The sequence below is a fragment of the Ancylobacter sonchi genome, from assembly GCF_018390695.1.
GTDB classification, from domain to species: Bacteria; Pseudomonadota; Alphaproteobacteria; order Rhizobiales; family Xanthobacteraceae; genus Ancylobacter; species Ancylobacter sonchi.
Genome location: NZ_JAHBGF010000028.1, coordinates 277,929 through 335,154 on the forward strand (window position 1 = coordinate 277,929; position 57,226 = coordinate 335,154).

46 protein-coding genes (2 of these 46 only partly in view) are annotated in these 57,226 nt (G+C 68.5%); 28 read left to right on the top strand and 18 right to left on the bottom strand.

All coding sequences use genetic code 11. The features are described 5' to 3' along the window. A protein-coding gene (locus tag KHC28_RS16715) for a glycoside hydrolase family 26 protein (RefSeq protein ID WP_214009481.1) crosses the window boundary here: on the top strand, positions 1-529 show its 3' portion. It extends 395 nt beyond the left edge of the window; the window shows 529 of its 924 coding nt (coding positions 396-924); its start codon lies off the left edge, out of view; its stop codon occupies positions 527-529. A 57-nt stretch (positions 530-586) separates the two neighbouring features. After that, positions 587-1,144 carry a DUF995 domain-containing protein gene (locus KHC28_RS16720; RefSeq protein WP_214009482.1) on the top strand — a complete coding sequence of 186 codons (558 nt, stop codon included), beginning with the start codon at positions 587-589 and terminating at the stop codon, positions 1,142-1,144. Positions 1,145-1,276: 132 nt separating this feature from the next. Here the strand turns inward: KHC28_RS16720 and KHC28_RS16725 are convergent, their stop codons facing one another. From KHC28_RS16725 to KHC28_RS16735, 3 genes are all read right to left on the bottom strand, one after another. Beyond that, entirely contained in the window at positions 1,277-1,576 is a 300-nt protein-coding gene (locus KHC28_RS16725; protein WP_214009483.1) for a hypothetical protein, read from the bottom strand. A gap of 154 nt (positions 1,577-1,730) precedes the next feature. Next, positions 1,731-2,075, bottom strand: a complete 345-nt coding sequence (locus tag KHC28_RS16730) for a DUF2934 domain-containing protein (RefSeq protein ID WP_214009484.1) — start codon at positions 2,073-2,075, stop codon at positions 1,731-1,733. Between the two features lie 121 nt (positions 2,076-2,196). Next, the gene (locus KHC28_RS16735) at positions 2,197-3,099 is read right to left on the bottom strand and encodes a LysR family transcriptional regulator (RefSeq protein ID WP_214009485.1); all 903 of its coding nucleotides are present in this window, start codon (positions 3,097-3,099) and stop codon (positions 2,197-2,199) included. Positions 3,100-3,304: 205 nt separating this feature from the next. Between KHC28_RS16735 and KHC28_RS16740 the strand changes: the two genes are divergently transcribed. The 5 genes from KHC28_RS16740 to KHC28_RS16760 are packed head-to-tail and all read left to right on the top strand — an operon-like array spanning position 3,305 to position 8,014. Continuing rightward, positions 3,305-4,291 carry a Bug family tripartite tricarboxylate transporter substrate binding protein gene (locus tag KHC28_RS16740; RefSeq protein ID WP_214009486.1) on the top strand — a complete coding sequence of 329 codons (987 nt, stop codon included), beginning with the start codon at positions 3,305-3,307 and terminating at the stop codon, positions 4,289-4,291. Positions 4,292-4,306: 15 nt separating this feature from the next. Beyond that, positions 4,307-4,756 (top strand): tripartite tricarboxylate transporter TctB family protein, encoded by a 450-nt coding sequence (locus tag KHC28_RS16745; protein ID WP_312893232.1) that lies wholly within the window; start codon positions 4,307-4,309, stop codon positions 4,754-4,756. 16 nt (positions 4,757-4,772) lie between these two features. Next, positions 4,773-6,272, top strand: coding sequence for a tripartite tricarboxylate transporter permease (locus KHC28_RS16750; RefSeq protein WP_214009488.1), 1,500 nt, complete (start codon positions 4,773-4,775; stop codon positions 6,270-6,272). Between the two features lie 50 nt (positions 6,273-6,322). Beyond that, positions 6,323-7,087, top strand: a complete 765-nt coding sequence (locus KHC28_RS16755) for an HpcH/HpaI aldolase family protein (RefSeq protein WP_214009489.1) — start codon at positions 6,323-6,325, stop codon at positions 7,085-7,087. Positions 7,088-7,123: 36 nt separating this feature from the next. Continuing rightward, positions 7,124-8,014, top strand: a complete 891-nt coding sequence (locus KHC28_RS16760) for a 2-hydroxy-3-oxopropionate reductase (RefSeq protein WP_214009490.1) — start codon at positions 7,124-7,126, stop codon at positions 8,012-8,014. A gap of 69 nt (positions 8,015-8,083) precedes the next feature. Here the strand turns inward: KHC28_RS16760 and fghA are convergent, their stop codons facing one another. Both fghA and KHC28_RS16770 read right to left on the bottom strand, forming a co-directional pair. Then, positions 8,084-8,920, bottom strand: a complete 837-nt coding sequence (gene fghA / locus KHC28_RS16765; RefSeq protein ID WP_214009951.1) for an S-formylglutathione hydrolase — start codon at positions 8,918-8,920, stop codon at positions 8,084-8,086. A gap of 11 nt (positions 8,921-8,931) precedes the next feature. After that, positions 8,932-10,059, bottom strand: coding sequence for an S-(hydroxymethyl)glutathione dehydrogenase/class III alcohol dehydrogenase (locus KHC28_RS16770; protein WP_214009491.1), 1,128 nt, complete (start codon positions 10,057-10,059; stop codon positions 8,932-8,934). A 414-nt stretch (positions 10,060-10,473) separates the two neighbouring features. Between KHC28_RS16770 and KHC28_RS16775 the strand changes: the two genes are divergently transcribed. The 6 genes from KHC28_RS16775 to KHC28_RS16800 all read left to right on the top strand — a co-directional run bounded on the left by KHC28_RS16775 (position 10,474) and on the right by KHC28_RS16800 (position 18,439). Next, positions 10,474-10,968 carry an RNA polymerase sigma factor gene (locus tag KHC28_RS16775; protein WP_214009952.1) on the top strand — a complete coding sequence of 165 codons (495 nt, stop codon included), beginning with the start codon at positions 10,474-10,476 and terminating at the stop codon, positions 10,966-10,968. 70 nt (positions 10,969-11,038) lie between these two features. Further along, entirely contained in the window at positions 11,039-12,031 is a 993-nt protein-coding gene (locus KHC28_RS16780) for a FecR family protein (RefSeq protein WP_312893234.1), read from the top strand. 259 nt (positions 12,032-12,290) lie between these two features. Next, a complete protein-coding gene (locus tag KHC28_RS16785; RefSeq protein WP_246564921.1) occupies positions 12,291-14,627 on the top strand; it encodes a TonB-dependent siderophore receptor in 2,337 nt (778 codons plus the stop codon). Further along, a complete protein-coding gene (locus KHC28_RS16790) occupies positions 14,624-15,550 on the top strand; it encodes an iron-siderophore ABC transporter substrate-binding protein (RefSeq protein ID WP_312893235.1) in 927 nt (308 codons plus the stop codon). Before KHC28_RS16785 ends, KHC28_RS16790 begins: the two co-directional genes overlap by 4 nt. After that, the gene (gene fhuB, locus KHC28_RS16795) at positions 15,543-17,588 is read left to right on the top strand and encodes a Fe(3+)-hydroxamate ABC transporter permease FhuB (protein ID WP_214009494.1); all 2,046 of its coding nucleotides are present in this window, start codon (positions 15,543-15,545) and stop codon (positions 17,586-17,588) included. Before KHC28_RS16790 ends, fhuB begins: the two co-directional genes overlap by 8 nt. Continuing rightward, entirely contained in the window at positions 17,585-18,439 is an 855-nt protein-coding gene (locus tag KHC28_RS16800) for an alpha/beta hydrolase (protein WP_214009495.1), read from the top strand. Before fhuB ends, KHC28_RS16800 begins: the two co-directional genes overlap by 4 nt. A gap of 37 nt (positions 18,440-18,476) precedes the next feature. Here the strand turns inward: KHC28_RS16800 and KHC28_RS16805 are convergent, their stop codons facing one another. The 4 genes from KHC28_RS16805 to KHC28_RS16820 form a co-directional block, all read right to left on the bottom strand. Further along, a complete protein-coding gene (locus KHC28_RS16805; protein ID WP_214009496.1) occupies positions 18,477-19,664 on the bottom strand; it encodes an amino acid ABC transporter permease in 1,188 nt (395 codons plus the stop codon). Between the two features lie 3 nt (positions 19,665-19,667). Further along, entirely contained in the window at positions 19,668-20,816 is a 1,149-nt protein-coding gene (locus tag KHC28_RS16810; RefSeq protein WP_214009497.1) for an amino acid ABC transporter permease, read from the bottom strand. 9 nt (positions 20,817-20,825) lie between these two features. Beyond that, entirely contained in the window at positions 20,826-21,872 is a 1,047-nt protein-coding gene (locus tag KHC28_RS16815; protein ID WP_312893236.1) for an amino acid ABC transporter substrate-binding protein, read from the bottom strand. A 98-nt stretch (positions 21,873-21,970) separates the two neighbouring features. Further along, complete coding sequence (locus KHC28_RS16820) at positions 21,971-22,912, bottom strand: aminotransferase class IV (protein WP_214009498.1); 942 nt, start codon at positions 22,910-22,912, stop codon at positions 21,971-21,973. Between the two features lie 370 nt (positions 22,913-23,282). Between KHC28_RS16820 and KHC28_RS16825 the strand changes: the two genes are divergently transcribed. From KHC28_RS16825 to KHC28_RS16835, 3 genes are all read left to right on the top strand, one after another. Beyond that, positions 23,283-23,993 carry a GntR family transcriptional regulator gene (locus KHC28_RS16825; protein ID WP_214009499.1) on the top strand — a complete coding sequence of 237 codons (711 nt, stop codon included), beginning with the start codon at positions 23,283-23,285 and terminating at the stop codon, positions 23,991-23,993. 176 nt (positions 23,994-24,169) lie between these two features. After that, a complete protein-coding gene (locus KHC28_RS16830) occupies positions 24,170-25,549 on the top strand; it encodes an aminotransferase family protein (protein ID WP_214009500.1) in 1,380 nt (459 codons plus the stop codon). 56 nt (positions 25,550-25,605) lie between these two features. Further along, positions 25,606-26,463 (top strand): DMT family transporter, encoded by an 858-nt coding sequence (locus KHC28_RS16835; protein WP_214009501.1) that lies wholly within the window; start codon positions 25,606-25,608, stop codon positions 26,461-26,463. A 12-nt stretch (positions 26,464-26,475) separates the two neighbouring features. Here the strand turns inward: KHC28_RS16835 and KHC28_RS16840 are convergent, their stop codons facing one another. Beyond that, positions 26,476-27,429 carry a helix-turn-helix transcriptional regulator gene (locus tag KHC28_RS16840; RefSeq protein WP_214009502.1) on the bottom strand — a complete coding sequence of 318 codons (954 nt, stop codon included), beginning with the start codon at positions 27,427-27,429 and terminating at the stop codon, positions 26,476-26,478. A 309-nt stretch (positions 27,430-27,738) separates the two neighbouring features. Between KHC28_RS16840 and KHC28_RS16845 the strand changes: the two genes are divergently transcribed. The 10 genes from KHC28_RS16845 to KHC28_RS16890 all read left to right on the top strand — a co-directional run bounded on the left by KHC28_RS16845 (position 27,739) and on the right by KHC28_RS16890 (position 40,490). Continuing rightward, positions 27,739-29,811: a hydantoinase/oxoprolinase family protein gene (locus KHC28_RS16845; RefSeq protein ID WP_214009503.1), complete on the top strand. Its 2,073-nt coding sequence runs from the start codon at positions 27,739-27,741 to the stop codon at positions 29,809-29,811. An 11-nt stretch (positions 29,812-29,822) separates the two neighbouring features. After that, entirely contained in the window at positions 29,823-31,613 is a 1,791-nt protein-coding gene (locus KHC28_RS16850; protein WP_214009504.1) for a hydantoinase B/oxoprolinase family protein, read from the top strand. Between the two features lie 36 nt (positions 31,614-31,649). After that, positions 31,650-31,841 (top strand): hypothetical protein, encoded by a 192-nt coding sequence (locus KHC28_RS16855; protein ID WP_214009505.1) that lies wholly within the window; start codon positions 31,650-31,652, stop codon positions 31,839-31,841. A 101-nt stretch (positions 31,842-31,942) separates the two neighbouring features. Continuing rightward, positions 31,943-33,136 (top strand): ABC transporter substrate-binding protein, encoded by a 1,194-nt coding sequence (locus KHC28_RS16860; RefSeq protein WP_214009506.1) that lies wholly within the window; start codon positions 31,943-31,945, stop codon positions 33,134-33,136. Positions 33,137-33,195: 59 nt separating this feature from the next. Further along, the gene (locus tag KHC28_RS16865) at positions 33,196-33,978 is read left to right on the top strand and encodes an ABC transporter ATP-binding protein (protein ID WP_214009507.1); all 783 of its coding nucleotides are present in this window, start codon (positions 33,196-33,198) and stop codon (positions 33,976-33,978) included. Continuing rightward, positions 33,978-34,727, top strand: coding sequence for an ABC transporter ATP-binding protein (locus tag KHC28_RS16870; RefSeq protein WP_214009508.1), 750 nt, complete (start codon positions 33,978-33,980; stop codon positions 34,725-34,727). Before KHC28_RS16865 ends, KHC28_RS16870 begins: the two co-directional genes overlap by 1 nt. Next, positions 34,724-35,638, top strand: a complete 915-nt coding sequence (locus KHC28_RS16875) for a branched-chain amino acid ABC transporter permease (RefSeq protein ID WP_214009509.1) — start codon at positions 34,724-34,726, stop codon at positions 35,636-35,638. Before KHC28_RS16870 ends, KHC28_RS16875 begins: the two co-directional genes overlap by 4 nt. Before the next feature lie 12 nt (positions 35,639-35,650). Beyond that, on the top strand, positions 35,651-36,730 hold the full coding sequence (locus KHC28_RS16880) for a branched-chain amino acid ABC transporter permease (RefSeq protein WP_214009510.1): 1,080 nt from the start codon (positions 35,651-35,653) through the stop codon (positions 36,728-36,730). 37 nt (positions 36,731-36,767) lie between these two features. Beyond that, positions 36,768-38,789: a hydantoinase/oxoprolinase family protein gene (locus tag KHC28_RS16885; RefSeq protein ID WP_214009511.1), complete on the top strand. Its 2,022-nt coding sequence runs from the start codon at positions 36,768-36,770 to the stop codon at positions 38,787-38,789. A gap of 12 nt (positions 38,790-38,801) precedes the next feature. Then, positions 38,802-40,490: a hydantoinase B/oxoprolinase family protein gene (locus tag KHC28_RS16890; RefSeq protein WP_246564922.1), complete on the top strand. Its 1,689-nt coding sequence runs from the start codon at positions 38,802-38,804 to the stop codon at positions 40,488-40,490. A 144-nt stretch (positions 40,491-40,634) separates the two neighbouring features. On the opposite strand, the gene treY is transcribed toward KHC28_RS16890, so the two are convergent. From treY to KHC28_RS16930, 8 genes are all read right to left on the bottom strand, one after another. Then, a complete protein-coding gene (gene treY / locus KHC28_RS16895; protein WP_214009512.1) occupies positions 40,635-43,199 on the bottom strand; it encodes a malto-oligosyltrehalose synthase in 2,565 nt (854 codons plus the stop codon). Positions 43,200-43,209: 10 nt separating this feature from the next. Continuing rightward, positions 43,210-44,988, bottom strand: a complete 1,779-nt coding sequence (gene treZ / locus KHC28_RS16900; RefSeq protein ID WP_214009513.1) for a malto-oligosyltrehalose trehalohydrolase — start codon at positions 44,986-44,988, stop codon at positions 43,210-43,212. Continuing rightward, a complete protein-coding gene (gene glgX, locus KHC28_RS16905) occupies positions 44,985-47,048 on the bottom strand; it encodes a glycogen debranching protein GlgX (protein WP_214009514.1) in 2,064 nt (687 codons plus the stop codon). The genes treZ and glgX overlap by 4 nt, the downstream gene beginning before the upstream one ends. Before the next feature lie 80 nt (positions 47,049-47,128). Then, on the bottom strand, positions 47,129-49,318 hold the full coding sequence (gene mdoH, locus KHC28_RS16910; RefSeq protein ID WP_214009515.1) for a glucans biosynthesis glucosyltransferase MdoH: 2,190 nt from the start codon (positions 49,316-49,318) through the stop codon (positions 47,129-47,131). After that, positions 49,306-50,838: an OpgD/OpgG family glucan biosynthesis protein gene (locus KHC28_RS16915; protein ID WP_214009516.1), complete on the bottom strand. Its 1,533-nt coding sequence runs from the start codon at positions 50,836-50,838 to the stop codon at positions 49,306-49,308. Before KHC28_RS16915 ends, mdoH begins: the two co-directional genes overlap by 13 nt. Before the next feature lie 125 nt (positions 50,839-50,963). Continuing rightward, entirely contained in the window at positions 50,964-52,709 is a 1,746-nt protein-coding gene (locus tag KHC28_RS16920) for an ABC transporter permease (protein WP_214009517.1), read from the bottom strand. After that, positions 52,699-53,673, bottom strand: a complete 975-nt coding sequence (locus KHC28_RS16925) for an ABC transporter substrate-binding protein (protein WP_214009518.1) — start codon at positions 53,671-53,673, stop codon at positions 52,699-52,701. The genes KHC28_RS16920 and KHC28_RS16925 overlap by 11 nt, the downstream gene beginning before the upstream one ends. Before the next feature lie 121 nt (positions 53,674-53,794). Then, on the bottom strand, positions 53,795-54,892 hold the full coding sequence (locus KHC28_RS16930; RefSeq protein ID WP_214009519.1) for an ABC transporter ATP-binding protein: 1,098 nt from the start codon (positions 54,890-54,892) through the stop codon (positions 53,795-53,797). 672 nt (positions 54,893-55,564) lie between these two features. Here KHC28_RS16930 and KHC28_RS16935 point away from each other — a divergent pair. After that, on the top strand, positions 55,565-56,548 hold the full coding sequence (locus KHC28_RS16935) for a formylglycine-generating enzyme family protein (protein ID WP_246564923.1): 984 nt from the start codon (positions 55,565-55,567) through the stop codon (positions 56,546-56,548). An 8-nt stretch (positions 56,549-56,556) separates the two neighbouring features. Continuing rightward, positions 56,557-57,226, top strand: the 5' portion of a protein-coding gene (locus KHC28_RS16940; protein WP_214009957.1) for an HAD family hydrolase. It continues 353 nt past the right edge of the window; the window shows 670 of its 1,023 coding nt (coding positions 1-670); it begins with the start codon at positions 56,557-56,559; its stop codon lies off the right edge, out of view.

Genomic DNA, 57,226 nt, shown 5'->3' on the forward strand with positions numbered 1-57,226 from the left:
CGCGCTCGAAAGCCCGGTGACGATCCGCTGGGCGCACGAGATGGACCTGCACAATGGTCGCTTCCCGTGGTCGAGCTGGTCGGGGTCGGACTATGTCGCCGCCTACCGGCATTTCGTCACCGAGTGCCGGAAATACGCGCCCAACGCCCGGTTCATGTGGTCGCCGCGCGGCGAGGTCGGTCTCGCGGCCTATTATCCGGGCGACCTCTATGTCGATGAGATCGGCCTGACCGTGCTCGATCTCCAGCGATACGACATGGATCACTACGGCCATGCGCGCAGCTTCGAGGAGGCGCTCCGGCCCGCCTATCAGCGCGTGGCTCGCTTCGGCAAGCCCATCGTGGTGGCCGAGCTCGGCTTCAACGGCGACGAGGAGTTCTCGGCGCAGTGGAGCCGCGACATGCGCACCATCGGCGACAGGTTCATCGGACTTACCGCCGTCGTCTACTTCAACGAGGTCGATCCGTTCGCTTGGCCGGCACCCTATGGCCGACCCGACTGGCGGCTGCAACGCGGTCTCGTGAACTGAAACCGCTGCGGCATCGACTGCGGCCGGTGCCTTTTACCGTTCAGGAGGTTCCTTATGATGAAATCCATCGCAGCCGTCACGGTCGCCGCGATGCTGGCAGGCGTGACCTTCGCGGGCACGGCGCCGGCAGCCTACGCTCAGGCAGCGGCACCCCAGGCAGCGGCTCAAGCTGCCATGAAGCCGAACCCGACCGGCATGCCGAGCGTGACCAGCATCGATGCCCTCTATTCCGGCAAGAGCTGGATCTGGTCGGACGGGGCGGCGTATTTCTCGCCCAACCGCAAATTCGTGGCCTGGGCGGGGTCCGGCAAGGACGTGTCCTACGTGCAGGGGACCTGGTGGGTGTCGCCCATCGGCTGGGTCTGCTTCCAGGGGATGTGGCACGCCAACGGCCCGTCGGGCCGCAACTCGACCTGCTTCTCCCATCGCATGGGTCCCGAGCAGGTCATGTACCAGCGCAAGGAACCGGGTGGCGACTGGTATGTGTTCAAGCACGCCCAGATGATGACCGGCGACGAATACGCCAAGTTCAAGAATGGCGATCTCGCCAGCGCCGGCATGATGAAGGCGAAGCAGGAGCTCAAGGCGATCCGGGCCGTGAGCGCGCGCAACTGAGCGGGTGCGGGAAATCGCAACCGCCGCCCTTGATGCGGTGAAGCGGGGAGGGGGCGGCAGGTGCCGCACCCCTCGAGACGTGCCTGAAGATGTACCTGGAGACTTTTCTTACGTCACGTCCTACCCGGCGGCTCACTCGGCGCGGCCGGGGCGTCCCTCTTCGCGCGTGCGTCCGACGCCGGCGGCGATCGCGGCATAGTCGAGCGCCGATCCGTCGCGCTCCATCGCGCGCCGCAGGAAGCGTATCGGGAAGCGGATCGCCTCCCGATTGGCCTCGCTCATGCTCGGCGCACGCGACGAGATCCCGGCTTCGGCGCAGGACAGCGCCGTGACGATCTCGTCGCCGCTCAGCACACCCTTCTTCTTGAGCGCCTCGCACAGCGCGGCCAAGGCGAGCAGCGTACCTTCCATTTGCAGATTGGCAGTGTTCATGCGGGCTCCCTCCCGGTCTTCTGGGGCGCCGCACCACCGGACGATCGCCGCGAGGGTCGCGCCATCGATCTCTAAGCTAGGACGATGGGCGGGGAGAGCCAATGCTTTCCGATGCGAAATGTCCGGCGACAAGCGGGACGTCGCCGTCCCCCGGTCAATCCGGCGTCTGTGTGCCGGCAAGACCGTTGGGCGCCTTCTTGACACCCGCCGCCGGGGCGCGCTTGGGGCGGGGCTTGAGCGACACATCGGAAACGGGGGAGGCGATCGCGCCGGCGGGTTCGTTTTCACCGCCGGTCGGGGCGAGAACGGGGGCGGTGTCGGCGTCGAGCGGTGCCGGCGCCTGTTCCGGCACAACCGGGGAGGCGGGAGCGGGCTCGTCCTCGTATGGGATGAGTTTTTCGGCCTGCAGCCAGTGATGAACGGCGCGGTCATGCGGATGCCCCTCGGCCTCCCAGAGCCGGTAGGCCTGTTCGCGGACAAGCTGGTCGCGGTCGTTCATCGTCTTCCTCCCATGGTTTACGCCACAACGTGGAGCGCGGAGAACTCGTTCCCTGCTCGCCACGACGACATGATGACGCTCCAGCACCGCCACCATCCGCCGGTCGCGCGGCCGGTCGGTCTCATGCCGCCGCTCCGGTAGCGGCGAGCTGGTCCAGCGTGCGGCGCAGGGTGGCGATGGCGGGATTGGCATTGGCCGGCCGCCACACCGCGTGCAGTTCGACGGTCGACGGCATGTCGAGCGCCAGCGGCCGCAGCACGACGCCGTCGAAGCGCAGGGTGCGGGCGGCACGCGGCACGAGCGCGAGGCCGATGCCGGCCTTCACCAGCCCGAGGATCGAATGCACCTGGCTGATGTGCTGGGCATAATGCGGGGTGATCGCCGCCGAGGCGAACAGCGTGGCGACGAGGTCGTAGAAATAGCGCGCCTCATACGGCGAATAGGTCACCATCGCCTGCCGTTCGAGATCGGCCAGCCGGACCTCCGGCGCCGTGGCGAGCGGGTGCTCTTCCGGCGCCGCCAGCCGCAGCGGCTCGCGCACCACGCACAGCGAGTTGAGCTCCCGCCGGTTGAAGGTGGGGCGGACCAGCCCGACATCGATGCGCCCGGCGGTCAGCGATTCGAACTGGTCGGTGGAGACCATTTCCTTCAGCACCAGGTCGATGTCGGGCGCCTCGGCGCGGAACGTCTTGATCAGGCGCGGCAGGAACTCGTAGCCGGAGGCGGCGGTGAAGCCGAGGGTGAGGGCGCCGGCCTCGCCGCTGGCGGTGCGCCGCGCCGCCAGTGCCGCGCCCTCGGCGAGGCGCAGCAGCCGGCGCGCCTCGGGCAGGAAGTTGTGCCCCGCCCGCGTCAGCGCCACCGACCGGCTGGTGCGGTCGATGAGCCGCACGTCGAGCGTGTGCTCCAGCAGCTGGATCTGCCGGCTGAGCGGCGGCTGGGTGAGGTTGAGGCGCGCGGCGGCGCGGCCGAAATGCAGTTCCTCGGCGACGGCGACGAAGCAGCGTAGGTGGCTGAGCTCGAACATCGATCCAAAAATGGCATCAATCGATGCCGAGAACAATTCATTACAGCATCGAACGTGACCTAGATTGTCACATGGAGGTCCATGCTGGCTTCCCAACGATCAAAGAGGCGCCAAGACGTCCTCGTTCCATGACGCCCTCGTCCCGTAACGTTCGTCCCATGACGCCGTTCGTCACGCCGTTCGTCCCTTTTTGGAGGAAACGCCAATGAACCTTCGCCTGTTCAGGGCCGCCGCGGCCGCTCTCGCGATCGCCGCCCCGCTTGCCGCTCTCGTGCCGTCGCTCGCGTCGACCCAGCAGTTCGACCGTCCGGTCCGCATCGTCGTGCCCTTCGCGCCCGGCGGCACGTCGGACATCCTCGCCCGCCTCATCGCGCCGAAGCTCTCGGAGGCTGTCGGCCAGCCGGTCGTCGTCGAGAACAAGCCCGGCGCCGCCGGCAATATCGGCGCGGATGCGGTGGCCAAGGCGAAGCCGGACGGCCACACGCTGCTGCTGATGGATATCGGTTCCCTCGCCGTCGCCCCGAGCCTGTTTCCCGACCTCACCTACAATGTCGAGAACGATCTCGCTCCGGTCGGCATGGTGATGTTCGGCCCCTATGTGCTGGCGGCGAACCCCTCGGTGCCGGCCAAGAACGTCGCCGAGCTGGTCGCCTACGCCAAGGCCAACCCCGGCAAGCTGGCGGTCGCCAATTCCGGCGTCGGCGCGCTCAACCACATCACCGCCGTGGCGCTGGCCCGCGATCTCGGCATCGAATGGAAGAACGTGCCCTATAAGGGCGGTGCGGCGGCGTCCCGCGCGGTGGTGTCTGACGAGAGCAACGTCATCATCAACGGCGCCACCGCAACGCTGCCCTTCGTCACCAACAAGCAGCTCGTCGGCATCGCCGTGACCGGCGAGGAGCGCCTCGCCACGCTGCCCGACGTCGAGACCTTCAAGCAGGCCAAGCTGCCGCTGAGCGACGCCGGCACCTGGCAGGGCCTGCTCACCACCGGCAAGACCCCGCCGGAGGTGGTCGCGCGCCTCAATGCCGAGCTCAACAAGATCCTCGCTCTGCCGGAGATCAAGGAAAAGGTCGCCGAGCAAGGCGGCGCGGTGCGTCCCGGCACGCCGGAGGCGGTGAAGACCTGGCTCACCACCAACATCAAGAACTGGGGCGACATCGTGCGCGCCGCCGACATCAAGACCAACTGATCGCCGGTGCGCATCGTGACCCGCCGTCGGTTCGACTGGCCGGACCTGTTGTTCGGCTTCTTCCTCATCGCGGTGGCGGCGGGCACCTTCGCCGCCACCTGGCGGCTCTCCGGCGGCACGGCGGCGGATATGGGGCCGGGCTACATGCCGCGCGCCATCGCGCTGGTGCTGCTCGCCTTCGGCGCCTTCTTCGCCGCGCGGGGCTTCAGGCGCGCCTATGCCGGCATCGAGCGGGTGCAGCTGCGCCCGATCCTCGGTGTCGGCGTCTCGGTCGGCGTGTTCGCTCTGCTGATAGAGAGCGCCAGCCTCGCGGCCGCCTCCTTCGCCTCGATCGTCATCGCGGCCGTCGCCAGCCGCGAGAGCCGCTTCTTCGAAGTCATCCTGTTCGGCCTGTTCATCACCGCCGGCGCGGTCCTTCTGTTCGTGAAGGCGCTCGCTTTGCCGGTGGCGATCTGGCCCTGGTGAACCGCGCAGGCACGCCATGGAACTGTTCGACAATCTGCTGCTCGGCCTCTCCACCGCCCTGCAGCTGAACAACCTGATCTACTGCCTGATCGGCGTCGTCATCGGCACCGCCATCGGCGTGCTGCCGGGCATCGGGCCGATTCCCACCGTGGCGCTGCTCTTGCCCTTCACCTTCGGGCTGGAGCCGGCCTCGGCGCTGATCATGCTCGCCGGCATCTTCTACGGCGCGCAATATGGCGGCTCGACCACGGCGATCCTGGTCAACGTGCCCGGCGAGACCTCCTCGGTCGTCACCTGCCTCGACGGCCACGAGATGGCGAAGCAGGGCAGGGCCGGCCCGGCCCTCGCCATCGCGGCCATCTCCTCCTTCTTCGCCGGCACGGTGGCCACGGTCGTCATCGCGGTGCTGAGCCTGCCGCTGGCGGCGCTGGCGCTGAAATTCGCCGCCGTCGAATATTTCAGCCTGCTGGTGCTCGGCCTGTTCGCCGCGGTGATCCTGGCGCATGGCTCGGTGGCGAAGTCGCTGGCCATGGTGTTCCTCGGCCTGCTGATCGGCACGGTCGGCATCGACGTCAATTCCGGCATCGCCCGCATGACCTTCGGCGTTCCCGCGCTGGCCGACGGGCTCGACTTCGTGCCGGTGGCGATGGGCATGTTCGGCCTCGCCGAGATCATCGCCAATCTGGAGCGCCCCGAGGTGCGGCAGGTGGTGAGCCAGAAGCTGCGCGACCTCATCCCCTCGCGCGCCGACCTCAAGGCGGCATTCCCCGCCATGGTGCGCGGCACCTTCATCGGCTCGGCGCTCGGCGTGCTGCCGGGCGGCGGCGCGGCGCTGCCGCCCTTCACCGCCTATGCGCTGGAAAAGAAGATGGCGAAGGACCCCTCGCGCTTCGGCAAGGGCGCCATCGAGGGCGTCGCCGGCCCGGAAGCGGCCAATAATGCCGGCGCGCAGACCTCGTTCATCCCGCTGCTCACCCTCGGCATCCCCGCCAACGCGCTGATGGCGCTGATGATCGGCGCCCTGATGATGCAGGGCATCCAGCCCGGCCCGCAGGTGATGACCGAGCAGCCGGCGCTGGTCTGGGGCGTCATCGCCTCGATGTGGACCGGCAACCTGATGCTCTTGATCATCAACCTGCCGCTGGTCGGGCTGTGGGTGTCGATGCTGAAGATCCCCTACCGGCTGCTGTTCCCCGCCATCGTGCTGTTCTGCTGCATCGGCACCTACGGCATCTCCAACAGCGCCTTCAATGTCTGGCTGATGCTGGGCTGCGCGGTGGTCGGCTACTTCTTCATCAAGGTCGGCGTCGAGCCGGCGCCGCTGCTGCTCGGCCTCGTGCTCGGGCCGCAGCTGGAGGAGAATTTCCGCCGTGCCATGCAGCTCTCCGATGGCGACCCGTCGGTGTTCCTCACCCGGCCGATCAGCGCCGTGCTGCTCGGCGTGGTCGCGGTGATGCTGCTCGCCATGCTCTCCCCCGCGGTGCTGAAGACCCGCAAGGAAGCGCTCGCCGAATAGCCGGCGCGCCGACCTCACCCCCTTCTGCCGACTACCCGAAAGGACGTTCCGTGGACCTGCCCGTCAATACCTTCAAGCGCGCCATCCTGGCCGGCCAGCAGCAGATCGGCTTCTGGAATTCCATGGCGAGCCCGACCGCCACCGAGATCCTCGCCGGCTCCGGCTTCGACTGGCTGCTGCTCGACGCCGAGCACGCGCCCAATGACGTGCCGAGCGTCATGGCGCAGCTGCAGGCGATGGCGGGCGACACCACGCATCCGATCGTGCGCATCCCGGTCAACGACCCCATCGTCATCAAGCGCTATCTCGACATCGGCACCCTCAGCTTCCTCGTGCCGATGGTCGAGACGGTGGAGCAGGCGCAGGCGGTGGTGGCGGCGACCCGCTTCGCGCCGGACGGGGTGCGCGGCTTCGCCGGTGCCTCGCGGGCGACGCGCTTCGGCCGGGTGAAGAACTATCACCATCGCGCGCATGAGGAGCTGTGCCTCCTGGTGCAGATCGAGACGCAGCAGGGCCTCGACAATCTGGAGGCCATCGCGGCGGTGCCGGGCATCGACGGGCTGTTCATCGGGCCGGGCGACCTGTCGGCCGATCTCGGCTATCTCGGCGACCAGGGCAACCCGATCATCGTCGAGCTGATCGAGAAGACCATCCGCCGCATCGTCGCCGCCGGCAAGCCGGCCGGAATCCTCACCGGCGACGAGGCGCTGGCGCGCCGCTACATGGCGGCCGGCTGCACCTTCACGGCGGTGGGCATCGACACCGGCCTGCTCGCGCGCTCCACCGAAGCGATTGCCAAGAAGTTCAAGGCATAAGCGCTACTTCTTTCAGTACGAGATGAGGAAATGACGATGGCCAAGGTGGGATTTGTCGGTCTTGGGATCATGGGCGCGCCGATGGCGGGGCACCTGATCGACGCCGGTCACACGCTGTATCTCTACGACATCAAGCCGGTGCCGGCGGAACTCACCGGCAAGGGCGGCGTCGCCTGCGCCAACGCCACCGAGGTGGCGAAGAACGCCGACATCGTCATCACCATGGTGCCCGATACCCCGCATGTCGGTGCGGCGCTGTTCGGCGAGGGCGGCGTCGCCGCCGGCCTGACCCCGGGCAAGATCGTCGTCGACATGTCCTCCATCGCCCCGGTGGAGACCAAGGAATACGCCAAGAAGATCAACGAGCTCGGCTGCGATTATCTCGATGCGCCGGTCTCAGGCGGCGAGGTCGGCGCCAAGGCCGCCTCGCTCACCATCATGGTCGGTGGCCCCGAGAAGGCCTTCGAAACGGTGAAGCCGCTGTTCGAGAAGATGGGCAAGAACATCACCCTGGTCGGTGGCAATGGCGACGGCCAGACCACCAAGGTGGCGAACCAGATCATCGTCGCGCTCAACATCCTGGCGGTCGGCGAGGCGCTGCTGTTCGCCTCCAAGGCCGGCGCTGATCCGGCCAAGGTGCGGCAGGCGCTGATGGGCGGCTTCGCCAATTCGCGCATCCTGGAAGTGCATGGCGAGCGCATGGTGAAGCGGACCTTCAACCCCGGCTTCCGCATCGAGCTGCACCAGAAGGACCTGAACCTGGCGCTGAACGGCGCGCGGCAGATGCAGATGTCGCTGCCGTCGACGGCGCTGGCGCAGCAGCTGTTCTCCTCGGTCGCGGCGCATGGCGGGGCAGCGCTCGATCACTCGGCGCTGGTCAAGGCGCTCGAGCTGCTCGCCGGCCATACCGTCGCGCCGGATGCGTGAGGCGCGTCATTGCCGGCGGCGGGGAGCCTCCGCCGGCAATCTTGTCGGTTCCTACAGACCGAGCCGTTTCTAGAGACCCAGTCGCTTGGCGTGCCAGGCGATATGGTCGGCCATGAAGGTCGAGATGAAGTAGTAGGAGTGGTCGTAGCCCTCGCGCAGGTTCAGCGCGAGCGGGATGCCGGCCGCCTTGCAGGCATCGGCAAGGATCTCCGGACGCAGGCCGGTCTTGAGGAACGGGTCGGCGGCGCCCTGGTCGACCAGCAGCTCCGGGAAGCGCTTGCCGTCCTCGATCAGCGCCACCGCGTCATAGCTGCGCCAGGCCAGCTCGTCCTTGCCGAGATATTTCTCCAGCGCCGGCCGCGACCAGTCCGCCGTCGAGGGTTGCACGATCGGCGCGAAGGCCGAGCAGCTCTTGAAGCGATCCGGGTGCTTGAGCGCGATGGTCAGCGCGCCATGCCCGCCCATGGAATGGCCGAAAATGCCCTGACGGGCCATGTCGGCAGGGAACTCGGCGGCGATCAGCGCGGTGAGTTCCTCGACGATGTAGGAATACATCTTGTAGTTCGCGGCATAGGGCTCCTGCGTCGCGTCGACATAGAAGCCGGCGCCAGAGCCGAACTGCCAGTTGTCCGGCTCGTCCGGCACGGTCTCGCCGCGCGGGCTGGTGTCGGGCGCGACGATGATGACGCCGTGCCGGGCGGCGGCGGCGCGGTACTCGCCCTTCTCCATGACATTGGCATGGGTGCAGGTGAGGCCGGACAGATACCACAGCACCGGCACCGGGCCGTTGGCGGCCTGCGGCGGCACGAACACCGCGAAGGTCATCGGCGTGCCGGTGACCTTCGACGCGTGCCGGTAGACGCCCTGTACGCCGCCATGCGACTTCGCCTTGGAGACGGTCTCCATCGCCCCGGCCATCAGTAGATCACCACCGAACGGATCGACTTGCCCTCATGCATCAGGTCGAAGGCGGTGTTGATCTCGTCGAGCGGCATGGTGTGAGTGATCAGGTCGTCGATGTTGATCTTGCCCTCCATGTACCAGTCGACGATCTTCGGCACGTCGGTGCGCCCGCGCGCGCCGCCGAAGGCCGAGCCGCGCCAGTTGCGGCCGGTGACCAGTTGGAACGGGCGGGTGGAGATTTCCGCCCCGGCCGGCGCCACGCCGATGACGATCGAGGTGCCCCAGCCGCGATGGCAGGCTTCCAGCGCCTGGCGCATCACGTTGACATTGCCGGTACAGTCGAAGGTGAAGTCGGCGCCGCCATCGGTGAGGTCCTGGATCGCCTGCACCACCTTGTCGTTGCCGACCTCAAGCGGGTTGATGAAGTCGGTCATGCCGAACTTCTTGGCCATCGCCACCTTGGCGGGATTGATGTCGACGCCGATGATCTTGTCGGCGCCGACCATGCGGGCGCCCTGGATCACGTTGAGGCCGATGCCGCCGAGGCCGAACACCACGACATTGGCGCCGGGCCAGACCTTGCCGGTGTAGACCACCGCACCGATGCCGGTGGTGACGCCGCAGCCGATGTAGCAGATCTTATCGAAGGGGGCGTCCTCGCGCACCTTGGCGAGCGCGATCTCCGGCAGCACGGTGAAGTTCGAGAAGGTCGAGCAGCCCATATAGTGGAAGATCTCGCCGCCCTGGCCGCCGGTCCGCTCGCACGAGAAGCGCGTGGTGCGATCCGGCATCAGGCCCTGGCCCTGGGTGGCGCGGATCGAGGTGCACAGGTTGGAGCGCTGCGACAGGCAGGTTTTGCACTGCCGGCATTCCGGCGTGTAGAGCGGGATGACGTGGTCGCCGACCTTCAGCGAGGTGACGCCGGCGCCGACCTCGCGCACGATGCCCGCGCCCTCATGGCCGAGGATCGCCGGGAACTTGCCCTCCGAATCGAGCCCGTCCAGCGTGTAGGCGTCGGTGTGGCAGACGCCGGTCGCCATGATCTCGACCAGCACCTCGCCGGGCTTGGGTCCGCCGATCTCGATGGTCTCGATGGTGAGCGGCTTCTTGGCTTCCCAGGCGACGGCGGCGCGCGACTTCATGGAGCGGTTTCTTTCTCTTTGCGATGGCAGGGCGACATAGGTCGGTCGACGTCCTTGATAGGGGATGTCGGCGCCATCATCCATCCCCGACGCGACGCCCGCCCACATGCCGAAGGTGCGCCAAGTCCGCGCGGTCACGCCCGCGCGGCCGGCGCGCGCGGCCACACGCGCGGATGCCGCCCCAAACGCCATGCGAGGTCGTCCGCAGACCTCCGGTTGCCGGCCGACAAGCCTTCCGCACCGGCGGCCGGACTTCCGAGGGCGAAGCATAGATCCGAACAATTATAAAATAGCGCCGGCAGGCACTTTTTATAGCCGTTACAACGTTTGTCCAGCGATCTTACTTCGGGTTTCCTCCCATGTTAGAGGTCGACCCCATACGTATTCGTGATGCGGATGGCGGGTGCCGATTTCATGCAGCCAGACCTGTCGCTCGTCTTCTCTGCGCATGGGACCGAGCTGAGGCGCTACCTCAATCGCCGGCTGGGTGATCAGCACATGGCGAGTGACCTCGTGCAGGACACTTTCGTCCGTGTCATCGAGCGGCCGGAGACCCGCGTTCAGGATTTCCGCGCCTATCTCTACACCGTCGCCCGCAATTTGCTGCTCAACCATCTGAAGCAGGAAGCCCGCCGGCGCACCGACGTCGTCGCGCCGGAGGCGTTCGGCGAGATCGCCGCCGACCAGCCGACCCCCGAGGACGCCGTCGATTCCCGCCTGCAGCTCGAGCGCATCCATCTGCTGGTGCAGGAGATGCCGCGCCGCACGCAGCAGATCTTCGTGCTGAACCGCATCGACGGTCTCACCCATGCCGAGGTCGCCCAGCGCCTCGGCCTCTCGGAAAGCGCGGTGCAGAAGCATCTCGCCATGGCCATCGCCCATATGACGCGGCGCCTGCGAGCCCGCTGAGGCGATTTTTACGGTCGCGCCCCGGTTCGGTTGTCGTATAGGGCGAGTGCGACATGTCATGGAACGAGCCGTGAGCGATAGCGGGCAATATGCGGAGGATGTCGAGCAGCGGGCCGCCGAATGGGTGGCGCGGCTCGACGGCTCGCCGCTGAGCGATATGGAGAAGGGCGCCCTGCGCGCCTGGCTCGGGGCGGATCCCGAGCATCGCGCCGCCTTCGAGGAGGCGAGCGCCACCTGGCGCGAGCTCGGCGCCCTGCGGCACGATCCCGGGCCGCTGCGGACGGTGCTGACGCCGCCCCGGCAGGCTTCCGCCGCGCGCAAGGCGGTGCGGATCGGCGCGCTCGTCGGGCTGCTGGTGCTTGCCGCCGGCGTGGCCCGCTTCCAGTTCGGCGATCCCTGGCTGATGCTCGCCGCCGACTACCGCACCGCGCCCGGTGAATTGCGCACCATTTCGCTGCCGGACGGCAGCACGGTCGAACTCGGTCCCTCCAGCGCCATCGCGCTCGCCTATGGCGAGGACGAGCGCCGGGTGCGGCTGCTGGTCGGCGAGGCGTTCTTCACCGTCGCGCCGCGGGCCGGCGCCGAATCCCGTCCCTTCGTCGCCGAGGCCGCCGGCGGCACCACCACCGCACTCGGCACCAGGTTCGTCATCGAGGAGAGCGGCGACGCCGCCGACGTGCTGGCCGTCGAGCATCAGGTGGAGGTCGCCTCCGGCGCGGCGGCCGGCACCGCGACGCGCAACGGCGTCGTGCTGTCGCCCGGGCAGGAGGTGCGTTACCGCAGCGACGGGCGCATCGGCCGCATTCGCACCCGCGACATCGAGACCGCGACGGCGTGGCGGCGCGGCATGCTGGTCTTCAACGGCGCCCGGCTGAACCACGTGGTGGAGACGCTTAACCGCTACCGGCGCGGCCGCATCGTCATTCTCGACGGCGAGCTGGCGAAGCGGCGGGTCAGCGGCGTGTTCCCGACCAGCGACCTCGACGACGCCATCGACACCATCACCTCGGAGCTCGGTATTGGGTCGCGCTCGATTTATCCATTGATCACAGTGCTTTACTGAAAAAGTTCAGGAATTGTGAACTTTTTTTACGGTCACGGGTCCGTGAGTTGTCTTCCTTCCTGCAAGTCCGTGTGAGCGGGCCGCCGTGCCATGGGCGCGATCTGGGATGAAGGAAGGACGATCCATGAGGTTTGGGGCAGGGCTTGGGGCTGGTTTTGGGGTGACGAGCGGCGCGCGGCGTCTGCGGCGTCATTATCTCGGTGGCGCGGCGTGTCAGGCCCTGGCTCTCGGCCTCATGGCGACGGCGCTCGGGGCATCGATGTCGCCGGCCCTCGCCCAGGCGCAGACCACGGCGACCGTCGCGCCGGGCCGCATCGCCTTCGACATTCCCGCGCAGGACCTCAACGGCGCCGTCCTCGCCTTCGCGCAGAAGGCTAGCGTGCGGGTGTTCTTCGACACCGCGAAGTTCGGCGGCCGACGCTCCTCGGCGGTCTCGGGCACCATGAGCCCGCCGCAGGCGCTGGAGGTGCTGCTGCGCGGCACCGGCCTGACTTATCGCTTCACCGCGCCGAACCGCGTCACCATCGTCGACCCGGCCGCCTCGACGGCGACCTCCGGCGAGACGGTCGGCATCGAACTCGACACCATCGCCGTGCAGGGCACCGGCGACGGCACGGTCGGCTATGTCGCCACCCGCAGCACCGCCGGCACCAAGACCGACACGCCGCTCCTTGAGACGCCGCAATCGGTCTCGGTCGTCACACGGCAGGAACTCGACGACCGCAACGTGCAGTCGCTGACCCAGGCGGTGGCCTACACCCCCGGCGTGCGCACCGGCCAGAGCGGCTACGACCCGCGCTTCGACGTGTTCACCATTCGCGGCTTCGACACCACCTATAACGGCATCTACCGCGACGGCCTGCGCTGGCCGGGCGCCAACATGTCGGTGTTCAAGATCGAGCCCTATGGCGTCGAGAACATCACCGTGCTGCGCGGCCCGTCTTCGGCGCTCTATGGCCTCGGTTCGCCCGGCGGCCTCGTCGACGTCACCTCCAAGCGCCCGACCGAGGAAGCCTTCGGCGAAGTCGAGGTGCAGGGCGGCAATTACGACTGGTGGCAGGGCCAGTTCGACATTGGCGGCCCGCTCGACAAGGATGGCGAGTTCCTCTACCGCCTGACCGGCCTGCTGCGCGATGCCGGCTCGCCGAACACGCTCGGCGGCGGCGTCAACGACATGACCTATATCGCCCCGGCACTGACCTGGAAGCCGAACGACCAGACCAAGATCACCTTCCTCGGCGAGTACCAGAAATCAGAAACCCCGGCCTCGCTGCCGTTCTATGCCTGGGACGGCACCGGCGCGGAGACCTTCAGCCGCGCGCCCGGCGACTATAACAGCCAGCCGCAGGAGCAGTGGCGCGTCGGCTATTCGGCCGAGCACGAGTTCAACGACGTCTTCACCTTCCGCCAGAACCTGCGCTACGGCAACGCCGATACCACGGTGCGCTACACCAGCCTGTACGGCATCGACCCGGACACCAATATCGGCACACGCGGCACCGGCTATGTGCATGATATCCTCGACAGCTTCGCCGTCGACAATCAGGTGCAGGCCGACTTCGTGACCGGCGCCGTCACGCACAAGGTGCTGTTCGGCCTCGACTACACCTATCTGTCGCTGGATGGCGGCATCGGCTTCGGCACGGCGTCCGATTTCGACTTCAACACCGGGCAGCCGCTCGGCCCGACCTACGATCCCGACTTCAACTACTCCCGCTACAAGCAGACGCAGAACCAGACCGGCGTCTATATTCAGGAGCAGGCGAAGTTCGACCGCTGGATCCTGACCCTGACCGGCCGGCAGGACTGGGTCGACAGCAAGGATGACGACCTGCTGAACGACACGTCGGAAGACAATGACGACAGCGAGTTCACCGGACGCGTCGGCCTGACCTATGTGTTCGACAACGGCATCGCGCCCTACGTCACCTATTCGACGTCCTTCGCCCCGAATCTGGGCGTCGACATCAATGGCGACGCCTTCTCGCCGACCACCTCCAAGCAGATCGAGGCGGGCGTGAAATACGCGCCCATCGGCTTCGACGGCTACTTCACCGCGGCGATCTTCCAGATCAACCAGGAGAACGGGCTGGTCACCGACGACACCAACCCGCTCTTCCAGGTGCAGACCGGCGAGGTGCGTGCGCGCGGCTTCGAACTCGAGGCGGTCGCCAATCTCGGCGCCGGCCTCAGGCTGCGCGGCGCCTATACCTATCTCGACCTGACCAACGTCGCCGGCGACCCGACGACGATCGGGCTGACCCCCTCCGGCCAGCCGCAGAACGCCTTCTCGCTGTGGGCCGACTACCAGTTCCAGCCCGGCTCGAAGCTCGCCGGTCTCGGGATCGGTGCCGGCGTGCGCTACAACGGCGCGACCTGGGGCGACTCGCTCAACACCTTCGAGAACGACGCCTACACCCTCGTCGACGCCAAGCTGAGCTACGACTTCGAGTTCCTCAACCCGAAGCTCAAGGGCTGGAGCTTCCAGGTCAACGCCCAGAACCTGCTGGACGAGGAATACGTCACCTGCGACGCCGGCTACTGCTATCTCGGTGCCCCGCGCACCGTGCTCGCCGGTCTGAAGTATCGCTGGTGACCGTGCCTGCGCTTGTCTCCCGCCGGGCCGTGCTGCGCGGCGGGTTCTGTCTCGGTGCGCTCGCCCACCCGCTGCTGCCGGGTGCCGGGCGCGCCGAAACGCCGGCTCGACCGCCGCACAGGATCGTTTCGCTGGATTTCGGCCTCGCCGAGACCCTGATCGAAATGGGACTGCCGCCCATTGCTTTACCCAACCCCGGTACGTGGGCGGACTGGGTGGTCGAGCCGGCGTTGCCGGCCGGCATCGTCAATCTCGGCACCGATCGCGAGCCGAATCTGGAACTGCTCGCCGCCCTGCGGCCGGACCTCATCGTCACCACGCCCTATCTCGCCGGCATCCGCCGGCTGCTCGAAGGGGTGGCGCCGACCCGCGAGTTTTCCGTCTACGCCCCGCCGGTCGGCCATCCCTATGACCGCAGCGTCACCGCCACCCGCGAGCTCGCCACCGTCCTCGGGCGGGAGCGGGAAGGGGAGGCGCTGATCGCCCGCGCCGAGGCGACCATGACGGCGACCCGTCAGCTCCTTGCCGCGCGCGGCGTCGCCGCCCAGCCGACCATGGTGGTGAGCTTCCTCGACACCCGCCATGTCCGCGTCTACGGCGCCGGCGGCCTGTTCGGCGACGTGATGGAGCGCTGCGGCCTGACCAATGGCTGGACGCGGCCGGCCAATTACTGGGGCTTCAGCACCGTCGGCATCGAGGCGCTGGCGGAAAGCCCCGCCAGCCGGCTCGTCTATCTCGAGCCGATCTCCCCCGACACGCTGGACACGCTGGCGGCGAGCCCGCTGTGGAACAGCCTGCCCTTCGTGCGCGCCGGGCGGGTCCATCGCCTGCCGGCGGTGCTGATGTTCGGCATGCTGCCCTCCGCCATGCGCTTCGCCGACCAGATGGCCCGCCTGCTCGCCGGAGAAGCGGCCAATGGCTGACATCGCGCTGCATCGGTCCCCCGTCGTCGGCGGCCTGCGTCGTCTCGGCCCGGCTGGCCTCATCGTCCTCCTCATCGGCCTCGCCGTCGGCGCGACGTTCGGCAACCTCACCGCCCAGCTGCCGGTTGCGACATGGTGGACGGCGCTGGTGGCACCGGACATCGATTCCCCCGCGCAGCTGGTGGTCGCCTACAGCTTCGCGCCCCGCCTGACAGTGAGCCTGCTTGCCGGAGCCGCGCTGGGGCTCGCCGGCGCGCTGCTGCAACAGGTGCTGCGCAATCCCATCGCCTCGCCCACCACGCTCGGCATCGAGGCCGGCGCCAATCTCGCTCTAGCGGCGGGCCTCGTCTGGGCCCCGGCGCTGATCGGCTTCGGCCGCGAATGGGTGGCCCTCGGTGGCGGTCTCCTCGCCATCGGGCTGGTGCTGCTGCTCTCCCGGCGCAGCCATTTCGCGCCGCTGGTGGTGATCCTCGCCGGCATGGTGACCAGCCTCTACAGCGGCGCGCTTGCTGCCCTTATCTCCTTGTTCAACAGTCATTATCTTGCCGGCCTGTTCCTGTGGGGAGCCGGCTCGCTGAGCCAGCAGGACTGGTCGGAGCCGGTCTTCCTGGCCCCGCGCCTTGCCCTCGCCGGCCTCGCCGCCGCCCTGCTGGTGCGGCCGCTGACGCTGCTCGGTCTCGACGATGCCAGCGCCCGCAGCCTCGGCCTGTCGCTCGCCGCTGCCCGGCTCGGCGCGCTGGTCGTGGCAGTGGCGCTCACCGCCTGTGTGGTCGCGGCGGTCGGCTGCATCGGTTTCGTCGGGCTCGCCGCGCCGGCGCTGGCCCGCATCAGCGGCGCGCGCCGGGCGGGAGGGCAGATGCTGGCCTCGACGCTGCTCGGCGCCGCGCTACTCTGGGCGACCGACCAGGCGGTGCAACTCGCCGGCGACGTCTCCGACGAGATGCTGCCGACCGGCGCGGTTACCGCGCTGCTGGGCGCCCCGCTCCTGCTCTGGCTGGTGCCGCGCCTGCGCCTGCCGCCGCATGCGGGCGCCGGACTGCTGCCGGCAAGCGCCGATCCTGGCCGTGCCCGTCCGCACCGGCGACTGGCGGTCCTCGGTGTTCTTTTGGTTCTGGCGATCCTCCTCTCGAGCGCGGTCGGGCCCGGCCTCGACGGCTGGTCGGTGACGTGGCCCGGCGATCCGGCATCGGTTGGGGACGCATCGGTCTGGGATATGCGTCTGGCCCGGGCTCTCGCCGCGCTGGCGGGCGGATCGCTGCTGGCCGTGGCCGGTTGCGTGCTTCAGCGCATGACCGGCAATCCGATGGCGAGCCCCGAAGTGCTGGGGGTGAGCGCCGGTGCCGCCTGCGGGCTCACCGTGGCGCTGTTCCTGCTGGCGGATTTCGGGCGGGTCGAGCAGACGGTGGCGGCCTCGCTCGGCGCCTTTCTCGCGCTGCTCGTGCTGCTGGCGCTCGGCCGCGCCTCGCGGGGCGCGCCGGAACGGGTGATCCTGGTCGGCATCGCCGTCGGCGCATTGCTCGATGCGCTGGTAAGCGTGCTGATGGCGAGCGGCGATCCCCGCGCGGTGCTGTTGTTCAACTGGATGACCGGCTCGACCTACGGCATGACGGCGGCGTCCGCCATGGCAAGCCTCGTGGCGGCCGCTCTGGTGCTGGCCCTGCTGCCCTTGCTGGCCCGCTGGCTTGACATGCTGCCACTCGGCGAGGCGGCAGTCCGCGCCCTCGGCGTGCCACCGGCGCTCAGCCGGACGCTGCTGCTCGTGCTCGCGGCGGCGGCGACAGCGATGGCGACACTGCTGATCGGCCCGCTCTCCTTCGTCGGGCTGATGGCGCCGCATATGGCGCGCCTCCTCGGCCTGCGCCGGCCCCTCGCGGAGCTTTACGGCGCCGCGCTGATCGGCGCGCTGATCATGGTGCTGGCCGACTTCACCGGCCGCGTGGTCGCCTTTCCCTGGCAGATGCCGGCGGGCCTGATCGCCTCGCTGATCGGCGCGCCCGTCTTCCTCTGGCTCCTGTCCCGCAAGCAGAGTGCGTCATGACCCACGCTTCCATCCCCGATACCGTCACCTTCGACATCGCTCCGGCAGCGGGTGGCGAGCCTTGGCGCATCTTCCTCTATCGCCCGCCCGGCGAGGCACCGGAGGGCGGCTGGCCGGTGATGTACTATCTCGATGCCAATGCAGTGGCCGGAACGGCGGCGGACATCATGCGGGTGCAGGCGGCCTGGCCGCTGGCCACCGGCATCGGCTGGGGGGTGATGGTCGGCATCGGCTATCCGGTGGACGGCGCCTATGACGGCGTGCGGCGCTCCTGGGACCTGGCGCCGCCGCCGGGCCAAGCCTATCCGCCGTTCACGCCGGATGGGCCGGAGGTGCGCACCGGCGGCGCCGATCACTTCCTCGCCTTCATCGAGGACGAGCTGAAGCCGGAGATCGCCTGCCGCGTCCCGGTCGATCCGGCCCGGCAGGCGATCCTCGGCCATTCCTTCGGCGGGCTTTTCGTGCTGCACACGCTGTTCCGCAAGCCGGAAGCGTTCTCCCGCTGGATCGCGGCGAGCCCCGCCGTGTGGTGGGAGGGCGGCGGCGTCGTGAAGGCAGCCGAAGAGTTCATCGCGGCGGGACGCGCGGCGAACGGACGGGCGCTGCTGATCGTTGGCGAGTACGAACAGGCGCTCGCGCCGTTCCAGGTCGGCGCGGAGGATGAAGCGAAGCGTGTCGCCGCCTTCGAGGACAGCCGCATCGTCGACAACACCCGGATCATGGCCGAGCGGCTGGCAACGGTGAAGGAGTTCGGCGCCGACTATGTGCTGCTGCCGGGCGAGACGCACATGTCCGTGCTGCCAGCCAGCCTCAACCTCGCCATACGCTTTGCCTTCAGCCTGAAGCCGTAGTTCCCGCCACGGCGCGCCCCGGTGGGTGGCGCGCCGTTCAGTGGCTGGAACTGCGGATGCGGCGCTCGATACGGAGGCTGAGCAGCGACATCGCATAGCAGCAGATGAAGAAGACCAGTGCTGCGAAGGCGTAGCCCTCCCGGCCGAGGCCGAGCCAGTTGGGGTCCTTGATCGACTGGCCGACCACGCCGAGCAGATCGAACAGGCCGATGATCGACACCAGCGTGGTGTCCTTGAACAGGTCGATCACGGTGTTGACGATGCCGGGCACCACCAGCCGGAACGCCTGCGGCAGCACGATCAGCCGGTGCGCGCCCCAGAAGCCGAGACCGATCGCCGCCGCCGCCTCGTACTGGCCCTTGGGGATGCCCTGTAGGCCGGCGCGGATGATCTCGGCGAAATAGGCGGCGACGAACAGCGACAGGCCGATGATCGCCCGCACCAGCCGGTCGAAGGTGACGCCCTCCGGCAGGAACATCGGCAGCATTACCATCGCCATGAACAGCACGGTGAGCAGCGGCACGCCGCGCAGCACCTCGATGAAGGCGGTGCAGCTCCAGCGGATCACCGACAGCTGCGAGCGCCGGCCCATGGCGAGCACGACGCCGAGCGGCAAGGCCAGCACCACCGTGGCGAAGGTGAGGATGATGTTGAGCGACAGTCCGCCCCATTGGTCGGTCGGCACGAAAGGCAGGCCGAACACGCCGCCGATCAGCAGCACGGCGGCGACGGCCGGGCACAGCGTGACGAGCAGCAGCACCGACAGCGCCCGGTGCGGATTGCGCGACCACAGCGATAGTGCCGCGAAGCCGGCAAGGAGCGCCAGAGCGACGTCGACCCGCCAGCGCTCCGCCGGCGTGTAGCGGCCATAGACGAACTGTTCCAGCCGGTCGGCGATGAAGGCCCAGCAGGCCCCGGCGCCACAGACGCTGCGATTTGAGCCGTCGAAGACGGCGTCGAGAAACGCCCAGCGGAACAGGGGCGGCAGGGCGAGGCCGAGCAGCAGCAAGGTGAGAACGCTGAGCGCCCCCATCAGCGGCGAGCTGAACAGATTGGCGCGCAGCCAGCGGCGCGCCCTCGCGGTGGTCGTCGCGCGGCGCTTCGCTACCGCGCCCGCCTCCCGGTTCGCGGCCGCATTGGAAGAGGCCGCGCCATTCAGGGGCGCATCGACGAGGGGGGAGCCTCCCGTCGTGCCGGTGCCGGCGAGAGCGATCTTCTCGGTCATGGCTCAGCGCTCCTTCAGCGCGACGCGCTCGTTCAGCTGCGCGAGGGCGGCGGAGGCGGCGAGGTTGATGATCAGGAACACGCCCATCACGATCACCATCACCTCGATGGCGCGACCGGACTGGTTGAGCACCGTGCCGGCGAAGATCTGCACGATTTCGGGATAGGCGATGGCGGCGCCGAGCGAGGAGCTCTTGATCAGGTTGAGATACTGGTTGGTCAGCTGCGGGATCATCAGCCGCAGCGCCTGCGGCAGCACCACCAGGCGCAGCGTCAGCCAGGAACTCAGCCCGAGGCTGTTCGCCGCCTCGACCTGTCCCTTGCCGATCGCTTCCACCGAGGCCCGCACGATCTCGGCGACAAAGGCGGCTGTGTAGAGCGACAGGCCCGCCCACAAGGCCACCAGCTCCGGCGGCAGCACCATGCCGCCGGCGAAGTTGAAGCCCTTCAGCGCCGGCAGGCTCCAGCCCTTCAGGCTGAAGGCGAGCGCGATGAGCAGCAGCGGCGGGACCAGCCAGAGCAGGCTGCTCCGGCGCGGATGCAGCGGAAGGTAGCGGCGGGCCAGAGGTGCCAGCGCGAGGCTGAGGAAGAAGGCGATGAGAAGCACGCTGCTCCACGGGCCGCCGATCGGCGCCGGCAGGAACAGGCCGCGTATGTTTAGGAAGGCGACGTCGCCGAAGGACAGGCTCTGGCGGGCTTGCGGCAGCACTTGCAGCACGCCGACATACCAGAACACGATCTGCAGCAGCTGCGGCGTGTTGCGCACCAGTTCGACGATGGCGCCGGAAACGGTCGACAGCAGCCAGTTGTGCGACAACCGCATCACCCCGAGCCCGAGCCCGACGACGGTGGCGGTGATGACGCCCATGGCCGAGACCAGCAGCGTGTTGGCGAAGGCGGTCACCAGCGCCATGAAATAGGTGTCGGTCGGGCCGAAGGACAGGATCTGGAACGGCATGCTGAAGCCGGCCGGGCTTCCGAGGAAGCCGAAGTCGAGCTGCATGCTGCGGCGGGCGAGATTGCTGGCGGCGTTCTGCGCGAACCAGGCGATGACGAGCCCCCCGATAAGGAGAGCCACGCCCTGCATCAGCAGGGCGTGGGAGGCTTTCATCGGCCAGAGCGAAGAGCCGCCCTTACGCGACTTTCCGGCCATGCGCGGATCTCAACGGAACGGCAGCGGGTAGTGCAGGCCGCCCTGGTTCCAGAGATTGTTGATGCCGCGCGGCAGGCCTAGCGCCTTGGGGCCGAAATAGGCGTCGTAGATCTGGCCGTAATTGCCGACGGACTTGATCGCCCGATAGAACGCCTCGTTGTCGAGGCCGAGCTTCTTGCCGAAATCGCCTTCAAGGCCGAGCAGGCGGCGCACGAAGGGATCGCTCGAGCTCTTCTTCTCGTCGACATTCTCCTTGGTGATGCCGAATTCCTCGGCGGTCTTCAGGCCGGCATCGACCCAGAATACGATGTCCGACCAGCGGTAGTCGCCGTCGCGGGTGTGGAGGCCCAGCGGCTCCTTGGAGATCACGTCCGGCAGGATGACCCAGTCGTCCGGGACCTTCATGGTCGAGCGGGCGGCGGCGAGCGAGCCGGTATCGTCGGAATAGCCGTCGCAGCGGCCGCTTTCCGCCGCGGCGAAGGCTTCCTCGGACTTCTCGAACAGCAGCGAGTTGATCGTGGTGCCCTTGGAGCGGGCGAAGTCGGCGATGTTGAGCTCCAGCGTCGCGCCGGTGAGCATGCACATGGTGGCGCCGTTGAGCTCGGCCGCCGAGTTCACGCCGAGGCTCTTGCGCACCATGAAGCCCTGGCCGGCGTAGAAGTTCACCGCCACCTCGGTGAGGCCGAGATCGATGTCGCGGGCGAAGGTGAGCGTGGAATCGCGCACCAGCACGTCGATTTCGCCGGATTGCAGCACGGTGAAGCGCACCTTGGCGGTGGTGCCGACATATTTCACCTTGGCCGGATCACCCAGCACCGCGGCCGCCAGCGCCTTGCAATAGTCGACGTCGAAGCCCTTCCAGGCGCCGCTGGCGTCCTGGAAGGCGAAGCCGGGAATGCCGGCGTCGACGCCGCAATTCAGCTCGCCGCGCTTCTTGATCGCCTCGACGGTCGGGCCGGGGGCCGGGATGCTCTGGGCCATCGCGGAGGCGCTGACCAGAACGCTACCGGCAAATAATGCCAGGGTCTTGAGAAGAGTACGGCGGGCTTTCGTCACGGCGACAATCCTCTGGAAGGTTGGAAAGGTCTTGTTTCTTGGAAGGCTTCCTTGAAAGGCGTTCTCGTGGGCGTGGCTCGGGGCGCGGTGCCCGGAGATCAGACCGTGGTGTAGTCGACCAGCTCGCCGTGCCAGCCGGCCTTGCGCTTCTCCCAATAGGTCTCGCGCAGCTTCTGGGTGAACGGGCCGGGACGGTCGTTGTTGAGGATGCGCCCGTCGAGCCGGCTGACGCCGATCGGACCACCGGCGGTGGAGGACACCAGGATCTCGTCGGCGTCGCGCAGTTCCTCGAGGCTGACGTCGCGCACCTCGCAGGGGAGGCCGAGTTCGGCGCAGAGCTCGATCACCGACATCCGGGTGATGCCGCCGAGCACATTGCGGTCGGGTGTGGCGACCACGCCGTTGGTGATGCAGAAAACGTTGTAGCCCGGCCCCTCGGTGACGTTGCCGGCGGCGTCGAGCAGGATCGGGTTGTCGGCGCCCTGGGCGTCGGCCTCGAACAGCGCCGCGGTCATGTCGGCCCAGTGGAAGTTCTTCGCACGGGCGTTGACCGAAGCCTCGGGGATACGTGGCGTCGAGGCGATGACCATATGGGCGCCACGCTCGATGATCTCCGGTTTCATCAGCCAGATGAATGGGATGGCGTAGGCTATGAGGTAGGGGCGGGCGTTCTTCGGGTGATACTGCGTGCCCGGCGCCGGGCGCCCGCGCACGCAGTCCATCGCCACATAGGCCTCGCGCAGGCCGGCGAGGGCCACCAGCTTGTGCAGGATGGCACGGATCTCGTCGTCGCTTTCCGCCGGGATGAGGTGCGAGAACTCCATCGAGGCGCGGAAGCGCTTGAGATGGTCGTCGAGGCGGAAGAACGTCCCGTCCCAGACGCTCACCACGTCATAGACCACGTCCGAACGGCGATAGCCCCAGTCGGTGACCGGGATGCGCGCCTCGCTCAGCGGCATGAACGCGCCATCCATATAGGCGGCGCCAGCGGCGAAAGCGGAGGTATCGGAGACCGTCGGGGACTGGATCGGGAGGTTCATGTCGCGGTCCGTTTCGCACGAGGGTTGACGTCGCCACCCGGACGCCACGCGACATCGCGGGCGCCGTTGCCTGGCGGCAGCAGCGGAAAATGAAGGAGTTTGGGCGCGATCTCTATGTGATCACAGGGAAGCGAGATGGACTATAGGGCTGCTCAAAACGGTGTCAATTACTGCGTATGACCATAAAATATGCGATTAAGGATGCAAAGCTGAGCATGCATCTCGCTGGTTGTGTGCGGAGAAGGGCGGTGAGCTGCCGGGTGTGATCACATTCGACCCGCGACGTCGGACTGGCCATTCCGGCTGCAAAATCCGTGATATAGCCGCAGTGGCCGATGATGCGGATGCCGAGATGGTCGGGGAGTGGGCGATGGTGGATCTGGAGGCGAACAGGGCGGGGCACACTCTCTCCGGACAGATCGCCGACGCTTTGCGTCATCGTTTACTGATGGGCGAGTTTCTGCCAGGCGCGAAGCTGTCGCTGCGTTCGCTGGCGGCCAGTTATGGCACCAGCATGCAGCCCGTGCGCGACGCGGTCTCGTCCCTCGTGGCCGAGGATGCGCTGGAGATCACGCCAACGCGGGTGATCCAGGTTCCCGAGCTCAGTCGCCAGAACTGTGACGACATCTTCCGCATGCGTGCGCTCATCGAGGGAGACGCCGCCGCGCTGTTCGTGCGGCGCGCGAGCGAGCAGGAATTCGTCGAACTGCAGGCACTGTCGGAGGCCGTACGCCCGGCGCAGCTCGGCATGGCCTTTACCGACCATATGCGCGCGCACATAAGGGGCTTCAACGACTGGTCGTTCTTTGTCGGCGACCGTTGTGGCTCGCCGCTGATGATGACGCTGATCCATCGCCTACGCGTGCGGATGGCGCCGGCGGTGGCGCTCGCGCTGTGCCGCGACGCCGACGAGGACTACTCCTTCCTCGAATTCTCCACTCACATCATGATGGAAATGGCCTGGGCGGCCCGCTCGCGCGATGGCGAGCGCATGCGCGACCTGCGCCGGTCCGACATTCTCACCTATCAGCGCTATCTCTACCGGCGCCTCGGCTGGTCGCTCGAAGGGGCGTCTTTCTAGCCGGGCTCCGCTCGTGATCACAGCGCAGCGTCAGGCGCCGCGGTGTGGCGCATGAGCGGCATCACGGCGCCTTTTTATTCTGACGAATACTGACGACGACATTCTCGCTTGACCGCCGTCGCGCTGCGCCCTTAGCCTTGCCCCATCTGTGATCACACAAGACGAGAGGCGCGACGATGAACGTCCTGGCGCGGGGCACCAATCTTCCCGGCAATTCGGCTCTGCTGCCGTTCTCCAACCTGCAGAAGCTGCGGGAGGAGCGTCCGCTGATGTTCGTGCGGGGGCAAGGCATCTACACCTTCGACGAGCAGGGCAAGGACTACATCGAAGCGGTCTCGACCTTCTATTGCGTCAATCTCGGCTTCAGCGACGAGGAGCTGATCGAGGCGGCGGTGGAGCAGCTGCGCGCCCTGCCGATGTATCCGTCGGGCATTCACCGGACGGTGCCGGTGGTGCTGGAGCTGGCCGAGCGGCTGGCGGCGGTCGCCCCCGTGCGCGGCGGCCATGTGATGTTCGCCACCACAGGCTCGGAAGCGAACGACCAGCTCGTCAAATTCACCTGGTACGCCAACCGCGTCGCCGGCGAGCCGAAGCGCCGCAAGATCATCTCGCGCCGCGCCAGCTATCACGGCGGCACCATCGCCACCACGGCTCTGGGCGGCAGCGCCGGATTGCAGGACGCGTTCGGAATCCCGACCGGCGACAGCCTGTTCGTCTCGCATCCGACCTGGCCGATCGGTGCGCTGCCGGGCGAGACCGAGGTCGCCTACACCGACCGCCTGGTCGCGGAACTGCGGCAGACCATCGAGGATGCCGGACCGGAGACCGTCGCCGCTTTCATCGCCGAGCCGGTCTCGGTGTCGTCGGGCATGTTTCCGCCGCCGGTCGGCTACTTCGCCAAGACCAAGGCGCTGCTGGACGGCTACGGCATCCGCCTCTATGCCGACGAGGTGGTGACCGGCTTCGGCCGCACCGGCAAGATGTGGGGCAGCGAGACGCTTGGCATCGAGCCCGATTGCATCAGCTGCGCCAAGGGTTTGTCCGGCGCCTACCAGCCGATCTCGGCGGTGGTGATGTCGGACGATTTCTACAGCCATCTCGAGGAAGGCGCCAACGCCGCCGGCATCTTCAACCATGGCGGCACCTATGGTGGCCATCCGGTGTCCGCCGCCGTCGCCCTCAAGGTGCTCGACATCTATGAGCGGCGCAACATTCTCGGCCATGTGCAATCGGTGATGCCGGCCTGGCAGAAGGCGCTGGCGAGCCTGGAAGATCACCCGCTGGTCACCGCCACCCGCTGCTTCGGCATGGCCGGCGCCGTGCAGATCGCCCCGCCGGGCGAGGGCGCCCCGGCTGCCGCTTCGCCCTCGCTGGCGCCCGGCGGGCTCAGCCAGCAGCTCTACATGGCCGGGCTGGCGGCCGGCGTGGTGGTGCGTCCGCTGCAGGGATGCGTGGTGCTGTCGCCGCCGCTGATCATCACCGAAGCCGAGATCGGCGAGCTGGCTCGCCGGCTGCGCCTCGCCCTCGACGCGACCCTCGCCGCGCTTCCGCGCTGATCCGGCGCCTGCCGTGACGGGTCGGCTCCGGCTGGCCCGTCGGCCGAGTTCCCGACATGTCCCTCACCGACAAGCTCCTGGCGGCGGCCGTGGTCGCCTGCTGGTCCGCCAATCTCGTGCTGGTGAAGCTCGGCGTGGCGGAAATTCCGCCGCTGCTGATGAGCCTCTTGCGCTTCATGCTGGTGGCGGCGCTGCTGGTGCCGCTGAAGCGGGTCTCGCGCCGGCAGCTGCCATGGATCCTGCTGGTGTCCGTCACCTTCGGCGCCATGCATTTCGGCTTCCTGTTCATCGCCCTCGGCGTCACGGAGGCTGGCACCAGCGCGGTGCTGGTGCAGCTTGGCGCGCCGATCGCCAGCCTGCTGGCCTGCCTGGTCTTTCGCGAGCCGCTCGGCGTCGTGCGCGCCGCAGGGCTCGTCATGACGGTGGTCGGCGTGGTGGTGCTGGCGCTCGGCCCTACCTTTCCCGGTCCGCTGGTGCTCGGCTTGCTGGTCGCCAGCGCCACCGGCTGGGCAATCACCAATCTGGTGGTGAAGCTGATGCCGCCCATCGACGCCATGGCGCTGACAGGCTGGTCGGCGTTGTTCGCCATCCCGCAAATGGCCCTCGCCACGGCCCTGTTCGAGGACCACGCGTGGGCCAGTCTCGCCGGTGCCGGCTGGCATGGCTGGGCGGCGGTGGTCTACAGCGCGCTTGTCTCCTCGGTACTGGCCTACGGCATCTGGTACCGGCTGCTGGCGCGCAATGCGGTGAACGCCGTCGTGCCTTATTCCATGCTGAACCCGGTATTCGCCATCGGGCTTGGCGCTCTTGTCTTCGGCGAGACCGTGCCGGCGCTCAAGCTGGTCGGCACGGCGCTCATTCTCGCCGGCGTGGTGCTCGTGCTGCTGCCGCGCCGGACGCCGGCGGTCGGCTAGCGAAGGAAGGCGTCAGCCGCGCCGGGCATAGTCCAGCGGCGACGTCCCCACGGCGGCGCGGAAAGCACGGCTGAAATAAGCCGGCTCCGAGAAACCGACGGCATAGGCGATGGCGGAGATCGAGGCGCGCGAGAGGTTGCGCGTCTGGAGCAGGCGACGCGCCTCGGTCAGGCGGCGGCTGCGGATCGCCCCAGACGGCGTCTCGCCATGTTCCGCGAAGATCTTCTGCAGGTAGCGCTCGGAGAGTTTCAGCGCGATGCCGATGTCGCTGGCGCTGAAATCGGGATCGCGGAAGCGGATTTCGATCACCTGCAGCGCCCGCTGGCGATGGGCAAGGCGCACCGCCGTCTCATCGCAATGCTGGTCGGCGCCCGAGATCACCAGCGCGAGCAGATCGAGCAGATGGGCCGTGATCCGGTGGCCGATGGCTGGGTCGATGGTTATCCCATGGCTGCAGAAGGAATTGGCGAAATCGAGGAAGAGGCGGACCATGACGTGGTCGCCGAAATCATGCGCCGTCCAATCGTCGACATGGGGCGTGCGCTCGCGCACGGCGGGGCCGGAAAAGCGCAGGCTGTGGAAGGTCGCCCGCTTCGGCTGGTCGTAGTCATAGGCGTCCAGCGAACTGACGAAGGCGAAACGGCCGCGCGCGAGATCAGCCTGCCTGCCGCGTTGGCGGAAGGCCAGTCCCTCGTCCAGCAGCACCGGCAGGAAGTAGAAGTCCTCCGGCTTGCGGGCGATCAACGGCGCCGTCCGACGCACCGCCACCGGGTCGGAATGGTAGCGGGCGAGCCGGACGCCGGCGATGTCGACGCTCTGGACCCAGCCCCTCGCGAAATCCGGGGCGGCGCTGAGGTCGACGGCGTAGAAATAATCATGCTGGGCCTCGGCCCATGCCTGCCGCCGCCGCGACGGGTGCAGGGTGGCGACATCGAACCGGCTCAGGACGGGTGCGGCCTCGTTCACGGGCGGTCATCCTTGTGAAGCGACATGTGCAAGCCGGATGCGGACTTTAGGTTCGGCGGGCGGGCCGGCACAGGCCAAACTTCGCGCAAGGACAAGCCGCTCCATGGGCAGGGCGGCGTATCGGTCGTCTAAATCGCACAACAAATATGCAAAAATTTAGCCTGCCCCATATGGGGCGGATTTGTCCAACTCTTTGTTCGCTCGATGACAAACGCTCCGCAGCCCGGCGGCTAAACTTTCCTCGCTTCGGTTTGTGACGGGTCGAGACGCCTCGATCCGCGCCTATCGGATCGTGTCGAGGAGCGTCAGATGGCCTATCGCATATCCGTCGATACCGGGGGCACCTTCACCGACGTCATCGTCAGCGACGGAGCCGGCGGCTTCGTGATCGGCAAGGCGCTGACCACCCGCAGCCGCATTTTCCTGGGCATGCGCGACGCCATCGAAGCCGCCGCGATGCAGCTCGACATCCCGCTCGGGAAGCTGCTCGCCGAGGCTGATCTGCTGATCTACGGCACCACCCGCGCCACCAACGCCATCGTCACCAAGACCGTGGCGAAGACGGCCTTCGTCACCACCGCCGGCTTCCCCGACACGCTGCTGCTGAAGGAGGGGGGCAAGTTCAACCCGCACGACTTCAGCCAGGATTATCCCGATCCCTATATCGCCCGTCGTCACACATTCGAGCTGACGGAGCGCATGGGAGCGGACGGCGTCGCCTCCATTCCGTTCGACGACGCGCAGGCTCGTGAAGTGATCAGTCGGATCAGAACGCGCGGTTTCGAGGCGGTCGCGGTCTGCCTTCTGTGGTCCATCGCCAACCCGGCGCATGAGGAGCGTTTCGCTGGCCTACTCGACGAACTGCTCCCCGGCATTCCCTACACGCTGTCGCACCGGCTGGTGCCGGTGGTGCGCGAATATCGCCGCGCCTCGGCGACCGCCATCGATGCCTCGCTGAAGCCGCTGATGCAGGATCACCTGCGTGGCCTCGAGAGCGACCTCAAGGCGGCGGGTTTCGCCGGGCAGATACTGGTGAGCACCACCGAAGGCGGCTGCAACCATATCGACGCGCTGGTGGAGAAGCCGATCTATACCGTCGGTTCCGGACCGGCCATGGCGCCGATCGCCGGCTTGACGTTCTCCGGTCTCGAAGCGCTCGGCGACGACGTGATCATCTGCGACACCGGCGGTACCACCTTCGATGTCGGTCTGGTGCGGGACGGGCGGCTGACCTTCACTCGCGATACCTGGCTGGGGCCGACCTATACCGGCGACCTGCTCGGCATTTCCGCCGTCGACATGCGCTCCATCGGTGCGGGTGGCGGCTCGATCGCCTGGATCGACGATGGCGGGCTGATGCGCGTGGGGCCGCAATCGGCCGGCGCCGAACCCGGCCCGGCCTGCTACGGGCGCGGCGGCACGTTGCCCACCGTCTCCGACGCCGCCGTGGTGCTCGGTTATTTCGATCCCGACTATTTCCTCGGCGGGCGGATGAAGCTCGACGTCGAGGCGGCGCGGCGCGCGGTGATGTCGGTCGCCGAGCGGATCGGCCTTTCCATCGAGGAGACGGCGTTCCGCATCCTCAGCCTCGCCAGCGACCTGATGATGCGCGCCATCGCAGACATCACCGTCAATGAGGGCGTGAATCCGCGCGAGAGCACCATCGTGGCCGGCGGCGGCGCGGCCGGCATCAACATCATGACCATCGCCAAGGAACTCGGCTGCGAGCGGGTGATCCTGCCCAAGGTGGCCTCGGCGCTCTCCGCCTCCGGCATGCAGTTCGCCGACATCGTCGCCGAGGAGACGGCGAGCCTCGTCACGCTGACCAATCGCTTCGACGCCGCGGCCGTCAACGAGGTGCTGGCGGGGCTGGAGGCGCGGCTGGAGACGTTCCGCGCCGTGTTGCCCGGCGAGAAGGACGCCTATCGCATCGATCTCGTGGCCGAGGCCCGCTATCTCGGCCAGGTGTGGGAACTCGACACGCAGCTGCCCGTGCGCCGCTTCACGGGCGATGCCGATCGCCTCGCGCTGGTCGAGGCCTTCCACCAGGTGCATGAGCGCGTCTTCGCCGTGCGCGATCCCGGCAGCCCGGTCGAGGTGGTCAACTGGAAGGCCCGACTCGTCGTGCACCTCGCCAAGCCGCCGGAACCGGCGGTGGTCGCGACACGCGTCGAGGCCGGAGCGCCGACCGCCCGGCGCGACTGCTTCTTCGGCGACCGCACGCCGCTGCCCACCGCCATCTACAAGGCCGCCGACATCGCGCCCGGCCTCGTCATCGCCGGACCGGCCATCGTCGAGGAGCCGACCACGACGCTCGTCGTCTACCCCGGCATGTCCGCCGAGGTGAGCGCTTCCGGCAACTACCTGCTGCGCACCGCGTGAGGGAGACCATCATGAGCACCGGGACGCCCGCCGAGTTCGACCCCTATCTCACCGCGATCATCGCCAACCGCGTCGACGGCATCGTCCGCGAGATGACGCATACGCTGCTGCGCGCCGCCCGCTCGGCGGTGATCAACAGCGCCCGCGACTTCAGCTGCTCGATCTGCACCGGCGACAACGAATTGCTCGCCTCCGCCGAAGGGCTGCCGATCCACATTTTCGGCAGCCACATGCAGACGCGGGCGATGGCCGATTTCCACGGCGCCGACATCCGCGAGGGCGACTGCTACCTGCACAACGACCCCTATTCCGGCAACACCCACGCCGCCGACCATACGTTCCTCGTACCGGTGTTCTTCGAGGGCGAGCACCTGTTCACCACGGTCGCCAAGGCGCACCAGGCCGATATCGGCAACGCGCTGCCCACCACCTATTCGGCGACCGCGCGCGACCAGTACGAAGAGGGAGCGCTGATCTTCCCGGCGGTACGGGTGCAGCGCGACTACGTCACCGACGAGAACGTCGTGCGCATGTGCCGCTCGCGCATCCGCGTGCCCTCACAATGGTATGGCGACTTCCTCGCCGGCATCGGCTGCGCCCGCGTCGGCGAGCGCCGGCTGAAGGAGCTCTGCGCCAAATACGGCAAGGAGCGCGTCAAGACCTTCATCCGCGACTGGATGGACTATTCCGAGCAGCGGATGGTGCAGGCGATCCGCAAGCTGCCGGCGGCGACGCTGACCAATAGCGGGGCGCACGACCCGTTCGGGACGCTGCTGCCGGAGGGCATCCCGCTCAAGGTCACGGTGAAGATCCAGCCCGAGGCGGGCATGATCGATCTCGACCTCACCGACAATGTCGACAATGTCGATTGCGGCTTCAACGAGAGCGAGGCCTGCGCCACCTCCTCGACGGTGGCGGGGGTGTTCAACTCGATCGACTCCACCGTGCCGCGCAATTCGGGCTCGTTCCGACGCATCAAGGTGCATCTGCGCGACGGGGCGGTCGCCGGTCGGCCGAAATTCCCGCACAGCTGCTCGGTCGCCACCACCAACATCGCCGACCGGCTGATCAACATCGTGCAGTCCTCCTTCGCCCAGATCGGCGACGGCTGGGGGCTGGCGGAGGGCGGCGTCGGCATGGGCGCCGGCTTCGCGGTGATCTCCGGCAAGGACGACCGCAGCGACGACGGCGCCTTCGTCAACCAGCTGATCATCACCGGCGCCGGCGGCCCCGGTGCGCCGGCCGCCGATGGCTGGCCGACCTATGCGCTGCCGGTGGTCGGCGGGCTGATGTATCGCGACAGCGTCGAGATCGACGAGCTCAAGCACCCGATGCGCTTCCACTTCCTGCGCATCCTGCCCGGCACCGGCGGGGCAGGGCGCTTTCGCGGCGCGCCAGCGATGGAACTCGCCTACGGCCCGACCAAGTTCGCCATGGACGTGCTCTGGCCCTGCGACGGCACCCACTTCGCCCCCAAGGGCGTGCGCGGCGGGCAGGACGGCACCTGTGCCCGGCATTTCCGGGTGGAGGTCGATGGCAGCGAGACCGAGCTGCCCAACATCGTCAACATCCGGCTGGAGAAGGGCGCCTATGTGCGCGGCAACCACACCTCGGGCGGCGGGTATGGCGATCCGCGCCAGCGCGATCCGCGCCGGGTGCTGAAGGACGTCCTCGAAGGCTACGAGACCGAGACCCGCGCCCGCGACCTCTACGGCGTCGTGTTCACCGGGCTGGTTGAGGACGAGACGCTCGACATCGACCCCGCCGCCACGACCGCCGCCCGCCGGGCGCTGACGAGCTGACGGCGCGACACGATCCCCGGACATCAGGAGGACACCATGCGTTTCTCGGCCAACCGCCTCTACATCGAATCCTATGAGAAGTGCCCGAACTGCGGCGTGCTGCTCTACGACACGCCGAGCGCCCGCGCCTCCTGGGTGGTCCAGAGCGGCAAGACCTATTGCTCGCAATGGTGTGTGACCTGGGAGGCCGACCGCGCCGCCCGGCGGGCCTCGGCGCCGGCGAGCTGAGCGGCCGCCTTGTCCCGCGGGCGCCCGCGGTGACCTGACCTTCCCCCGAAACCGACCCGCCGCGCCGGACGCGGCACCTCTTTCCCCATGGAGCAGACCGGATGAGAAAGTTGCTTTATGCGCTGCTCGGCAGCGTCGTCACCCTGCTGCCCCTGCAGCCGGCCCGCGCCGCCGACGAGATCACCCTCGGCATGGCCGTCGCCTTCTCCGGCTGGATGGAGGCCTATGACGGCGAGGCCACCAAGATGGCCCAGCTGTGGATCGAGGAGCAGAACGCCAAGGGCGGCGTCCTCGGCAAGAAGATCAAGGTGATCACCGCCGACACCAAGACCGATCGCGTCGAAGGTGCCAAGGCCGGCAAGCAGCTGGTCGACGAGGGCGCCGACATGCTGCTGGTCTCGGCCGACTACGACTATGGCGCACCCGCCGCGCTGCAGGCGCAGAAGGCCGGCATCATCTCGGTGTTCATCGGTGCTTCCGATCCCAAGGCCGGCGTGCTCGGCGTCGGCCCGCTCTCCTTCACCGCCAACAATGCCGCCCAGCTCGAAGGCGCGGTCATGGCCGAGTGGGGCTATGAGAAGAAGGGCCTGCGCAAGGGCTACATGCTGGTCGACGAGACGCTCGAATACAACAAGTCCGCCTGTGCCGGCTATGAATGGATGCTGCCGCTGAAGAAGGGCGAGCTGGTCGGGCAGGATTCCTTCAAGAGCCAGGACGCCACTATCTCCTCGCAGGTCACCCGCCTGGCGGAGGCGATCCGCAACAAGGGCGTCGACCACGTCATGCTGTGCTCGGCCAACCCGGCGGCGGCGAGCGCGCTGCGCCAGCTGCGGGCGGCGGGCGTCAGCATCCCCGTGCTGTCGGCGACGGCGATGGACGGCACCTACTGGGTGAACTCGGTGCCCGGGCTCAAGGACTTCTACCTGCCGGTGCAGGCGCTGGTGAAGGACGATCCGCGGCCGGACGTCAGCGCGCTGACGGCGGCCTTCGAGAAGAAGTACGGCAAGCCGCCGACCACCCAGTACGCCTATCCGATCTACGCCTTCCTGCAGATGTGGGCGGCGGCGGCGACCAAGGCCGGCACCACCGACAGCAAGGCCGTGGTGGCGGTGCTGAACGAGATGAGCGACTTCCCGACGGTGATCGGCCCGCGCTCCTTCGCGCCCAAGCTGCACGTCCAGACCCGGAACCCGATGTTCGTCGTCTCCTATGACGGCGACAAGGAGACCTCGGTCGGGGAGTGGACGATCACCCAGCCCATTCCCGACCCGGTGCTCTACCGCCTGAAGAAGTAGCGCGCCGCTTCCGGCCGGCGGGTGCTCCGCCGGCCGTCCCGCAACCGCTGGAGGTCCGGATGAACGACATCCCCGTCTTCGTCGAGCCGCCCTCGCTCGGCGTCGACCGCACGCTGACCAATGCGGCGAAGCTCGCCGCCGAGGGGTTGTCGGTGCGCTTCAGCGGCCTCTTGGCGATCTCGGACGTCACGCTGCGGCTGGCGCGCCACGAGATCCTCGGGCTGATCGGGCCGAACGGCGCCGGCAAGACCACACTGGTGAATTGCCTCACCGGCTTCCAGGCGCCGACCGACGGGCGGGTGGTGTTCGGCGAGGAGGACACCACCGGGTGGTCGGCGGCGCGCTTCCGCGCCCATGGCATTGCCCGCACCTTCCAGGCCGGCCGGCTGTTCAAGGACATGACGGTGGCCGAGAATGTCGAGGTGACCGGCGTCGGGCTCGGCCTCGGACTCAAGGCGGCGCGCGAGCACGCCATGGCGTTGCTCGGCTGGATCGGCCTCGCCGACAAGGCGCAGGCCAAGGCCGGCACGCTTGCCTATACCGACCAGCGCCGGCTGGGCATCGCCCGCGCGCTGGTGCTGTCGCCGGCCTTCATCCTGCTCGACGAACCTGCGGCCGGCATGTCGGACGCCGAGTGCGAGGAACTGATGGCCCTCGTCTCGGCCATCCCGAAGAGCTTCACCTCCGGCGTGCTGCTGATCGAACACAATATGCGGGTGGTGATGGGCATCAGCCACCGGGTCCACGTCCTCGATGGCGGCAAGACCCTCGCCGAGGGATCGCCGGCGGAAATCCAGAAGCATGAGGCGGTGATGGCCGCCTATCTCGGCATGGAGGCCTGATGGGCGCGCTCCTCACCGTCGACGACGTGCATGTGCGCTATGGCGACCTCGTCGCCCTGCGCGAGGTGTCGCTCAGCGTGGCGCAGGGCGAGGTAGTCTGCATCATCGGCCCCAACGGGGCCGGCAAGTCGACCCTGCTGGCGGCGGTCGCCGGCGGCGTGACGCCCTGGCGCGGCGCTATCCGCTTCGGCGATGTCGACGTCGTCGGGATTCGGCCGGAGGTGGTGGCGCGCCAGGGCCTCTCCCTCGTACCGGAGGGGCGGCACATCTTCGGCACCCTGACCGTCGACGAGAACCTGCGGATCGGCGGCTTCATCCACAAGGGCCGCGCCGACGCCAAGGCCGACTATGAGCGGCTGCTCGAGCTGTTCCCCCGGCTGCGCGAGCGGCTGAACTTCCCGGCCGGGCGGCTGTCGGGCGGCGAGCAGCAGATGCTGGCGGTCGCCCGCGCGGTAATGACGCGTCCCCGCCTGCTGCTGGTGGACGAGCCCTCGCTCGGTCTCGCGCCGCGCATCGTCGACCAGATCTATGAGATCCTGCTCGATCTGCGCCGCCGCGAGGGGCTGACGCTGGTGATCAACGAGCAGAGCTCCAACCGCATCCTGAAGCACGCCGACCGGATCTACGTGCTGCGCGGCGGGCGCATCCAGCTGGAAGGGCGCGCCGCCGACCTCGCCGACGGCGAGGCGATCCGCAGCGCCTATTTCGGCTTCGGTTCCCCGGCGACCCTGGAGGGCGTGGCGCCATGATCGCGTTTCTGCAGAACCTCATCGACGCCGTCAGCCTCGGCAGCATCTATGCACTGACCGCGCTCGGCATCGGGCTGCTGTTCGGCATCCTGCGGCTGATCAACTTCGCGCATGGCGACTACATCACCATCGGCGCCTATGCGCTGATCGTGCCCTCCGCCGACGTGACGGCCCGCCTGATGATCGGCGAGCTGCCGCTCGTGGTGATGACGCCGCTGATCTGCCTGATCGTGGTGGTGGTGGCGCTGTTGTCCGACGTGCTGGTGTTCCGGCCGCTGCGCCGCGCCTCCTCGCCGACGCTGATGATCGCTTCCTTCGCCGTCAGCTACATCATCCAGAACGGCGTGATGATGTTCTACGGCGCCCGGCCCAAGGCCGTCGACCTGTGGAGCGGCGCCAACACCCAGATCCTGATCGGCGACCTGCGGGTGCCGATGCTGCAACTGATCATCCTCGTGGTCACGCTGGTGCTGATGGCGGCGCTGACGCTGTTCCTCAGAAAGACGCCTTACGGCATCCAGATGCGCGCCGCCGCCGAGGATTTCCGCATGGCGACCTATCTCGGCGTGCGCGGCAACCTCGTCATCGGGCTCGCCTTCGCCATCAGCGGCATTCTCGCCGCGGCGGTGTCGCTGCTCTACACCACGCAGTCCGGCTCGCTCAGCCACACCATGGGCCTGCCGCTCGCCCTGTTCGCCTTCGTGGCGGTGGTGGTGGGCGGCATGGGCAGCCTCGTCGGCGCGGTGGTCGGCGGCTTCGCCATCGGCATCATCGTGACGATGTTGCAGGCCTATCTGCCGCCGGAACTGCGCGCCTTCCGCGACGCCTTCGCCTTCGCCTTCGTCATCCTGGTGCTGCTGGTGCGGCCGGCCGGGCTGGTGCCATCGCGCACCACCTTCGAGCGCGTGTGAGGAGTGGGAGCGATGCGCGATTTCCTCATCCGCCACCAGACGCCCGCTCTGCTGGTCGCCGGCCTAGTCATCGCCGCCGCCCTCGGGGTGCTGACCGGCAACGAGACCGCGCAGGTGACGCTGACCGAGATGTTCATCCGCCTCGTGGTGGTGATCGGACTGTGGGTGTTCATCGGCAATTCCGGCATCATCTCCTTCGGCCATATCGGCTTCATGGGCATCGGCGCCTATGCCGCCGCCTGGGCCACTGCCGAGCCGAGCTTCAAGCAGATCATGCTGTCCGGCCTGCCGGTGTTCCTGCAGGAGAACCAGTATCCCTTTGTCTTCGCGATCCTCGGAGCGACGCTGCTGCCGGCGCTGGTGGCGCTGCTGCTGGGCGCCGCGCTGATGCGGCTCGCCGGCACCGCCGCCTCCATCGCCACCTTCGCGGTGCTGATGATCGTCAACAGCGTCTACGCCAACTGGGACTCGGTCACCGCCGGCTCGTCCTCGATCATCGGCATCCCGACGGTGGTCGGGCCGTGGGTCGCGGTCGGCTTCGCCGCCGGGGCGGTGATTACCGCCTATCTGTTCCAGATCTCCCGTCTCGGCCTGATGCTGCGCGCCTCCCGCGACGACGAGGTCGCCGCCCGCGCCTCGGCGGTGGAGGTGAAGCGGATGCGGCTCGTCGCCTTCGTGCTCAGCGCCGCCATCGCCGGTGCCGGCGGCGGGCTCTACGCGCAATTCCTCGGCATCCTCACCGTCGACCCGTTCTATCTCGGCCTGACCTTCATCACGCTGGCGATGCTGGTGGTCGGCGGCATGTCGAGCCTGTCGGGCGCGGTGGCGGGCGTGTTCGCGGTGACCATCATCGTCGAATTGCTGCGCCTCGCCGAACGGGGCGTCCCGTTCGGGTCGGTCACCGTCGGGTTGCCGCTGGGCAGCCAGGAGATCGGCCTCGGCGTGCTGATGGCGCTGATCCTGATCTTCCGTCCCAATGGCCTCTCCAACGGGCGCGAGCTGGTCTGGCCGCGCCGCGCTCCCACTGACGAGGCCGCGGCCCGCAAGGCGCCATCCGCCGCACTGGCGGGCGAGGCCGCGCCGTCGCCATGAACCGCATCCTTCCGATTTCAGACAAAGGGCAGAAACGATGAGCACCAGATTCGGCGTCGACATCGGCGGAACCTTCACCGATTTCGTCGCCTATGACGAAGCCGGCCGCACCCTCAAGGCGTGGAAGAACCTCTCGACCCCGGAGAACCCGATCGAGGGCATCATGGCCGGGCTGCGGACCTTCGGCGACCTCGACGCCATCGCGGCGGTGCGCCTCGGCACCACGGTCGCCACCAATGCGCTGCTGGAAGGCAAGGGCGCCCGCATCGCCTATGTCACCACGGCGGGGTTTCGCGACATTCCGTTCATCGGCCGCGGCAACCGCAAGCACCATTACGACCTCGCCTGGGTGAAGCCGAAGCCGTTCCTCAAGCGCCGCGACGCGCACGAGATCCATGAGCGGATCGATGCCGGCGGCAATGTCGCCGAGCCACTGGATGAGGCGGGCGTCGCGCGGCTCGCCGAGCAGCTGCGCGAAGCAGGGGAGGTCGAGGCGGTCGCGGTGGTGCTGCTGCACTCCTACCTCACCCCGGTGCATGAGCGGCGGGTGAAGGAGATCTTCGCCGAGCACCTGCCCGGCGTGCCGGTGTCGATCTCCTATGACGTGCTGCCGAAGTGGAAGGAGCATTTCCGCTCCTCCACCACCATTTGCGACGCCTTCATCAAGCCGGTGGTGGCCCGCCAGCTCGGCTCGATGCGCGCCGAACTCGACGCCAACGGCATGAAGGCCCCGGTGGTGGTGATGCGCTCCAATGGCGGCGAGATGAGCCTCGCCGGCGCGGTCGAGGCGCCGATCCAGATCGCGGTGTCCGGGCCGACCGGCGGCGTCATCGCCGCCAAACGCACGGCCGAGCTGCTCGGAATGAACAACCTCGTCACGCTCGACATGGGCGGTACCTCGACCGACGTCTCCACCGTGGTCGACGGCAAGGAGAAGTTCACCACCGACTTCGAGATCGAATGGGGCCGCCCGATCCAGATCCCGATGATCGATATCCGCACCATCGGCGCCGGCGGCGGCTCGATCGCCCGGATCGATGCCGGCGGCATGCTGGTGGTCGGGCCGGAAAGCGCTGGCGCCAATCCGGGGCCGGCCTGCTACGGGCGCGGCGGCACGCTGCCGACCGTCACCGACGCCAATGTGGTGCTCGGGCGCATCAGCCCCGGCAACTTCCTCGGCGGCTCGATGGGGCTCGACCGCGAGGCGGCGGCCAAGGCGGTGCAGCCGCTCGCCGAGGCGCTTAGCCAGTCCATCGAGGAAGTGGCCTTCGCCATCGTGCGCATCGCCAACAACAACATGGTGGGCGCGCTGCACACCGTGCTGACTGAGCAGGGGCTCGACCCGCGCGACTTCACGCTGGTCACTTTCGGCGGCGCCGGCCCGCTGCATGTCAGCGACCTGATGGAGGAGGCCTCGATCCCGAAGGGCATGGTGCCGAACTTCCCCGGCCAGTTCTCCGCCTTCGGCTTCACCATGGCGGATGCGCGGGTCGACCGCTACCGCACCGTGCAGCTGAATTCCCGGCGCTTCGACCGCGAGCGGGCGGCGGCGGCGATGGCGTCGCTGATCGAGGAGTGCCGCGCCGAGCTGGCGGCGCAGGGCCATGCCGACGCCGCCGTCGCCTGTAGCGTCGAGATGCGCTACCTCGGCCAGAATTACGAGCTGGAGATCCCGGTCGCGGCGAAGAGCTTCTCCGACGCGGAGATCGCGACGATCCTCGAGACCTTCCACGCGCAGCACGAGGCGCGCTTCGGCTTCCGGCTCGCCGACCATGTCGAGATCGTCAACTTCCTCGTCACCGGCACCGCGCGCACCGGCGCGCTGGAATTCCCGCTGGTCGGGGCGGCGACCGGGCCGGCGCCCGTGCGCTCGACGCGGCCGGTGTGGTTCGCCGCCGGCTGGCGCGACACACCGGTGTTCGACCGCGCCGACCTCAAGGAGGGGCACCTCGTCGAAGGGCCGGCGCTGGTCGAGGAGAACGCCTCCGTCACCGTGCTGAACCCCGGCATGACGCTCAGCGTCGACCGCTACGGCAATCTTCTCGTTTCCGCCAATTAGGAGGCCCCGCTCATGGATATGGTTTCGCTGAACATCGTCGGCGGCATCCTCGTCTCGATCTGCCGCGACATGGGGGTGACGCTGATGCGCACCTCCTATTCCACCATCTTCTCGGAATCGCTGGACTTCACCTGCGGCCTGGCGCTGCCGACCGGCGAGCTTATCGCCACCGGCGACTTCTGCCCCTCGATGATCGGCGGCATGCCGCTGCTGCTGCGCTCCTGCGTGCAGGAAATCCCGCTCGACGATCTCGAGCCGGGCGACGTGATCCTGCACAACGACCCCTATCGCGGCGGCCTGCACACGCCCGAGCACACCTTCTTCAAGCCGGTGTTCCTCGAAGGCGAGCTGATCGGCTTCGCCGTCGCCATCGGCCATGTCTGCGAGGTGGGCGGCATGGCGCCGGCCGGGTTCGCCGGCGAGGCGACCGAGGTGTTCCACGAGGGGCTGCGGGTGCCGCCGGTGAAGATCATCCGCGCCGGCAAGGACGTCGACGACGTCTGGCGGCTGCTGCTCGCGAATGTACGCACGCCCCGCTACAATTATGGCGACTTCCGCGCGCTGATCGCCTCCATCGACCTCGGCGAGCGGCGCATGAAGGAGCTCGCGGCCAAGCACGGCGTCGCGGCCTTCGGCGAGCATGTCCACGCGCTGATGGACTATGCCGAGCGCCGCATGCGGTCCGAGATCGAGAAGATCCCGGACGGGCGCTACCGCTTCGAGGACGTCATGGAAGACGACGGCATCGAGGACAAGGCCTACACGATCCGCGTGGAGGTCACGGTCAGCGGCAGCGACGTGATCATCGACTATCACGGCTCCTCGCCGCAGGCGAAGGGCCCGATCAACGCCACCCTCGGCGTGGCGCATGGCGCGGCCTATAACGCCCTGCTGCAGCTCACGGATTCGACCATTCCGAAGAATTCCGGCTGCTTCCGGCCGATCCGGATCCTCGCCCAGCCCGGCAGCATGCTCAACGTCAACTTCCCCGGCCCCTCGGTCGGCGGCAATACCGAGAGCCATTGCCGCATCGCCAACGCGGTGATGGGCGCGCTGGCGCCGGCGGTGAAGGAGCGCTCCGCCGCCACCGACGGTGCGTCGCATTCCAACTTCCTGTTCGGAGGCACGGACACCGAAACCGGGGAATTCTTCTGCTGCTACGACCTGACGCCGGTGGGCTGGGGCGGGCGCAGCTTCGCCGACGGCAACGATGCGGTGGGCGGCATCAACGGCAATTGCCCACACATTCCGGTCGAGGTGTTCGAGTTCCGCTTCCCCTGGCATGTCGAGGAATTCCGGCTGGTGGACGGCTCCGGCGGGCCGGGACAGTTCCGCGGCGGCCTCGCATTGAGCAAGACCCTGCTGTGCACCGACACCGAGATGACCTTCAGCTATATGAGCGACCGGCAGAAGGTCTCGCCCTGGGGCATCCATGGCGGCCAGGAAGGCGCCAAGGCGGAGCTGTTCATCAAGCGCGACGGCAGTGGGGAGTGGCTGACAGCGACGCAGGCCTACAACAAGGTCTCGCCGTCGAAATTCGCCAATGTCCGCGTGCAGCCGGGCGACCGGGTGAAGATCTCCTCTCCGGCGGGCGGCGGCTGGGGCGCGCCGGCCCTGCGCGACCCGGAACTGGTCCGCGAGGACATGGCGGACGGCTTCATCACCGAGGAGCAGTACCGCACGGTCTACGCGCCGGCGTGAGCAATGGCCCTTCCGCGCCACGCGGGAGATCCTTATGGCACCGGATCATGCCCCGTTCGGCAGCGGGCAGGCATGGTCCGGCGGCCGCGGTGTTGGAAGACCGTCCGGTTGGGGGCTCCGAGTTCACAGTCGGCGGCCCTCAGCCTATTGAAACTGCTCGGTAATCAGGAGCGGCCATGCCGTCGACAGGGTCAGGTGCGCCGAGCCGGTCGCGAGGCGCTCGCCCCCCATGCCATGCCAGTCGCGGTCGAAAATCTCGTTCATGTCGAGCACGACGCTGTCGGGCATCGGCGCATGCCAGGGAATGCGCGTGGGCACCACGACGCGGAGGCGGCGGTTCGCGTGCCGGCGTTCGAAACCGAACCAGCGCCAGGGCGAAGGGCTGATGTCCAGCGGCCGGTAGTCGCCATGAGTGAGGCCGTCATGCCGGCGGCGCAGGGCAAGAAGCGTACGCACAAGGTTGAAATACTCGCCGTCGCCCGGCGCCACGCTGTCCAGCCCGTCGAGGGCGGCGAGGCGGGCGAGCCAGTCGACAGGGCGGCGATTGTCGGGGTCGACCAGCGAGAGATCGGGGAACTCGGTACCCTGATAGAGGTCGGGCGTACCGGGAAGGCTGTGCTGGAGCACCAGTTGCGCGAGGCCGACGATCCGTGCCGCCGGCGCCAACTCGGCCAGGAAACGCTCCAAATCGTTTCTAAAATCAGCAGCTTGCGGCGCTTCGATGAGCTGCGTGGCGAAGGCGAGGCCGGCCTGCTCATAGGCCTCGTCCGGCTGTTCCCACGAGGTGTGGCGCTTGGCCTCGCGCAGAGCCTTGGTGAGGTAGGTCCTCATGCGCTCGGCGCTGATCGGCCAGGTAGAGACGAGGGTTTGCAGGATGAAATGCCGATCGAGGGCGTCCGGCGCGGCATCGGCCGGGAAAAGGCGGTCCGTTACCGGCGCCGCCTGCGCGAGGAAGTCCAGCCAGCGCTGCGGCGCGTGGCCGAGCGCGGCGAGGCGGGCGCGGGTTCCGGGACCGCGCTTGGTGTCATGGGTGGCGAGAGGGATGAGATCGCACGCGCCGTTCGCGGCACGTTGTCGAGATATTTCATGCAGTTCGTTGCATTCCCTCGCAACATGCTCGAAGCTGCTGCCGACCTCGTTGACGGCGAGCAGCACCGGATAGCGGTACAGCTCGGTATCCTCGAAGCCCTTGGCCAGCACGGGCCCGCTAAGCTGCTGGAAACGCCCGCGAAATTCGAGGTCGCTCGGGTGCTGCGGGGCTTTGAGCCGCTCAATCAGCAGGCGGCCGGCGGCGCTGGTGAGCGGATCCTCGACCGCGTCCATGCGGGTGCGGATGGCATCCCAGATCGCCTGGTCGCTGGGGTCGTGCGCGTCGGGGGTTGCGTAGGAACGATAGACCGGGCAATGGGTTAGCAGGGCGATCACCGCCTGACGGATCGACGCCTCGGTGAGGTCGCCGGCCTTGATGTCGGCGTCGAGGCCTTCGCGGGCGAGGCCGGCGAGACGCTCGACCTCGGTGGCGAGGCTGGTTTCCAGCACCCGGCGCTTGGCGGCGGCGAGCCGCTCAGTGGGTGTCCCGGTGATCAGATGGCGGGCGCGGAGATCGGCCTCCAGTGTGTCGTAACCCTGCGGGTCTATGAACAAGCCATTGATGTCGTTCAGTCTTTCATATCCGGTCGTGCCGTCGACCGGCCAGGGACGCAGCGCTTCGCCCGGCTCGAGGATCTTCTCAAGGAAGATCGGAATACCGGCACCCACCGCCTGCCGGAGCCTCTCGCAATAGCCGGCCGGGTCCAGCAGGCCGTCGACATGGTCGATGCGCAGGCCGTGGACGAGCCCGCGCCTGATCAGATCGAGCGGCAGCCGGTGCACCAGCTCGAACGCCTGGGGATCCTCGATACGCACGCCGGCGAGATCGGTAATATTGAAGAATCTCCGATAGTTAAGGTCATGCGCGGCGGTACGCCACCAGGCGAGGCGCCAATGCTGGTCCTCCAGTATCGCCGGCAGGTCGGCTTTCGCGAGCACGGTGTCGAGGGCGGCACGCTCGGCGGTATCGAGGGACCGCAATGCCTCGTGCGCCGTGTGCAGTGAGGTGGACGATGCGGCCGATGACGCGCGAAAGGCCGACGCCATCTCGGCCCAGCCGGGGCGCAGGCCGGCGGCAGCATCCAGGAGGTCGGCGACGCTCTCCGGCCGCAGCGGGAAAACATGGTCGGCATAGGCGCCGACGAGGCGGCCGGTCTGATACTCCGCGCGCAGCGACAGGGCACCGGCGGCAAGGGTGGCGGCGAGCGGCTCGCCGAGCACCGGCAGCAGCAGGCGGCCCGATTGCCAGTCGACATCGAACAGCCGGGCGGCGAGCGCCCGCGGCCCCAGCTCCAGCATCTCCATCCAGAACGGGTTGTGGCTGGAGGCGGCCATGTGGTTGGGCACGATATCGAGCAGCACCCCCATGCCATGGGCGGCGAGCGCGCGGGCGAGGCGCTCGAACCCCTCGGCGCCACCGAGCTCGGGATTGATGCGGGTCGGGTCGGCGACGTCGTAGCCATGCGTCGACCCGGGCACCGCCACGGTGATCGGCGAGGCATAGAGATGGCTGATGCCGAGCCGGGCGAAATAGGGCACCAGCGCCTCGGCATCGGCGAAGGTGAAGGCGCGATGGAATTGTAGCCGGTAGGTGGCACGCAAAGCGGGCGGCTTGATCATCCGGGCCTCCTCATGCGGGCAGGTGCCAGACGGCGGCGGAGAACGGGGCCAGGGCGAATCCCTCCGTCTCCGCCACGACTTCGCCGACGCTGGCGAGCGGGGCGGCGCCGGCTTCCACCGGGCGGGGCAGCCGGGCGGGCGCCGGACCGGGATTGAGCGCCATCACCAGAATGCCGGCGGCAAAGCGCCAGCGCACCGTGACGGCCGCGTCTGCGTGCTGGCTGTCAGCGCCCCGCCAGCCGCTGGCCGTGAGCGGCCATATGTGCTGGCGGCGCAGCTCCGCGAGAATTCGGAAGGCGGCGAGCGCGTCACGGGCCGGAGCGGCGGCGAAAGCCTCGGGTGCCAGCACGGCGGCGCGGAAGGTGGCCTCGTCGAGCGGATCGGGAAACGCGCCCTCGTCATGATCGGCGAAGAAGGCGGCGAACTCGGCGCGCCGGCCGTCGCGCACTGCCTGGGCGAGATCGCCCTCGAAATCGCAGAAGAACGGGAAGGGCGTCGGCAGCAGCGCCTCCTCGCCCATGAACAGCAGCGGGATCTGCGGCGAGAGCATCAGCACGAAGCGCAGAAAGGCGAGACGTTCCGGCTCCAGCGTCCCGGCGAGGCGGTCGCCCTGCGGTCGGTTGCCGATATGGTCGTGGTTCTGCACGAAGGCGACGAAGGCATCCGGCGGCAGGCTAGCGCTGGGGGTACCGCGCGCGTGCCCGCCGGCGTCGGGATAAGGCTCGCCCTGGAAGACGAAGCCCTCCGCCAGCGCGCGGGCGGCGCCGATAACGGGATCGCCGGCATAGGGGGCGTAGTAGCCGCCATGCTCGCCGCTCGCCAGCACATGGAAGACGTGGTGCCAGTCGTCGTTCCATTGGGCGGTGAACAGCGCGTCGTCGCGTGTCATCCAGCCTGAGACGTTGTCGTGGTTCTCCAACACGAGCCAGGCATCCGGGCGCACCGCACGGCAGGCGCCGGCGATCTCGCGCAGGAAGGTTTCCGCGCCCTTGGTCGCCAGCGCGTGCACGGCGTCGAAGCGCAGCCCGTCAAAGCCGAAATCGCTGAGCCAATAGGCGGCGTTCTCGGCGAAGAAGGCGCGCACCGTCCCGTTTTCGAGATCGATGGCCGCACCCCATGGGGTGGGCACGTCCTCGCGAAAGAAGGACTTCGCATAGGCTGGCAGGTAATTCCCGCTCGGGCCGAAATGGTTGTAGACGACGTCCAGCATGATGCCGAGGCCACGCGCATGGGCGGCGTCGACCAGCGCGCGCAGATCGTCCGGGGTGCCATAGGCCCGGTCGGGCGCGTAGATGAGCACGCCGTCATAGCCCCAGTTGCGGGCGCCGGGGAAATCGGCGACCGGCATCAGCTCGATCACGGTGAAGCCGGCGTCGCGGTAATGGTCGAGCCGGTCGATCAGCGCCCGGAACGTGCCGGCAGGCGTGGCGGTGCCGACATGGATTTCGGCGATGATCGCCTCGTGCCATGGGCGGATGGCGTTGCCGAGTTGGGGCTCGGGCGGTGCGGTGAGCACGCTCCAGCCGTCGGGGTCATCATCCTGTATCCGCGATGCCGGGTCCGGCACCGCCAGCCCGTCGGCACGGAAGCGGTAGCGCCGGCCGGGCGCGAGGCCGGCGACCTCGACGGCGAAGAAGCCTTCCGCATCGCGCTGCATCGGCAGCGGGATCATGCCCTCGACCAGCAACTCGACCCGGCGGGCATCGGGGGCATAGAGGCGGAAGACCGCGTCGCGCCCGTCGAGGAGCGGGCCGAAGCGGCGGGCGGGGCGGGCGAGGGCGTCGTTCATGCCCGCCATTCCCACACGAGGAGGGTGCGCGCGGGCAGGGTGAAGGTGGCGCCGCCGCCGAGCTTGGCGCCCTCCAGATCGTCGCCGGTGGCGAGGATGGCCTCCCAGCTGCCGGACTGCACCGGCGGGGCGATGAAGTCGACGTCGACATGCGAGGCGTTGAGCATGATCAGCAGCGAGGCTTCGTCGGGCAGTGCCGGGGCGAGGCGCACGGTGAGGCATTTGGAATTGGGGTCGTCCCAGTTCTCCTCGCTCATGCGCTCGCCGGAGGTATTGAACCAGGCGACGTCCGGCTGGCCCATCTCGTTGCGCGCGCCGGTGAGGAATTCCGGGCGCGACAGCGAGGAGTGCCGCTTCCTCAGTTCAGCGAGGCGGGCGACGAACTCCGGCAGCTCCGGGTCCTCGTCCGACCAGTCGACCCAGCCGATCTCGTTGTCCTGGCAATAGGCGTTGTTGTTGCCGCCCTGCGAGTTGGAGCGCTCGTCGCCGGCGAGCAGCATCGGCACGCCCTGCGACAGGAACAGCGTGGCGATGAGGTTGCGCTTCTGCCGGCGGCGCAGCGCGTTGATGGCGGCGTCGTCGGTCTCGCCCTCGGTGCCGCAGTTCCAGCTCTTGTTGTCGTCGTGGCCGTCGCGATTGTCCTCGCCATTGGCCTCGTTGTGCTTGTCGTTGTAGGTGACCAGGTCGTGCAGGGTGAAGCCGTCATGGGCGGTGAGGAAGTTCACGCTCGACCATGGCCGGCGGCGGCCTTCCGAGAAGATGTCCTGCGAGGCGGCGAAGCGGGTGGCGAAGCTCGGCAGCACGCCTTCCGAGCCGCACCAGAACTCGCGCACCTTGTCGCGGTAGTCGCCGTTCCACTCCGAGAAGCCGGGCGGGAAGGCGCCGAGCTGGTAGCCGCCGGGGCCGATGTCCCATGGCTCGGCGATCAGCTTGAGACCGCCGAGGGTGGGATCCTGGAGGATGGCGTGGAAGAAGGCGTGGCCGGGATCGAAGCCGGTGGGGCGGCGCCCCAGCGTGGTGGCGAGGTCGAAGCGGAAGCCGTCAATGCCATAGACCGACGCCCACATGCGCAGACTGTCGAGCACCATTTGCAGCACGCGCGGGTGATCGGTGTTCACCGCGTTGCCGCAGCCGGTCATGTCGTCATAGTAGCGGCCATTGCCGGGCAGCAGCCGGTAATAGGACGCGTTGTCGATGCCCTTGAAGGACAGCGTCGGGCCGAGATGGTTGCCCTCGCAGGTGTGGTTGTAGACCACGTCGAGGATCACCTCGATGCCGGCCTGGTGCAGATGATCCACCGCCTCGCCGATGGCGTCGAGCCCGTCCTCGCCGAGATAGCGCGGCTCGGGGGCGAAGAAGGCGAGGGTGTTGTAGCCCCAGTAGTTGGACAGGCCGCCGTCGAGCAGATGGCGGTCCTGCGCGAAGGCGTGCACCGGCAGCAATTCCAGCGCGGTGACGCCGAGCTTGTGCAGGTGCTCGACGAATTCCGGCTGGCCGAGCGCGGTGAAGGTGCCGCGGATCGCCTCCGGCACCAGCGGGTGGCGCATGGTGAGGCCGCGCACATGGCCCTCATAGATCACCGTCTTCGCCCAGGAAATGCGTGGATGCCGGGTGTCGGCGAGCGGCGTGCCGGCGACGACACGCGCCTTCGGCATGAAGGGGGCGCTGTCGCGCTCGTCCATGATCAGGTCGGCATCGTCGCCGGCGCCGATGGTGTAGCCGTAGAGCGCGTCGTCCCACTCGATGGAGCCCACCAGCATGCGGGCATAGGGATCGAGCAGCAGCTTGTTCGGATTGAAACGGTGGCCGATCTCCGGCGCCCAGGGACCTTGGACGCGCCAGCCATAGACCTGGCCGCGGCCGACGCCGGGCAAATAGCAGTGCCAGACGCCATTGGTGCATTCGTGGAGGTCGATGCGCTCCTGCTCGGTCTCGCCGTAACGATCGAACAGGCAGAGGGTGACGCCGGTGGCGTTGTCGGAGAACAGCGCGAAGTTGGTTCCCTGGCCGTCGACCGTCACACCAAGGGGGAAGGCCGAGCCGGGAAGGATCTTTCGCATCAGGGGGATCACCGTCGCTGGGGAGGGACGCGGGTCAACGGCGGGGGACCCCCGGCCGTTCCTTGACGGGACAACGATTTTTACCGTGCCGGGCCGGTGGCGGCCGGCGCTTCCGCCGCGAGGGCGAGCAGGCGGTCGAGCGCCTGACGGTCGCCGAGGGCGGCGGCCTTCTCGCGCGCGGTGAGCCGGCCGAGCGCGGCGGCAAGATCAGAGGCGTCGTCGAGCTTGGCGCGGGCGACGAGGCGCTCGGGCGCGTAGTCGCCGGGTCGCCGCTCGCCCTCGTCCGGCAGCATGGCGCGATGCGCGGCGAGCAGGACGGGATCGGCGGCGAGGCGGCTCGCCGCTTCGTCCGGCGGCGCGTCGCTGCCGATCTCGCGGGCGAGCGCCTTGGCGCGGGTGAGCACGGCGGGCGGGGCGCTCTCCTCCGGCGTCCTCAGAACGCCAGCGAGCAGCGGGCGGGCGGCGCCGGTCCACAGCACCAGCGGCACGGCGAGCAGGAGGCCGAGCACCACGGGGCTCATCCAGAAGAACAGCGGCAGCGAGATGGCGATGGCGGCGCCGGCCAGCATCAGGCCGAACAGCGTGTGCGGCAGGAAGTGGACGAGCGTTTCGCGGGTGCTCACGCTGCCATCGTCGCGGCGCTGCGGCTGCCAGCCGCCGTCGCGGCCGGCGAGGATGCTGACCACCGCCGCCGACTGCGCGAGCATGGTGACGGGGGCGAGCAGGCCGGCGATCAACGTCTCGGCCAGCAGGCCGAACAGGGCGCGGAACCCGCCGCCGAAGCTGCGCCGCAGCGACGGCCGGAACAGCATCAGCGCATAGGCGATCAGCTTGGGCACCAGCAGCACCCCCATGGTGCCGACGAACACCCAGGCGGCGCGGATCGGGTCCTGTGCCGGCCAGCTGGGAAACAGCGAGAATTCGGAGGGGAAGTAGTCCGGCGGCACGAAGCGCGCCTGCAGGGCGGTGAGCAGGCCGGCGAGCAGCATGACCAGCCACAGCGGCGCGGTGGCGTAGGAGCCGATGCCGACCAGCATGTGCAGCCGGCTGAGCGGGTTGAGGCCGCGCGCGGTCAGCACGGCGGCGTGCTGGAGATTGCCCTGGCACCAGCGGCGGTCGCGCACCGCGAGATCGGTGAGCGAGGGCGGGCCCTCCTCATAGGAGCCCTCCAGCCACGGCACCATGTGGACGCCCCAGCCGCCGCGCCGGATCAGCGCCGCCTCGACGAAATCATGGCTGAGGATGTGGCCGCCGAACGGCTTGCGGCCGGTCAGATGCGGCAGGCCGGCGCATTGCGCGAAGGCGCGGGTACGGATGATGGCGTTGTGGCCCCAATAGTTGCTGTCCGGCCCGTGCCAGCCGGCGAGGCCATAGGCGATCAGCGGCCCGTAGAGCCGGCCGGCGAATTGCTGAAGCCGGGCGAACAGCGAGCGGCCGCCGACGATGACCGGCAGCGTCTGGATGAGGCCCGCGCGGGGACTTTGCTCCATCGCGCCGGCGAGGCGGACGATGCAGTCGCCGGTCATCACGCTGTCGGCGTCGAGCACCAGCATGTGGTCATAGGCTGCGCCGAAGCGCGTCACCCAATCGGCGATGTTGCCGGCCTTGCGGTCGGTGTTGCGCGGGCGGCGGCGGTAGAACAGGCGCCGCTCGCCGCCGGTGCGCTCGCGCAGGGCGAGGAAGGCGGCTTCCTCGGCGACCCAGATGTCGGCGTCGGTGGTGTCGCTTAGGATGAAGACGTCGAAGGCGTCGAGCGCGCCGGTGGCCTCCAGCGATTCATAGGTCGCCTGAAGGCCGGCGAAGATGCGGGCCGGCTCCTCGTTATAGGTCGGCATCAGCAGGGCGGTGCGCGCCGTCAGCACCGGCAATGGCGCCGAGGTATCGATGCCGAGCCCGTCATCCGGGCGGGCGAGCATGGTGAGCGCGCCGCTCAGCGCATTGGTGAAGGAAAAGCCGATCCAGGCGAACAGCACCACGAACAGAGCGAGCACGACGCCTTCGAGCAGCGTCAGCCCGCCGACCTCCAGCACGCGGTACATCTCGCGGGCGGCGAAGACGGTGAGCACGCCGGCGCCGCCGATGACGAACAGCCGGCGGGTGAACAGCGCGGCAGCCCGGCGGCGCGGCAGCTTTTCGGTCCTGGGTGCGCTGCGCAGCGACTGCACGGGCATGGCGAGCGGCGCGTCCGGCGGCAAGGCCGGCGCTGGGGCGGGGGCGGGCGTCGCGCCGGCCACGCCGGCCCCCTGCCGGGGAAGCGTCACGCCGTCCATCGATAGACCCAGCTTTCGGCGAGGCGCTCGTCGCCGCGCAGCAGCTCGGCCCTGAGCTCGACCGCCTCGTTGCCGCCGGGCGCGAGGGCGAAGGAGAGGCGCCAGCCCTGGATCTCCGGGTTCTGCTGCACCACGATATCGGCCACCTCGCCCTTGTCTGCGGTGACGCGGGCCGACAGTCCCTCCGGCGACAGGTCCTTCAGCTTGTCGCCGACGAGGTCGAGCACGAACAGCCGGCGCTCGGCGGTGCCGCCGACGCGGGTGGCGCCGAAGCGGCCGAGATCGGACAGCTTCGGCCCGTCCCAGCCCCAGTGCAGGCGATAGGTGGAGGCGTATTCGCGGCCCTTGCGCAGCGGCTCGCGCGGGCGCCAGAAGGCGACGATGTTGTCGTGCACCTCCTCCGGCGTCGGTATCTCCACCAGCACCACCGAGCCGTCGCCCCAATCGCCGATCGACTCGACCCAGACGCTGGGCCGGCGCTCATAGCGGGCTTCGAGGTCCTGATAGTCGAAGAAGGAGCGCTGGCGCTGCATCAGCCCGAAGCCGCGCAGATCCGAGACCGCGAAGGAGGAGATCTGCAGCCGCTGCGGGTTGCTGAGCGGGCGCCAGAGCTGCTCGCCCTTGCCGGTGGCGATCGACAGGCCGTCGGCGTCGCAGACCATCGGCCGGAAATCGTCGATGCCGGCGCGGTCATTGGGGCCGAACATGAACATGCTGGTGAGTGAGCCGATGCCGACCTGGTCGATGTCCTCACGCGGATAGACGGTCATCTCCACCGTCATCAGCGTCGGGTCGCCGGGGCGAATGGTGAAGCGGTGCGCCGCCGCCCCGCTCGGGCTGTCCAGCAGCGCGTGCACGACGACGGAATCGGCGCCCGGACGCGGCTGCTCCAGCCAGAATTCGCGGAAGGCGGGAAATTCCTCGCCGCCGGAATCACCGGTCTTGATCGACAGGCCGCGCGCCGAGGTGCCGTAGGTCTGGCCCTTGCCGATGGCGCGGAAATAGCTGGCGCCCTGGAAGACCGCGACCTCGTCGAAATAGTCCGGCCGGTTGATCGGGCTGTGCAGCCGGAAGCCGGAATAGCCGAGGTCGATCTTGGGATCGGGCGGCTTCAGCCCATGGTCGAAGCGGAACATCTCCGGGCTGTAGGGCAGCTTCTGCGCCTTGCCGTCGGTGACGATGGAGAGGTCGACGCGGTCGCGGAACAGGAAGCCGCGATGGAACAGCTGCGCCTCGAAGGGCGAGCCCTGGCCGCGCCACAGCGACCGGTCGGTGTTGAAGCGGATGTTGCGGTAGTCGTCATAGCTGAGCTTGTCGATTTCCTTCGGCAGGTCGCGATTGGGCGCCGCGAACGGCTTGGCCGCCAGCTCGCGCGCCAGCCGGCGCACCGTCTCCGCATCGAAGGGCGTCGCCTTGCCGCCGGTTTCCTGTGCCTCGGCCCGGGCGATCAAACTTCCCAGGAGCGGGGCCTGCGCCATGGCGGCGAAGCCCATTGCCAGCAGGATGTCCCGACGGTGCATTCAGATACCTCGCTGTTGCCGGAGGACCCCGGCGCATCGGCGAGACAAGCGGCGAGGGGCATGCGGGGTTCCCCGAAAAATGCCGGGCCGGTCGGTATCGGGATGAAAAGGCAAGCGATTCCAGACTATTGCCGCCAGGGCAAAATCCGATCCGGCAGCCAGCGCGCGCCGGCATTGGCCAGCGCACACAGGCCGAACAGCAGCGCGGTCGACAGCACCGCCACCGCGGCGGCGGCGGTGGAATTGCCCTCATATTGCAGGGCGAACACCATGACGCCGATGGTCTCGTGCCCCGACGACCACAGCAGCGCCGAGAGCGTGAGCTCGTTCAGCGCCGTCATCACCACCAGCAGCGCACCGGCGACCGCCGCCGGCAGCACGCCGGGCAGGAAGATGAAGGCAAGCCGGCGGGGAAGGCCGGCGCCGACGATGCGGGCCGCCTCCTCCAGCGAGGGATCCGCCGTCTGCGCCGCCGCCGTCACCGGGCGCAGCACCAGCGGCAGGAAGCGGGCGAGATAGGCGACGAGCAGGATCGCCAGCGTGCCGTAGAGCGACACGCCGAGCACCGGCAGCGGCGGCAGGAAGGCGAGGATCATGCCGAGCGCCACCACCGTGCCCGGTATCACCCAGGGCGCTTCCACCACGAGATCGAGCGCGCGCACCAGCCGGCCGGGCCGGCGCGCCACCAGATAGGCGAAGGGCACGCTGACGGCGACCGCGATCCCCGCGCAGGCGAGCGCGAGCAGCAGCGAATTGGCGAAGGCGCGGCGCACCGCCGCATTGGCGATGACAGCGGCGAACTGGGCGAGGCTCGCCGTCTCCGCGCCGAAGCGCACGCCGACCGCCGGCAAGAGCGCGGTCATGACGAGGGCCGCGAGCGGCACCACGGCGATCATCGCCACCACCAGCCAGAGCACGATTTCGCCGACGGGCGACGAGCGGGTGGGCTCCAGAGGGCGGCCGGCCGGCAGCGGCGCGGCGAGCCGGCGCAGGGCGAGGCCGCGCAAGGCGAGGGCGAGGCCGACCAGCGCCGCCATGATCAGCGCCAGCACCGCCACCTGCCCGGCGGCGGACGGGCCGAAGCCGTTGAGCCGCTGATAGATCAGCGTGGTCAGCACCGAGACCCGGCCGGGAATGCCGAGCAGTGCCGGCACGCCGAAATTGCCGATCGCGGCGGTGAAGGCGAGCAGGGCGCCGGCGAGGATCGAGGGCGCCACCAGCGGCAGCACGATGCCGACGGCGATGCGCGGACCGGGCACGCCGATGACGCGGGCCGCCTCGACGAGGTCGGCCGGCACGGCCCGCAGCGCGGCGCGGGTGGCGAGGAACACCAGCGGCATGTGCTCGACGCCCATCACCAGCGCGATGCCACTGACGGAATAGAGCGGGTTGGCGGTGCCGGGCGGCGGCGCCAGCCCGAGCGCGCCGAGGATCGGCGAATTGGCGCCGGCGAGCTCGATCCAGGCGAGCGCCATGGTCTGCGAGGGGATCAGCAGCGGGGTGAGGATGAGGAAGACCAGCGCCGTCCGGCCGCGCAGCCGGATAAGGCCGACCGCGAAGGCGAGGCCGACGCCGAGCACGGTCGACAGCACCACCGAAAGGCCGGAGGTGGCGAGCGTCCCCCACAGCGCGCGGGCGGTGGCGCGGCTCGCCAGCACCTCGGCCATCAGGCCGAGCGGGCTGCCGTCCTCGCCCGGCTGCAGGGCGGCGGCGAACAGCTTCGCCAGCGGCCAGAGCGTGGTGAACGCGACATAGGCGAGGACGAGGAGCAGCAGTGCCTGCTCGCCGCCGCCGGAGCGCCCCGCGCGCCTTAGGCGTGGCGGCGTGGGCCGTGAAGGCTCTGGGCGAGAAGGCGCGGTGTCAGCCGCCATAGAGGTCGGCGAAGCCTGCCTTGTTCTTCTTGTCGTCGGAGAGCATCAGCGCCGCGTCGGCGGGGAGCACCTTCAGCGTCGCCGGATCGGGATAGCCCTTGGGCGGGGCGACGCCCTCCAGCACCGGGAAATAGCCCTGCGCCGCCGCCTGCTCCTGCGCCGGCTTCGACAGCTGCCACTTCACGAAGGTCTTGGCGGCCTCCAGCGCGTCGCTGTCCTTGAGGATGCCGACCGGCTGGGTGATGACGCTGACGCCCTCCTTCGGGAAGACGAAGGCGACCGGCGAACCCTTGGCCTGCGCGTTGAGCGCCATGTACTCGATGATGATGCCATAGGCCTTCTCGCCGCGCGCCACCGCCTCGATGACGGTGCCGTTGCCCTGGCCGGCGACTGCGCCCTTGTCGGCGAGGGTCTTGTAGTAGTCCCAGCCGAATTCCTTCTGCTGCAGCATGGTGCCGAGATGGATCACCGCCGCGCCGGAATAGAGCGGGCTCGGCATGATCGTGCCCTTGGCGGCATCGGCGGACTCGAGGTCCTTCCACGAGGTCGGCGGCGTCTTCACCAGATTGGTGTTGTAGACGATGCCGGTGGTGATCAGCTTGGTGCCGAAATAGGTGCGGTCCTTGTCGATCACCGCCGGATTGATGCCGGCGACCGGCGCGTCGGTGAAGGCGTAGAGCCGGCCGGCATTCTTCAGCTGCGTCATCGCGACGGTGTCGGCGATCAGCACCACGTCGGCCGGGCTCGTGCCGGCGGTCTGCTCGGCCTGAAGCTTGGCCATCACCTCGGTGGTGCCGGAGCGGAACAGCTCGACGGTGATGTCGGGATGCTCGGCGTTGAACGCCTTGATCACCGCCGCCATCTGGTCCTGCGGCTGCGAGGTGTAGACGGTGAGGGTCTCGGCGCTGGCGGCGAGGGTGGTGCCGGCGAGCAGGGCGGCGGCAAGCAGGGCGCGAAGGGACATCTCGATCACTCGGCTGGCTTCGGTTCGCGGAAGCGGGCTTGATATCGGCGCGGCACGACAGATCGGCTGCGGTTTTGTTACGGTTCGATGACAGGCTTGCCGACAGGCGCGCCGCCGCCGGTCAGGCGGAGCTGCGCGCGGCGGCGCCAGTCAGGGCGGGCGCGGCGGAGGGCGCGCGCGCAATGACCCAGCCGCCGGACAGCCCGACCTCGATCCGCGTGCCCGGCGCCAGCCGTTCGGGCAAGGCGAGGCTCACGGTTTCGACGTCGACGCCGAGCGGGGCCAGCTCGGTGGCGTAGACGCCGTTCTGGAACAGCTGGTTGACCACCTCGCCAGCGAAGGGACCGCGCTGCGGCGCGCGGGAGAGGTCCGAGGCATGAAAACACAGCCAGCCGGGGCCGGGCGGGGCGAGGCCGGCGACCTTCAGCACGCCGCCGGCGAGGGCGATGGTGCAGAGACCGTCCTGCGAGGCCATCACCTCGACCGGCAGGGTGCGTCCCCGGCCGATGAAGCGGGCGACGCTCTCGGTCTGCGGACGGCGATAGAGGTCTTCCGGCGTGCCGACCTGCTCCAGCCGGCCGCGATTCATCACCGCGACATGGGTGGCGACCGCCATCGCCTCCTCCTGGTCGTGGGTGACGAAGACGAAGGTGGCGCCGGTCATCGAATGGATGCGGCGGAACTCCGCCAGCATGGTCTCGCGCAGATGCGCGTCGAGATTGGCCAGCGGCTCGTCGAGCAGGATCAGCCCCGGCCGCAGCGCCAGCGAGCGGGCGAGCGCGACGCGCTGGCGCTGGCCGCCGGACAGTTCGTGCGGCCGGCGGGCGGCATGGCCGGAAAGGCCGACCACCTCCAGCACCTCCTCGATGCGCCGGCGCCGCTCGGCGGCCGGCAGCTTCTGCACCTTGAGGCCGAACTCGATATTGCCGCGCACCGTCATGTGCGGCCACAGCGCATAGGACTGGAAGACCATGCCGAGCCGGCGCGCCTCCGGCGGCAGCGTGCCGCGCGGGCCGGCGACGGCGACGTCGTCGAACAGCAATTCGCCGGCGTCCGGATCCTCCAGCCCGGCGATCATCCGCAGCAGCGTGGTCTTGCCGCAGCCGGACGGGCCGAGCAAGGCGAGGAAGGCGCCGTCGGGAATGGCGAAGCTGACCTGATCGACCGCGCGGACGCCGTCGAAGCTCTTGGTGAGGTTGCGAGCGACGAGATGCGGCAAAGAGCGTGCTCCCGAGGGGCTTCCTCCGCAGGTGCGGCGACAAGGCTGGGTACGACGGTTCGATGTCGCGGCGATGACGTTTGCGTATCGGGGAGCCGCCGAGGAAGAGGCCGAGAGCGGCAGACCGGCCAGCGGTTCCCGCTGCCGGGGAAGCGGCGACCGGTCCGGTGGCTCGAACGCGCGGCGCGCCCGCCCCGTCACCGGGAACCGCGTCCACCGTGCAGCATGTGAGGGATGGCCGGTTCTCCGGCCGAATGGCGCCGAGATGTCCGATGACCCTGGGGCAGAAGTGGTAAGCTGCGCCAGTCAGAAAGTCGTCATCCCATCTAAAATGGAACTATTCCTGTCGTGTTGACGGTTTTTTCTTAACGACGAAAGACACTTGCCGGATCGGGCGCTTCGGTGTTTTCTGGAGCTCAGTAATTTGTCGCTTTGCGAGGCTGGTTGTGCAGGTGTTTCTCACACGGTTTCTTGATGCATATGCGGCAAAGCGACCTGTTGCCCGGGCATTGAAACCGGGTGACGGCCGGCATGTGACGGGCGAGGCGCACCGATCGGGCGGCGACGGCATGTCGGCATAGACGCCGTTGCCGTTCACGAACGCGACGCCTGGGTATGGCGCCAGAGCGCGACGCCCGCCCGCAACCTGCCCGAGCCAGTGACGAGAGTGCCATGAGCCGACATCATCGCCAGCGCCTTCCACAGACCGCGCCGGTCGCCGACGAGATGGTGTGGATCGAGGGCGGCACGTTCCGCATGGGCTCGGACCACCACTACCCGGAAGAAAAGCCGGCCCATCGCGTGAGCGTCGCCGGCTTCTTCATCGACGCGACGCCGGTGACCAACGCGCAGTTCCGCGCCTTCGTCGAGGCGACCGGCCATGTCACCGTGGCGGAGACCGCACCCGACCCGAAGGACTATCCCGGCGCCCGGCCGGAGATGCTGAAGGCCGGCTCGCTGGTGTTCACGCCGCCGCCGCATCCGGTCGACCTGCGCAACTGGCAGCAATGGTGGGCGTTCCGCTTCCGCGCCAGCTGGCGCAAGCCCTATGGACCGGGCTCGTCGCTCAAGGGGCTGGACGAGCATCCGGTGGTGCACATCGCCTATGCCGACGCGCTGGCCTATGCGCAGTGGGCCGGCAAGGAACTGCCGAGCGAGGCGGAATGGGAATTCGCCGCGCGCGGCGGGCTCGACGGCACTGAGTATGCCTGGGGCGAGGAGTTCACCCCGGACGGCCGGCAGATGGCCAATACCTGGCAGGGCGAGTTCCCGTTCCAGAATCTCGCGCTCGACGGCTTCGAGCGCACCTCGCCGGTGAAGTCCTACCCGCCCAACGGCTACGGTATCTACGACATGATCGGCAATGTCTGGGAATGGACCGCCGATTTCTGGACCACCCGCCACCCCGAGGAGGCGGCGAAGGCCTGCTGCATCCCGCAGAACCCGCGCGGCGGGCCGGAGGAGGCGAGCTACGATCCCGGCCAGCCGACGATCCGCATCCCGCGCCGGGTGGTGAAGGGCGGCTCGCATCTGTGCGCGCCGAGCTATTGCCGGCGCTACCGGCCGGCGGCCCGCCACGCCGAGCCGGTCGACAGCTCGATGAGCCATATCGGCTTTCGCTGCGTGCGGCGGCCCAAGGCAGGAGACCCATCGTGACGTCCTTGATGAAGACGGGCGCGGGCGCCACAAGGCGCGGCGTCCTCGCGGCGGCGCTGCTGGGCCTGGTGGCGCTTTCCGTCCCGACGGGGCTGTTCGCCCAGGTGGCCGACCCGCTGCCGTCCTGGAACGAGGGCGCGGCCAAGCAGCAGATCCGCGCCTTCGTGGAGCGCGTCACCCGCGAGGGGACGCCCGACTTCGTGGCGGTCGCCGAGCGTGTCGCGGTGTTCGACAATGACGGCACGCTGTGGTCGGAGAAGCCGGTCTATTTCCAGTTCATGTTCGCGCTCGACCGGCTGAAGGAGCTGGCGAAGGCGAATCCGGCGCTGGCCGGGCAGGAGCCCTACAAATCGGCGCTGTCGGGCGATCCTAAGGCACTCGCCGCGCTCGGCGAGAAGGGCCTGTTGCAGATCGTCGAGCTCACCCATTCCGGCATCACCGTCACGGAATTCAACACGCTGGTGCGCGACTGGCTGAAGACCGCCCGGCATCCGCGCTTCGACCGACCCTATACCGAGCTCGTCTTCCAGCCGATGCTGGAGCTGCTCGCCTATCTCCGCGCCAACGACTTCAAGACCTTCATCGTGTCGGGCGGCGGCGTCGAATTCATGCGGGCCTTCACCGAGCCGGTGTACGGCATTCCGCCCGAGCAGGTGGTCGGCTCCTCCGGCAAGACCG

Excerpts from the sequence above, each read along its gene's own strand:
- KHC28_RS16770 (WP_214009491.1), bottom strand. The coding sequence starts at position 10,059 with ATGAAGTCGCGCGCCGCCGTCGCCTGGGAAGCCAAGAAGCCGCTCACC.
- fhuB (WP_214009494.1), top strand. The coding sequence starts at position 15,543 with ATGGCTGACATCGCGCTGCATCGGTCCCCCGTCGTCGGCGGCCTGCGT.
- KHC28_RS16935 (WP_246564923.1), top strand. The coding sequence starts at position 55,565 with ATGAGCCGACATCATCGCCAGCGCCTTCCACAGACCGCGCCGGTCGCC.
- KHC28_RS16835 (WP_214009501.1), top strand. The coding sequence starts at position 25,606 with ATGTCCCTCACCGACAAGCTCCTGGCGGCGGCCGTGGTCGCCTGCTGG.
- KHC28_RS16860 (WP_214009506.1), top strand. The coding sequence starts at position 31,943 with ATGAGAAAGTTGCTTTATGCGCTGCTCGGCAGCGTCGTCACCCTGCTG.
- KHC28_RS16805 (WP_214009496.1), bottom strand. The coding sequence starts at position 19,664 with ATGACCGAGAAGATCGCTCTCGCCGGCACCGGCACGACGGGAGGCTCC.
- KHC28_RS16875 (WP_214009509.1), top strand. The coding sequence starts at position 34,724 with ATGATCGCGTTTCTGCAGAACCTCATCGACGCCGTCAGCCTCGGCAGC.
- KHC28_RS16720 (WP_214009482.1), top strand. The coding sequence starts at position 587 with ATGAAATCCATCGCAGCCGTCACGGTCGCCGCGATGCTGGCAGGCGTG.
- KHC28_RS16855 (WP_214009505.1), top strand. The coding sequence starts at position 31,650 with ATGCGTTTCTCGGCCAACCGCCTCTACATCGAATCCTATGAGAAGTGC.
- glgX (WP_214009514.1), bottom strand. The coding sequence starts at position 47,048 with ATGCGAAAGATCCTTCCCGGCTCGGCCTTCCCCCTTGGTGTGACGGTC.
- KHC28_RS16725 (WP_214009483.1), bottom strand. The coding sequence starts at position 1,576 with ATGAACACTGCCAATCTGCAAATGGAAGGTACGCTGCTCGCCTTGGCC.
- KHC28_RS16730 (WP_214009484.1), bottom strand. The coding sequence starts at position 2,075 with ATGAACGACCGCGACCAGCTTGTCCGCGAACAGGCCTACCGGCTCTGG.
- KHC28_RS16850 (WP_214009504.1), top strand. The coding sequence starts at position 29,823 with ATGAGCACCGGGACGCCCGCCGAGTTCGACCCCTATCTCACCGCGATC.
- fghA (WP_214009951.1), bottom strand. The coding sequence starts at position 8,920 with ATGGAGACCGTCTCCAAGGCGAAGTCGCATGGCGGCGTACAGGGCGTC.
- KHC28_RS16785 (WP_246564921.1), top strand. The coding sequence starts at position 12,291 with ATGTCGCCGGCCCTCGCCCAGGCGCAGACCACGGCGACCGTCGCGCCG.
- KHC28_RS16915 (WP_214009516.1), bottom strand. The coding sequence starts at position 50,838 with ATGCACCGTCGGGACATCCTGCTGGCAATGGGCTTCGCCGCCATGGCG.
- treY (WP_214009512.1), bottom strand. The coding sequence starts at position 43,199 with ATGATCAAGCCGCCCGCTTTGCGTGCCACCTACCGGCTACAATTCCAT.
- KHC28_RS16820 (WP_214009498.1), bottom strand. The coding sequence starts at position 22,912 with ATGAACCTCCCGATCCAGTCCCCGACGGTCTCCGATACCTCCGCTTTC.
- KHC28_RS16740 (WP_214009486.1), top strand. The coding sequence starts at position 3,305 with ATGAACCTTCGCCTGTTCAGGGCCGCCGCGGCCGCTCTCGCGATCGCC.
- mdoH (WP_214009515.1), bottom strand. The coding sequence starts at position 49,318 with ATGGACGGCGTGACGCTTCCCCGGCAGGGGGCCGGCGTGGCCGGCGCG.
- KHC28_RS16810 (WP_214009497.1), bottom strand. The coding sequence starts at position 20,816 with ATGGCCGGAAAGTCGCGTAAGGGCGGCTCTTCGCTCTGGCCGATGAAA.
- KHC28_RS16750 (WP_214009488.1), top strand. The coding sequence starts at position 4,773 with ATGGAACTGTTCGACAATCTGCTGCTCGGCCTCTCCACCGCCCTGCAG.
- KHC28_RS16825 (WP_214009499.1), top strand. The coding sequence starts at position 23,283 with ATGGTGGATCTGGAGGCGAACAGGGCGGGGCACACTCTCTCCGGACAG.
- KHC28_RS16925 (WP_214009518.1), bottom strand. The coding sequence starts at position 53,673 with ATGTCCCTTCGCGCCCTGCTTGCCGCCGCCCTGCTCGCCGGCACCACC.
- KHC28_RS16880 (WP_214009510.1), top strand. The coding sequence starts at position 35,651 with ATGCGCGATTTCCTCATCCGCCACCAGACGCCCGCTCTGCTGGTCGCC.
- KHC28_RS16845 (WP_214009503.1), top strand. The coding sequence starts at position 27,739 with ATGGCCTATCGCATATCCGTCGATACCGGGGGCACCTTCACCGACGTC.
- KHC28_RS16760 (WP_214009490.1), top strand. The coding sequence starts at position 7,124 with ATGGCCAAGGTGGGATTTGTCGGTCTTGGGATCATGGGCGCGCCGATG.
- treZ (WP_214009513.1), bottom strand. The coding sequence starts at position 44,988 with ATGAACGACGCCCTCGCCCGCCCCGCCCGCCGCTTCGGCCCGCTCCTC.
- KHC28_RS16800 (WP_214009495.1), top strand. The coding sequence starts at position 17,585 with ATGACCCACGCTTCCATCCCCGATACCGTCACCTTCGACATCGCTCCG.
- KHC28_RS16885 (WP_214009511.1), top strand. The coding sequence starts at position 36,768 with ATGAGCACCAGATTCGGCGTCGACATCGGCGGAACCTTCACCGATTTC.
- KHC28_RS16920 (WP_214009517.1), bottom strand. The coding sequence starts at position 52,709 with ATGGCGGCTGACACCGCGCCTTCTCGCCCAGAGCCTTCACGGCCCACG.
- KHC28_RS16775 (WP_214009952.1), top strand. The coding sequence starts at position 10,474 with ATGCAGCCAGACCTGTCGCTCGTCTTCTCTGCGCATGGGACCGAGCTG.
- KHC28_RS16890 (WP_246564922.1), top strand. The coding sequence starts at position 38,802 with ATGGATATGGTTTCGCTGAACATCGTCGGCGGCATCCTCGTCTCGATC.
- KHC28_RS16735 (WP_214009485.1), bottom strand. The coding sequence starts at position 3,099 with ATGTTCGAGCTCAGCCACCTACGCTGCTTCGTCGCCGTCGCCGAGGAA.
- KHC28_RS16870 (WP_214009508.1), top strand. The coding sequence starts at position 33,978 with ATGGGCGCGCTCCTCACCGTCGACGACGTGCATGTGCGCTATGGCGAC.
- KHC28_RS16830 (WP_214009500.1), top strand. The coding sequence starts at position 24,170 with ATGAACGTCCTGGCGCGGGGCACCAATCTTCCCGGCAATTCGGCTCTG.
- KHC28_RS16865 (WP_214009507.1), top strand. The coding sequence starts at position 33,196 with ATGAACGACATCCCCGTCTTCGTCGAGCCGCCCTCGCTCGGCGTCGAC.